Here is a 56,291-nt window from a genome sequence, read left to right on the forward strand (position 1 = left end):
CATGGCACGCATTCCGCTGCCCGACGCCAGCTGCCAGTTTCTGGCCAGCGTCTTCAGCCCGCTGGACTGGCAGGAAGCCAAGCGCCTGCTGGTGCCCGGTGGCGGCCTGATGCGCGTGGGGCCCACCCGCGAGCACCTGATGGAGTTGCGCGAACAGCTTTATGATGAAGTGCGCGAATACGTGGACGACAAGCATCTGCTGCAAGTGCCCGAGGGCATGGCGCTGGCCCACAGCGAGACCCTGAAATTCAAGATCAAGCTGATCGACGGCCCGTCGCGTGCCAACCTGCTGGCCATGACACCCCACGGCTGGCGTGCCAGTGCCGAACGTCGCGCCCAGGTCATCGAGCAGCCACGCCCCTTCGTGGTGACCGTGTCCATGCGTTACGATTATTTCGTGCTGCAACCCTGATTCCAAGTGAGTACGTCCATGCGCCAACCCGATATCGAGATTTACCTCAAAGACGCCGACGTCGACCACAAGGCCATCGCCGCCTGGCTGGGCGAGGCCCTGGGCCCGTGCAGCGACTGGGTGCAGAAAGGCCAGACGTGGAAATGCACCGCTGGCGGCGTGCCCGTGACCTGGCTGCCCAAGGCCGTGGGCAAGTGGAACAGCCTGTACCTGGAAAGCGACCAGACCCCTTGGGATGACGACATCGCCTGTGCCCGCGCCGCGTTCGCCGCGTTGCAGGTGGAAGTGCGCTGCGCCCCGGGCAGTTGGGTGGAAGAGGAAGGCGAGGAAAGCGCTGACACCTGGATTCGCGTCAGCGAAGAGGGCGAAGAGCAGATCACCTGGCGTACCAGCTGAACTCCCAGGCAACCCTCCAAGAGTACCGGGCGAAGCTCGGGAGGCGGGTAACCCGATCGATCGGGCCTTGCTTTTCCCGAGCTTGCCCGCTGCTGCAAACGTGCAGCGCAGTCCTCAGAGGCCCTGCACGTCCTCGGCCTGCGGGCCCTTGGGGCCGTCGACCAGGGCGTATTCCACCTGCTGCCCCTCTACCAGCGAGCGATGCCCCTCGCCGCGGATGGCGCGAAAGTGCACGAACACGTCCGCCCCGCCCTCACGCTGGATAAAGCCATAGCCCTTGGCATCGTTGAACCACTTGACGCTTCCTGTCTCACGAGACGACATCGGCACTACTCCGTTTATTTCTATTTATGGACCCGCTGTTGCCCGCCCCCTGAGAGGCCGGCGCTCCTTTGGCAGGCGCGGTCGAGTATAGGCCGCGCCTGTCACAATTATTATGACGGCGGCGCTTTTTGCCAGACGATCGACCCTGTACAGTGCCGAGCATCCGTTTCAAGCAAGCACAGGCCTTATGACCCGTTTCCCGTTCCGCCGTTTTGCCTTTGGCACCCTGCGCCGACTGCTGTACCTGTGGGTCCGTTCCGAGACCATCAACCAGTCGTCATTCACCCTGAACCTGGACCGCAGCCGGCCGGTGTTCTACGTGTTGCAGTCGCCGTCGGCCAGTGACCTGGCGGTGCTGGACACCGAATGCACCAAGGCCGGCCTGCCGCGCCCGGTGTTGCCGGTGGCGGTCGGCGATCGGGTAGAACCCGCTGCGTTCTTCTACCTTACCCCCGCCCCGGACTGGCTAGGGCGCCAGGACAAGCGCGGCGCACCGCCGACCCTGGAGCGGTTGATCGCGGCCATCAGCCAGAATGCCGAAGAAGATGCACAAATCATTCCCGTCAGCGTGTTCTGGGGCCAATCGCCCGCCAGCGAGTCCAGCCCCTGGAAGCTGTTGTTCGCCGACAGCTGGGCCGTCACAGGCCGTCTGCGCCGGCTGGTCAGCATCCTGATCCTGGGCCGCAAGACCCGCGTGCAATTCTCCGCACCTATCCATTTGCGCGAACTGGTTGCCCAGAACAAGGACCACGAACGCACCCTGCGCATGGCCCAACGCCTCTTGAGGGTGCATTTTCGTAACCTCAAGGCCGCGGTCATTGGTCCGGATATTTCCCACCGGCGTAACCTGGTGAAGGGCCTGATCCACGACAGCCAAGTGCGCCAGGCCATCAGCGAAGAAGCCGAGCGGCAGAACATTCCCCTGGCCAAGGCCGAGGCGCAGGCCTTGCGCTATGGCAATGAGATTGCCTCGGACTACACCTACACCGCCATCCGCTTCCTGGAGGTGGTGCTCAGCTGGTTCTGGAACAAGATCTACGACGGCATCAAGGTCAACCACCTCGAAGGCGTGCAGCAGATCGCCCCCGGGCACGAGGTCATCTATGTGCCCTGCCATCGCAGCCACATCGACTACCTGCTGCTGTCCTACCTGCTGTTTCGCAACGGCCTGACGCCCCCGCACATTGCCGCGGGCATCAACCTGAACATGCCGGTCATCGGTGGCCTGCTGCGCCGCGGCGGCGCCTTCTTCATGCGCCGCACCTTCAAGGGCAACCCGCTGTACACGGCGGTGTTCAACGAATACCTGCACACCCTGTTCACCAAGGGCTTCCCGGTGGAGTATTTCGTCGAGGGTGGCCGCTCGCGCACCGGGCGCATGCTGCAACCCAAGACCGGCATGCTGGCGATCACCCTGCGCAGCTTCCTGCGCTCCTCGCGCATGCCCATCGTCTTCGTGCCGGTGTACATCGGCTACGAGCGGGTGCTGGAAGGCCGCACCTATCTGGGCGAGCTGCGCGGGGCCAGCAAGAAGAAAGAATCGATCTTCGACATTTTCAAGGTCATTGGCGCTCTCAAGCAGCGTTTCGGCCAGGTGGCGGTGAACTTCGGCGAACCCATCCGCCTGGCCGAATTCCTCGACACCGAGCAACCCGGCTGGCGCGAACAGGACCACGGCCCGCAGTTCAAGCCCCACTGGCTGCACGAAACCACCCACCGCCTGGGCGCCCAGGTGGCTCGCCACCTCAACGAGGCCGCAGCCATCAACCCGGTGAACCTGGTGGCGCTGGCGCTGTTGTCCACTACACGCCTGGCCCTGGACGATGCCGCCATGGCCCGGGTGCTGGACCTGTACCTGGCGCTGTTGCGCAAGGTGCCCTACTCGCCGCACACCACCCTGCCCGAAGGCGATGGCCGCGCGCTCATCGACCACGTCAAGGCCATGGACCTGCTGTCCGAACAAAGTGACGCCCTGGGCAAGATTCTCTACCTGGGTGAGCAGAACGCGGTACTGATGACCTACTACCGCAACAACGTGTTGCACATCTTCGCCCTGCCCGCCCTCCTGGCCAGCTTCTTCCAGAGCAGCGCACGCATGAGCCGCGAGCAGCTGCTGCGCTATACCCGGGCACTGTACCCGTACCTGCAGGCCGAACTGTTCATTCGCTGGTCGGTAGAGGAACTCGAAGGCGTCATCGATCAATGGCTGGCGGCATTCGTCGAGCAGGGCCTGCTGCGGGTCGAAAACGAGGTCTACCAACGCCCCGCGCCCAGCTCACGCAAGTTCGTGCTGCTGACCCTGCTGTCGCGCAGCATCAACCAGACCCTACAACGCTTCTACATGGCCATCGCCCTGCTGCTCAACAGCGGCCAGAACACCCTCACGGCCGAAGCCCTGGAAGACCTCTGCACCATCATGGCCCAGCGCCTGTCCATCCTGCATGGCCTGAATGCGCCGGAATTCTTCGACAAAAGCCTGTTCCGCCACTTCATCCAGACCCTGCTCGACCAAGGCGTGCTGAGGCGCGACACCGACGGCAAACTGGGTTACCTGGAGGGGCTGGGGGAACTGGCCGAAGGCGCCGCCAAGCGGGTACTGCCGGCCGACCTGCGGCTGTCGATTCGGCAGGTGGCCTTGCACCGTAGCGATGAAGCCTTCCAGGGAAGCTGAAGTCAGGGGCGAATCACCGTATCCTGTGCACTCTTTTGCCGCACCCGATACGGAGATCTGCCCATGAAGCAACTCACCCTGGTACTGCTCGGCGCCTTGCTGGGTGCGTGCAGCTCGTTCAACGGCGCGCCCCAGGCCCATCTGGACGGTGAAGTGTTCTACCTGCAGCGCATGGCGCTGCCACCGTCGGCCACCCTGAGCGTGACCCTGCAGGACGTATCCCTGGCGGACGCACCCGCTCAGGTGCTCGCCCGCCAGAGCGGCCCGGTGACGGGGCAGGTGCCGTTGCCCTTCCAGCTCAACTATGACCCACGGCAAATCCAGCCTGGGCACCGCTACGCCGTCAGCGCCCGCATCGAATCGCAGGGCCAACTTCTGTTCATCAGCACCGAGCAGCACAGCGTGCAACTGGATGGCAAAGACCCGCAGCCGCTGCGTATTCGCGTGAACCCCGCTCGCCAACCCAACCCCGCCCCATAAGGACGCCGCCATGCTTCGTCGCTCCACTACCGCCACCGGCCTGTTGGCCGGCTTGCTGCTTTGTGCCAACGCTTTCGCCGTGGACCTTTCCAGCCTTTCCCAGGGCGACGCCAGTGGCGGCCTCAAGGACGCCCTCACCCAGGGCGCCCAGGTGGCCGTCAAGCAACTGGGCACCCCCGGCGGCTTCAGCAACAACCCTGACGTGCGTATCGAACTGCCGGGCAAACTGGGCAAGGCCGCCAAGGCCATGAAGAAATTCGGCATGGGCGGCCAGGTCGATGCGCTGGAAACCAGCATGAACCAGGCGGCCGAAGCCGCCATGCCGCAAGCCCAGGCACTGCTGGTAGACGCCGTGAAGAAGATGACCGTGACCGATGCCAAGGGCATCCTCACCGGTGGAAACGACTCTGCGACCCAGTACCTGAGCAAGACCAGCCGTGAGCAGATCCGCGCCAAGTTTTTGCCCATCGTCAAACAGGCCACTGACAAGGTCGGCCTGGCGCAGAAGTTCAATGGCTTCGCCGGCCAGGCTGCCAGCCTGGGTGTGATCGACGCCAAGGACTCGAACCTGGAAGGCTACGTGACCGAACAGGCGCTGAACGGCCTGTTCAAGGAAATCGCCAACCAGGAAGCCAGCATCCGCAAAAACCCGGCGCAGGCGGCGACCAGCTTGGCCAAGAAGGTGTTCAGCGCACTCTGATGCGCGCACCTGATGCTACGCAGCGGCCATTACGGGCCCGATGGCCGCTGCCGCATCCGAGGAGGCGGCTGAGTTACCGCCAGGCTTGTCGGATCTGGCTTTTATCCGCCATGCTGAATACCCATTCGCGGCCGCGCTTGACCTTTACGAACAGGCCCAGATCCACCAGCCCATTCAGCGCCGCCGAAGCCGTGTTGTAGGAGCAACCCAGGTTCTCCTTCGCCGTAACGGCAGTGAACGCTATGGCTGAGCCGGTTCGCGCGACTTGCAACAGTGCCCGCTGGTGCTCATTGAGGTGGACGTACACCCCGGAGTTCACCCACCAATGCTCGAACGCCTGGGCATCAGCGAGGCTGCGCGTATAGGTTTCGGTAAACTGGGTGACGGCACGAATGATCAACCCGCATTGGTACTCGATGAAATAGGTCAGGTCCAGGTCATCGGTTTCCGTGTGCAGGTAGGAGCGCCCATATTTGACGGGCGCATTCTTGAGCAGCACGCTGATCGCAATGTAGCGAAAGACGCAGTAGTCACTCTTGAACATCAACCAATAGAACAGTGCCCGGGCGACCCGGCCATTCCCGTCACGGAAGGGGTGTTCATACCCGATGGCGAAATGCAGGGATATTGCTCGGATCAGCGGGTGCAGGTAGCCCTGTTCCTCGACGTTCTCAGGTGCGGCGTTCACCCATTCCACCAACCGCTGCAAGCGCTCCTCCAAGCCAGCGGCCGGAGGCGGCACATGCACGGTGTTGCCCTCACCATCCTGCACGACCACCTGGTCGTGATTGCGAAACTGGCCCGGTGTGTACTTGTCGTCGTCGATGCCCGTGACGCCTGTCTCATGCATCTCTTCGATCAGTTTTACGCTCAGCGGGGCATGGCGCTGCTCCCAGGCAAACTTCATCATGCGGTAGTTGCCCAGAATCATGCGCTCGTCCGGGGTGCGTGGCTGACGTTGACGCTTGAGCAGGTCCTTGGCGACCAGTGTGGTGGTAGCAGCCCCCTCCAACTGGCTGCTGCTGATGGCCTCGTCCTCAATCAAGTCATTGAGCAGGTAATTGAAGTGGGCGGCCTCCCCCAACTGGCGGGTGATGTACTCCATAGCCGCGCGGGTGGCATGGCGGTCCACCAAGGCCATTGCCTTATGCGATTGGGGCGTCGCGCACCAGGTACCCCACTGCAACGGCTGGCCCAGGGGTATCAGCGCCCGCTGCGCACTGAGGCGGGCCGCCTTGACCATTGACCAGCACAGGATCGGAACCAGTGTCGAGGGCCAACGGTGGCGTAGCTCATCGAAATGCAAATAGCGCCCCTTGTCATCGACGACCGCGTGCAGGGCCATGTAATGCGCAGGTGCCGCCAGGAAAGCCGGGTGGCTGGCAGCCTCGTCGAGGCTGAGGCAAAGGGGCGGCTTCATAGAGGCTGTCTCAATATTCCTGTTTATTGAGACAGCATTACAGCAGAAAAACAGTCATCTCTCAATTTTTCGGATTATTGAGATAACGACGGTTCGCCGTTTATCAGAACCGATAAACCGCCGCCAGCACCGCTGAACGCCCATCCCCGTACTCCACCGCCGCAGACCGCGTCTGGCTGCCTGTCACCGCCCTCACCCGCTCGATGTACCGGGTATCCAGCAGGTTGTCGAGGTTCAGCTGAAGGTCCAGTTCCGGGCTGACGCGGTAGCCGAGCATCGCCTGGTGTACCCAGTAGCCATCCAGCTTGTAGCGTTCGTCATTGCGCAGGTTGCGCTCGCTCACGTGACGAGCCCCATACCCTACGCGCCAATCCTCAGACAGCTGGTAGGCGGTCCACAGGCTGAATGACCGAGGCGGTGTGTTGGCCAGCGCCTGGCCTTCAGCACGCGGGTTGGCACGTGATTTCAGGGTTTCGCTCTGCAGGAAGCTGTAGTTGGCGAAGACCTGCCATTGCTGGCTCAAGCGACCGGTCACGCCCAGTTCCACCCCCTGTACACGTTGCAGCCCTGCCAGCAGCGACTCGCCGGTTTCGAGCTTCTCGCGCACATTGTCTTTCTGCATGCGGAACAGCGCCGCATCCAGCTGCAAGCCACCGTCGAGCACTTCCCACTTGGTGCCCAGCTCCCAGGTGCGGCTGGTTTCCGGGGCTACCTTTCGCGTCTGCTGGGTCACCCCATAGCCGCCGGTGACCAGGTTCTCGGCCGAGGGATTGAATGAGTTGCCATAGGCCAGGTACACGCGGCCGTTGGGCGCCGGCTTGTAAACCAGCCCGGCGCGATGGCTGAGGAAGGTGTCGCGGGTTTCATGTTCCCCCACCGCACCACTGGGTTTGCGCTCCAGGCTGCTGCCGTCGATCCAGTCGTGGCGCAGGCCCAGCACCAGGTCCCAATGAGGGGTGAAGCTCAGGGTGTCGAACACATACAGCCCAGTGGTCTGCAAGCGGTTGCGCACCGAAGCGCCGCGGGTGCGGTCCAGCGGCCCGTGCCAGTAGCCCGGCGGGTTGGCCAGGTCATAGACAGGGCCATCTTTCAGGCCTACCTGGGCGTAACTGTTGGTGTCACGCCGGTAGCGCTCATAGGACACATCCAGGCCCGTCACCAGCGCATGGCCAACACCGAATGTGTCGAACCGGCGGGTGAGGCTGGTGCTGTTGAGCCACTGGTCGGTCACGATGTCGCGACCGTACCCCTGGGGGCCAGCCGGCCGATACTTGCCGGGTGGCAGCCCAGCCTGGCTGACATGGGAAGCCGAAACCACGCCACTCCGGTCTACCCGGGCGTAGCGCAGGGTGTTCTGCAGGGCCAGGCCCTCATCGAAGTCATGCTCGAACACAGCACTGAGCCGGTCCGTGGTGATGTGGTCCTTGTCCAGGTTGCGCCAGCCGAAGTAGCTGTCGTGGGCGACCCCGTCGAGCACCTTGCCGCGCAGCGTCGGCAAACCATAGTCCGGCAGGTTGTCGTCCTTCTGGTGGTAGTAGCTGAGGGTCAGCCGCGTAGCCTCCCCCAGCCCCAACAGCAAGGACGGCGCCAGGCCCCAGCGCTCGCGGTCGATCTGGTTGCGCCCGGGTACATCGTTCTGGTGCGCCATGAGGTTCAGGCGCACTGCGCTGCCGCTGCCCACGCCGGGAAGCGGCTGGTTGGTGTCCAGGGTCAGGCGCCGGTAATGGTCGGTGCCCAGGGCCGCGCCCAGTTCGGTGAAGGCCTCGGCCTGGGGGGTCTTGCTCACGAGGTTGACGCTGCCGCCCGTGGTGCCGGCGCCCCCGAACACCGAGTTGGGGCCCTTGATCACCTCGACGGCCTGGAGGTTGAAGCCGTCGCTGCGGGTGGTCTGCGCGGTGTCGCGCAGGCCATCGAGCAGCAGATTGCTCGATGCATCGAAACCGCGAATGTTGATCAGGTCGCCGGAGCCGCCACCGCCTTCGCCGGCCGCGAAGGTGATCCCCGACACGTTGGACAGCACCTGGCGCAGGCTCAAGGCATTTTGCTCGCGCATGATCTGCTCGCCGACCACCGTGATCGTCTGCGGCACTTCCAGCAGCGGCTCGCTGAGCTTGGCCGAGGCCGAGCGCTCGGCCTTGTAGGCACGCTGGCGCTCGCGCTCGGCTTCTATCCGCAGCGATTCGAGCTCCAGCGGCGCACCCTCGGCCAGTGCCAGCCAGGAGCACGACATCAGCGCCAACCCGGTAACGGGCCGTGCGCCCCCTTGTCTTTGATGTGCCATGAAACGGTTCCTCCCCAAAATCGAGGGGGAAGTTTATGGGCCAGAAGCGCGAAAAAACCGGCGCTGAAAAAATCAGGAAGGGTCCTACTTCAGGGCTGTAGGACCGCAGGGCTGCAGGCGACGACTCACGGTTTCAGCGCTTTCTTGGGATAGATGTCATAGCGGCTCGACTTGCCTTCCAGGCTGTGGCTCGGCTTCGGCCCCTCGATGGACGGTGCCTTGCGCGGGCGCTTGACCACCACCCGGTGGCTGGCCAGCGCCAGCGCGGCGGCCAGCAGCGCCGGGGCATCCATGTCATCGCCCACCAGCGGGCGGAACAGGCGCATTTCCTTTTTCACCAAGGCACTCTTCTCTCGATGGGGGAACATCGGGTCCAGGTAGATGACCTGGGGCGGCTCACCTTCCCACGCGCGAATCAGGTCGATGGCATTGCCCTTGAGCAACTGCATGCGGGAGACGATCGCCCCTACGTCCAGGTCCCCTGCCGCGCGGGCGAGGCCGTCTTCCAGCAGCGCGCCGATGATGGGCTGGCGTTCGATCAGGCTCATGTCGCAGCCCAGGCTGGCCAGCACGAAAGCGTCCTTGCCCAAGCCCGCGGTGGCGTCCAGCACGCGCGGGCGCACGCCCTGCTGCACGCCCACGGCCTTGGCGATCATTTGCCCGCTGCCACCCCCGAACAGCCGCCGATGGGCCACCGCGCCCTCGACGAAGTCGACCCGCACCGGCCCTGGCGCATCCTCGCCCAACTGTTGCAGTTGCAACCCGGCTTCGGTGGCCTGCAGCGCAAACTCGGCGTCGTCGATGTCCAGCGGCAATGCCAGGCGCTGCGCCCACTGCTGTGCCACCGGTTGAAGGGCGTCGTTCTGGGCCTCGACGCGGATACGAACCGCCGCTTGCTGCTGTGCCATGGAATCCACTACTCAAAAAAGTTAAAGATCGGCCCACGCGGCCGATAACGAATATGTCCGGTATTTTGCCAGAGCCAGCGCCCTTACGTGCCATGAGCAACCTTCAGACCACATCGATCGGCTACATTTCGCCCCATGGCGACTTCAGCCGCCAGAATACCCAGGCATTGGGTGGCATCAGCCACCTGTGGTCGGACTTCTTCGCCCAGGCCATGGCCGAACAGGTGGGCGACGCGGCCGAGGGTAACCTGGTACTGCCCGGCGCGGCGCAAGACCCCGAAGTCGAACCGGCCGGTGGGGGCGATGTGTTGGCGCAGATCCTCTCCCAGCGCCTGTGCGACGTACAGGACACCGAAGTGCAACCGCCCGAGCCGCTGTTCCTGCCCAAGGCCGAGTTCGACACCGAACTGCTGGACAAGCCCGCCCCACCGTACCCGCCCGAAGCCCTTCTCGACCAGCAAAAACAGCTGGACTTCGATAACGGCTGGGTACGCCCCATCGTGATGAACGCCAACCAGCCACAGCCCGAACCTGGCCCCGCGCCCGAGCCGACGCCACTGTTCCTGCCGATCGCCGAGTTCGAGTGGGACCTGGCTGACAAGCACGTCCCGTACGACGAGCAGACCCTGGCCGAGCAGGATAAGGCGTTCGCCTACGACACCGGGTGGGCGCGGCCGCTGATCGTCAACAACCTGCGCTTGGCCGCCTGACGCGTTTTCACCCGCCCTCCCCCCCTATCAACACCCCAGCGCCAATGAGATAATCGCCCGATCTATTTCGGAGACACCCAGATGACCCAGCAACCCCATGTCCATGGCCCTGATTGCAACCACGACCACGACCACGGTCACCATGACCACGACCATGGCCATGTACACGGCCCGCACTGCAACCACGCCCCGCAGGAACCCGCGCGCAATGCCCTGAAGGACGTCGGCCGCAACGACCCGTGCCCCTGCGGTAACGGCAAGAAATTCAAGAAGTGCCACGGCGCCTGATCTGACTCACCGCAGCCACCGCGCGTCAGCGGTGGTAACCATCGAAGCGCTGTTTTCCAGCCATCGAGGCACATCCGGCCAGCCAATGGGCCTGCGCCCCGGGGGCATGCGTGCCGGCCCTGGGGCACCGGCCGTCCCATGCTGTAAATAAAGACGGCCACCCGCTTGCGTGGCGTGCGGGCGCTCACTAACGTAGCGCCTTTTACACGCCAGCCCCGCAGGAGCCTCGCCATGGCCTCGCCAGCCTTCACACATTTCATTCCCCGGTTCGGCGCCGCCGCAACCCTGGCCGGGCTGATCAGCCTGACCGGTTGCCAGTCGTGGCTCGAAAGCCGTTACGCCGACAGCGTGCCACCGGACAGTGGCGTACAGCCGCTCAAGGGGCTGGCCCAGAACGTCTCGGTGCGCCGCAACGCCTATGGCATGCCGCTGATCGAAAGCAGCAGCTTCCATGATGCGCTGTTTGCCCAGGGCTACATCAATGCCAGCGACCGCATTAGTCAGATGGTCACCCTGCGCTTGCTGGCCCAAGGCCGCCTGGCCGAGCTGCAAGGTCCCCAGGCGCTGGATGTCGACCGCTTCATGCGGACCGTGAACCTGAAGAAAAGCGCCGATGCGCTGTACGCCGCTGCGTCGCCACGCCTCAAGCGGTTCTTCGAGGTGTACGCCCGCGGCGTCAACGCCTACCTGTTCCGCTACCGCGGCAAGCTGCCCCAGGACCTGGCCGAAGCGGGTTACGTGCCTGAATACTGGAAGCCGGAAGACTCGGCGCTGATCTTCGCACTGTTCAACTTCGGCCAGTCGGTGAACCTGCAGGAAGAGATCGCTTCGCTGGTGCTGGCGCAGAAAGTTGGCGCCGACAAGCTGGCCTGGTTGCTGCCCACCTACCCCGACGAACCGCTGCCGTTCGATGAGGCCGACAAGCTCAAAGGCCTGAACCTGAGCGGCCAGGTGCCGGGCCTCGCTGAGCTGAACAAGGTCACTGGCACGCTGGCGACCCTCAGCGGGCTGGGCCTGGCGGCCTCGAACAACTGGGCCATCAGCCCGGACCACGCCCGCAACGGCCGAAGCCTGTTCGCCAACGACAGCCACCTGCCCATCGCCATTCCGTCGCTGTGGAACTACGTGCAGATTCGCGCACCGAAGTACCAGGCCGCAGGCGTGTCACTGGCCGGCATTCCCGGCGTGCTGACCGGCTTCAACGGCAAGGTCGCCTGGGGCATGACCCTGACCATGGGTGACAACCAGGACGTGTTCCTGGAAAAGATCCAACGCCAGGGCAACCAGTTGCAATACCTGGCCGACGGCAAATGGCGCCCGGCCGCGGTACGCCAGGAAACCTTCATCATCAAGGGCCAACGCCCGGTGCGCGAGGCCGTCTACGAGACGCGCCACGGACCGCTGCTCAACAGCGTGGCCAACACAGGCCTGGGCCTGGCCCTGCAAACCCCGGACTTGAAGGACGACAAGAGCCTGGACGCGCTGTTCGACCTGTCCCGGGCACAGTCAGTGGAAGCCGCCTCCGATGCCAGCCGCGAGATCCGCGCCCTGGCTGTCAACATGATTTTCGCCGACGCCCAGCACATCGGCTGGCAGGTCACCGGCCGCTTCCCCAACCGCCGCGAAGGCCGTGGCCTGCTGCCGTCGCCCGGCTGGGACGGGCGCTACGACTGGGACGGTTTCGCCGACGCCATGCTGCACCCCTACGACCAAGACCCGCCGCAAGGCTGGCTGGGCACGGCCAACCAACGCACCGTGCCCCACGGCTACGGCATGCAACTGTCCAATTCCTGGTACTACCCGGAGCGTAGCGAGCGCCTGGCGCAACTGGCCGGTGCCGGCAAGCAGGACACGCGCAGCATGATCGCCATGCAATACGACCAGACCACCACCTTCGCGCCCAAGCTCAAGGCCATGTTCCAGGCCCCAGGCATGGCCCAACCGCTGAAGCAGGCCATCGACGCCCTGCCGGCCGCCGACCGTGCCAAGGCTCAGGAAGCCTTGGCGCGACTGCTGGCGTTCAATGGCAGCCTGGCACCACAGTCGGCGGATGCGGCCCTGTACGAATTGTTCCTGCAGGAAAGCAGCAAGCAGATATTCCTCGACGAGCTGGGCCCGGAGGACAGCCCATCGTGGAAAGCCTTCGTCGCGGCCGGCAACCTGTCGTACTCGGCGCAAGCCGACCACTTGCTGGCGCGGGAGGACAGCCCGTTCTGGGATGATGTCCGCACCCCGCAAAAAGAGGACAAGCCCACCATTCTGGCCCGTAGCCTGGCCGCCGCCGTCACCGAAGGTGACAAGCAACTGGGCAGCGACCACAAGGCCTGGCAATGGGGCAACCTGCACCGCTACACCTGGGCCGCCAAGGGCACTCCACTGGCATCGCGACAAGCCGGCGGCGACCACACCACCCTCAACACCTCGGCCTACAGCTGGGGCGAGAACTTCGATGCCCGGTTGATCCCGGCCATGCGCGTGATCGTCGACTTCTCGCTGGCCGAACCGATGATCGGCCTCAACAGCACCGGCCAGTCGGGCAACCCGGCCAGCCCGCACTATGCCGACAGCATCGATGCCTGGCTGAAGGGGCAGTACGTGTCGTTCCCGATGCAGCCGCAAAACTTCGACAAGACCTATGGCAGCAAGCGGCTGTCGCTGGTGCCGGGCAAGTAGCAAATGGTGGCGGGCTTTCGGCCGGCGGACTTGACCGCGTCGGTGGCCCGCTATCCCTGGCACATGCGCCACCAGGGACGCGGCCCGCTACAGTCTATTGGAAGCCTGCACTGTTGCGATCCTTCGGCGCTCGATAAAAGCGCTCATGTTTTCTTTGGTCCGCGCCACCAACTCTGGTGGCGCGACTCGCGGTGAGCCCGCTTGAAAGGGCGGTTCAGGATCGTATTCCATTTGCAACTGGATACTTTGGGCAACCTCCTCCCCTGCCAGTAACGCAACCACGCTCAACGCAAAGTCGATACCCGACGTGACACCAGCACCGGTCAACCGATCTCGGTCACGCACCACTCGCGCATGGACAGGCTCAGCCCCCAGCAACCCCAATTGGTCGATGGAAGACCAATGGCTCGTAGCCCTATACCCCGTTAACAACCCCGCCGCGCCAAGGATGAGCGACCCCGTGCAAACCGAGGTTATCAACTGGCAACCAGCTGCTACCTTACGCAGGAAGTTCAGTGTCTGCTGGTCACTCATGAGTTCGATCTGGCCGGAACCGCCTGGAACGCAGATGACGGTCAGCGGCGGACACTCGTCGTAGCGCGTGGTCGGCAAGATACGCATGCCGCGATCAGTCACCACTGGATCGAGATCCTTCCAGAGCAGGTGCACATGGGCCCCCGGGAGCCTGCTGAAAACCTCGGCAGGACCCGTCAAGTCAAGCTGGGTGACATTTGGGAAAAGAACAAGACCGATATGGATAGAACTCGAGGACATGGATGCCTCCCTGGCCGTTTGGAATGCTAGGCACTTTAGGGCAGACAGGTTTGGAGCGTTATACCGATTGCACCTCTGAACGCGCCATTTTGGTATTAGCTTTAGACGCATACGCGCCCCTACCCAGGGTATTTGCGGTGGAGAGGAAAATCCGCAGACGAAAAAAAGCCTGCACTAGGCAGGCTTCTTTTTGGTACCAGGCGTTCAGTGTTCCTGGTTCCTGATATGGCGCAGCGGACGGGACTCGAACCCGCGACCCCCGGCGTGACAGGCCGGTATTCTAACCGACTGAACTACCGCTGCGCGATACACGTGGAGCGAGTGGTGGGTGATGACGGGATCGAACCGCCGACCCTCTGCTTGTAAGGCAGATGCTCTCCCAGCTGAGCTAATCACCCTTCGTCTCTCGGTGTGGCGCGCATTGTACGGATGGATCGCTGACATGGCAACACAAAATTGCACGACCCGGCCACGATATGAGTGGTTTCCTGCAGACGAAAAAAAACCTGCACAAGGCAGGTTTCTTTTTGGGTACCAGGCGTTCAGTGTTCGTGGTTCCTAATATGGCGCAGCGGACGGGACTCGAACCCGCGACCCCCGGCGTGACAGGCCGGTATTCTAACCGACTGAACTACCGCTGCGCGACACACATAGAGAGAATGGTGGGTGATGACGGGATCGAACCGCCGACCCTCTGCTTGTAAGGCAGATGCTCTCCCAGCTGAGCTAATCACCCTTTGTCTCTCGGTGTGGCGCGCATTCTACGGACGCACCTATGGCCTGGCAAGCATTTTTTAAATTAATTTTTCGAAGCCTTCCAAACACTTAGCGCAGGGTTGGCCTGCGCCCTCACACGGGACAATAATGCGCCCCTTATGTGTTGAGGAGTGATTCACCCCATGTGGTTCAAAAACCTGCTTGTCTACCGCCTGACCCAAGATATCCCCTTCGACGCCGAGGCCCTGGAAACCGCACTGGCCACCAAGCCCGCGCGCCCCTGTGCAAGCCAGGAGCTGACCACTTATGGTTTCGTCGCGCCCTTCGGCAAGGGTGAAGACGCCCCCCTCGTCCACGTCAGCGGCGATTTCCTGCTGATTTCGGCCCGCAAGGAAGAGCGCATCCTGCCGGGCAGCGTCGTGCGCGATGCCGTCAAGGAAAAGGTCGAAGAGATCGAAGCCGAACAGATGCGCAAGGTCTACAAGAAAGAGCGTGACCAGATCAAGGACGAGATCATCCAGGCCTTCCTGCCGCGCGCCTTTATCCGTCGCTCGGCCACCTTCGCCGCCATCGCGCCCAAGCAAGGCCTGATCCTGGTCAACTCGGCCAGCCCCAAGCGTGCCGAAGACCTGCTGTCGACCCTGCGTGAAGTACTGGGCTCGCTACCCGTGCGCCCACTGACCGTGAAAACCTCGCCAACCGCGGTGATGACCGAGTGGGTCAAGACCCAGACCGCCGCCCCTGACTTCTATGTGCTGGACGAATGCGAACTGCGCGACGCCGAGGAAGATGGCGGCATCGTGCGCTGCAAGCGCCAGGACCTGACCGCTGACGAGATCCAGTTGCACCTGAGCACTGGCAAACTGGTGACCCAACTGTCGCTGGCCTGGCAGGACAAGTTGTCGTTCGTGCTGGACGACAAGATGGTGGTCAAGCGCCTGAAGTTCGAAGAACTGCTGCAAGACCAGGCCGAAGAAGACGGCGGCGACGAGGCACTGGGCCAACTGGATGCCAGCTTCACCCTGATGATGCTGACGTTTGGCGAATTCCTGCCGGCGCTGTTCGAAGCCCTGGGCGGCGAAGAACTGCCTCAGGGGATTTGACGCTGCGCGCTATAAGCTGAAAGCCATGCTGCACCCTGTGGGACCGGGCGCAGCTCGGGAAAAGCACGACGCGGTGTATCAGGCACCCCGCGCCGTGCTTTTCCCGAGCTACGCCCGGTCCCACATCTCTACATCCATAAGAAGGAAACACCATGCGCGCCCTGGCCGCCCTCAGCCGCTTTGTCGGCAACACCTTCGCTTACTGGGTCTTGCTGTTCGCCATCCTGGCGTTCCTGTTCCCGCAATGGTTTATCGCCTTGAAAGTGCTGATCGTGCCGCTGCTGGGCCTGGTGATGTTCGGCATGGGCCTTACCCTCAAGCTCGATGACTTTGCCGAACTCAGCCGGCACCCGTGGCGGGTGTGCCTGGGGGTGGTGGCGCACTTCGTGATCATGCCGGGCATGGCATGGCTGTTGTGCCAGCTGTTTCACCTTCCGGCCGAGATCGCCGTGGGCGTGATTCTGGTGGGTTGCTGCCCCAGTGGCACCGCTTCCAACGTGATGACCTGGCTGGCCAAGGGCGACCTGGCGCTGTCGGTGGCCATCGCCGCCGTGACCACCCTGCTCGCGCCACTGCTGACCCCTGCGCTCATCTGGCTGCTGGCATCGGCCTGGCTGCCGGTTTCGTTCATGGAGATGTTCTGGTCGATCCTGCAATTGGTGATGCTGCCCATCGTGCTGGGGGTGATCGCCCAGCGCCTGCTCGGTGACCGGGTGCGCTACGCCGTCGAAGTGCTGCCGTTGGTGTCGGTGGTCAGTATCGTCATGATCGTCTGCGCCGTGGTCGCTGCCAGCCAGGCGAAGATCGCCGAGTCAGGCCTGTTGATCATGGCGGTGGTGTTGCTGCACAACAGTTTCGGCTTCGTGCTGGGTTATGTCACCGGGCGCGTGTTCAAGTTGCCGCTGGCCCAGCGCAAGTCGCTGGCGCTGGAAGTGGGTATGCAGAACTCGGGGCTGGGCGCGGCGCTGGCCAGCGCGCACTTCTCGCCGCTGGCGGCGGTGCCTAGCGCGCTGTTCAGCGTATGGCACAACATCTCCGGCGCGTTGCTGGCAACGTTCTTCCGCAAGATGGACGACCGCCCCTAGGGGCGCCTTGCCGGGACCGGCGAAGTTGGGCACTATGGTGCGCATCCACGGGACGACCCGTCGATGCGCACTTTTTCGTTCGGGGACGGCCCCATCACTTGAATCAATTGATGGAGGTTGCCATGTCCTGGCTGATCCTTTTCCTTGCGGGCCTGTTCGAAGTCGGTTGGGCCATTGGCCTGAAGTACACCGATGGCTTCACGCGCCCCTTGCCTACCCTGCTTACCGTTGCCGCCATGGCGGCCAGCCTCGGCCTGCTAGGCCTGGCCGTGCGTGAACTGCCGCTGGGCACCGCCTACGCCATCTGGACAGGCGTGGGGGCGGTGGGCACGGTAATCGCTGGCATCATTCTGTTTGGCGAATCCATGGCGCCGATGCGCATCGTCAGCGTGCTGCTGATCGTGCTGGGCCTTGCCGGCCTCAAGGCCAGCACCTGACGGCGCCGGCCCCTGCAAGGCAGCCAGGTTCAGCGCCCCTCGCCGCGCAGCTCGCTGACACGCGCGCGCAGCCGCGAGGGCTTGGCGTCCTCGGCCGGCACCGGCTGCCCCGCAGCCAGCGTCACGCGCGACCATAACCGACGGAAGAATCCCTTGGCCGGGTCACGACTGAAGAAACTGCCCCACAGCCCCTGCAGGGCCAGCGGAATCACCGGTACCGGGGTCTGCGCCAATATCGTGGTCACCCCACTCTTGAACTCGCTGATCTCACCATCACCGGTCAATTTGCCCTCAGGGAAAATACACACCAGCTCACCGTCCGCGAGGCAGGCCGCGATGCGCTTGAACGCCTGGTCGTAGATCAGCAGGTCTTCCCCGCGTCCGGCAATGGGAATGGCCCCGGCGGTGCGGAAGATGAAATTGAGCACCGGCAGCTGGAAGATCTTGTAATACATCACGAAGCGAATCGGCCGCCGTACCGCGCCGGTAATCAGCAGCGCGTCCACAAAGGACACGTGGTTGCACACCAGCAACGCAGCGCCCTCGTCAGGAATGCGTTCCAGGTCGCGGTGCTCCACCCGATACATGGAATGGCTGAGCAGCCAGATCATGAAGCGCATGGTGAACTCGGGCACGATCTTGAAGATGTAGGCGTTCACCGCGATGTTCATCACCGACACCACCAGGAACAACTGCGGGATCGACAGCTTGGCGAAGCTCAGCAGCAGGATCGAGACAATGGCCGAGACCACCATGAACAACGCATTGAGAATGTTGTTGGCCGCAATGACCCGGGCTCGCTCATTTTCAGCGGTGCGCGATTGAATCAGCGCATACAGCGGCACGATATAGAAGCCGCCGAACACGCCCAGGCCCAGGATATCCAGCAATACCCACCAGGCCTGGCCGATGCCCAGCACGGTCAACCAGTCATTGTTCGCCGGGCCTTGGGCGAAGTCGCCTGAGTGCCACCACAGCAACAAACCAAACAACGTCAGACCAAATGAGCCGAAGGGCACCAGGCCAATCTCGACCTTGCGCCCCGAGAGCTTCTCGCACAGCACCGAGCCCAGGGCGATGCCCACGGAAAATACCGTGAGAATCAGGGTGACCACGGTTTCATCGCCGTTGAGCCAGTCCTTGGCGTAGGCCGGAATCTGGGTCAGGTAGATTGCCCCGACGAACCAGAACCACGAGTTGCCCACCACCGAGCGCGACACTGCCGGGGCTTGCCTGAGGCCCATTTTCAGGGTGGCCCACGACTGGCTGAAAATGTTCCAGTCCAGTTTCAGCTGCGGCGTATCGGCCGCGGCGGGCGGAATGGCGCGGCTGGCCAGGTACCCCAACACTGCCACCCCGACAATCGCCGTACTGACGACAGGTGCGTAGTGAGCCTGGGACATCATCACCCCGGCGCTGATGGTGCCGGCCAGAATTGCCAGGAACGTGCCCATCTCCACCAGGCCATTGCCACCTACCAACTCTTCCTCGCGCAACGCCTGGGGCATGATCGAATACTTTACCGGCCCGAACAGCGCCGAGTGGGTGCCCATGGCGAACAGCGCCGCCAGCATCATCCACAGGTGATCAAAGACAAAGCCCGTGGCGCCCACGGCCATGATCACGATCTCGCCGATCTTGATCACCCGGATAAGCGCGTCCTTGTCGAATTTCTCGCCAAACTGCCCGGCCAGCGCCGAGAAGAGAAAGAACGGCAGGATGAACAGCAGCGCACATAGGTTGACCCAGAGGGTGCGGTCACCGCTGATGCTCAACTTGTAGAGAATCGCCAGGATCAGCGACTGCTTGAACACGTTGTCGTTGAAAGCACCCAGGGACTGGGTAAGGAAAAACGGCAGGAAACGCCGCTTGCCCAACAGACTGAATTGCGAGGGGTGACTCATCGTCCTTGCACCTTGGTGGCGCCGCTAACGGCATAGGCTTTTGCCATTGGATGCAGCCGACTACCCTCCAGGCCACATCTGCCGTCCTAGATTAGCGAATCTGTGTAACTGTTCATTGCCCGCGTGCCGCTGCAATGCACGGCGACACAAACAATTCACCTCGCCACGCCCCGCGCAGAGTCCGGGTCATCACCACCGCCCACAGCATCCCCAGGCACACCACCAACCCCTGACCGCACAGGCTGAAGAAAGCCAGATGCAACACATGCCCCAAGCGCAGGGTGGCCAGGGTGTATACCCCCAGCGGGAAGATGAACGCCCACCACCCGAGGTTGAACGGCATGCCCGCGCGCAAGTAGCGCAGCGTGATCAACACCGCCAGCAGCATCCACCACAGCCCCATGCCCCACAGGATCAACGCGCTGATGACCCCCAGGCCATCGAGCATGTCGCCCACGCCCGGCAACACCCCAGCGGCGGCGAGGATGCCCGGGGCATCGCCGCCCAGCAGCAACATGCCCAGGGCACCGGTGCCGATAGGGCCGAGCGCCAGCCAGCTGGACGCGGCCATGCTTTCATGGGGCAGTTTGTGCAGCGCCATGCGCAGCATCAGGATGGTCAGAATGGCAAAGGCTACGGGCACCGAGAAGGCCCACAGTACGTAGCTGGTGACCAGCATGCTGAACTGCGCCGCCGGGTCCAGCAGGTGCGGCGCTAGCAGGCCACCGCTGGCAGCGGCGACCTCGGCCGCCACCACGGGCAACAGCCAGACCGCCGTCATCTGATCGATGCTGTGCTGTTGTCGGGTAAACATCAGGAACGGAATACCCACGCCACATGCCAGCGACAGGCCCACATCCAGCCACCACAGCGCTTGAAGCCAGGGCAGTGCGGCATCGCCCACCCCTGGGAGGGCGAAGAGAATGAAGCCGTTGAGCAACGTCGCCAGGGCCATGGGAATGGTGCCAATGAACATCGACACGGTCGAGTGGCCGAAAATGCGCCGTGCCTCATGGAAGAACAGCACCCAGCGCGCGCCATAGAGCACCGCGAACAGCGCAAACAACACCAGTGCCACTCCCCACAAAGCGTGCGCCAGTGCCGGCAGCCATGGCCCGTTGGCCGGCAACTGCGCCATGGCCAAAGCAAGCACACCGGTGCCCATGACCACGGCAAACCAGTTGGGGGTAAATTGACGAATCACTTCGCGGGGGTGCTGCAAAGCGCTGAAGGGCCGGCGGGCCAACGGAACGGGGCGGTGCATGGGTTTCTCCTGTCCTCGTGTGAGGTGAAACCATGCTAGCCGTCTTTGACTTATCTGCTAAACGGGTAGTTTAGCTATAGGTCATCGATTATGCCGATATGGCGCGGACGCCGCGTCGCAGCCACATGCCGACCAGCGCCACGACACAGAGGGCGATCTGCAGCATGCCGTAACCGTCGCTGGTGGCCACCAACCCAATGCTGCGCACCAGGAAACCCGCCAGGATCGCCGGCGCGCAGAACGCCAGGTAGCTGAGCACATAGAACGTCGACATCAACCCAGCCCGCTCGTGGGCATGGGCCAGTGGCAGCACGCTGCGCGCGGAGCCCAGAAAGCCACTGCCGAAACCGGCGCCGGCGATGACCGCGCCGACGAAGAACAGCGTCAGCGCCTGCTGATTGGCCGCCAGCAGAACCAGGCCAATGCCGATGGCCAACAGCACCGTGCCCAGGCGCAGCACCTTCTCGGCTGCGACCGTGCGCAGCGCATAGATGGCGCCCGCGCCACTGAGCGTCAGCGTTGCCACCAGCGCCCCGCCGATCAGGTTGGAGGTAGAGCCCGTCGCCGCCCGCACCAGCGAAGGCGCCAGCGACAGAAAGAAGCCACCGGTCATCCACACTGCCGTGTTCACCGGCAGCATGCGCCACACGGCCGCCCTGGCCTGCGGCGGCACGCTCAGGCGCGGGCGAAGCGAGGCGAGGGCGCCCGGCTGCGCGCTGACACTTTCCGGCAACCACACCAGCAGCACTGCCTGAACCACCAGCACACCGAGCACCACCGCGTACACCAGGCCAGTGGGCCACGGCGCATATTGCACCAGCAGCCCACTGCCCAAACCGCCCAGCGCCATGCCCAGCAACGGCGCCAGGCTGTTCAGCAGCGGCCCCTTGTTGCGGTCGTTATCCAGCAGGGCTGCGCCCAGGGAACTGGTGGCCATGCCCGTGGCGAACCCCTGCACAACCCGGGCGGCGAGCAGCCAGCTGACGTCGCGGGCATAGATGAACGCCAGCATCGACAGCATGTTCAGCAACAGGGCTACCCGCAACACCGGGCGCCGGCCGATATAATCCGAGAGCGAACCCACGGTCAGCAACGCCGCCAGCAGGCTTAGCGCGTACACCCCGAACACCATGGTCAGCATGCCCGGCGAGAACTGCCAGGCCTCTTGGTACACGTGATACAAGGGGGTGGGCGCGCTGGACGCCGCCAGGAATGTCAGCAGCACCACCGACAGGTAGGCCAGGCTGCTTCTGGCTGACAACACGTAGGACATGGTAGCCTCCGCAAAAGCTAATTCATTGCATTAGCAGAGTCTGCACCCGCTCCGCGCTTAAAGCAAACGCTTTGTGTTAAGGTCGTTCAATGGCTATCAAAGAAGGTATTCGCACGGGCGGCCGCAGTGCCCGTGTACAAGAGTCAGTCCACGCGGCCGTGCGCGCCCTGCTCCAGGAACAAGAGCGCGACAGCTTGACCGTGCCGCTTATCGCCAGCCGCGCGGGCGTTACGCCCTCCACCATATACCGCCGCTGGGGTGAGCTGGCCGCCCTGCTGGCCGACGTCAGCCTGGCGCGCCTGCGCCCGGACAGCGCGCCTGCGGACACCGGCACCTTGCGCAACGACCTGCTGGCCTGGGCCGAGCAGTACCTGGACGAGATGAACTCGGAACCGGGGCGCAACATGATGCGCGACTTCATCGCCAGCGGCTGTTCCAGCCAATGCGCCACGGTGCTGCGCGGGCAATTGCAGACGATACTCGCGCGCGCGGTGAAGCGCGGTGAACCGGCGCCGGATGCCGACCACTTGCTGAACCTGATCGTTGCACCGGTGGTGTACCGCATCCTGTTCGCCGAATCGGCGCCCTCGCTTGAGCACATGCATGAACTGGTGAACCTCAGCCTGAGGCGTTAGGCCGCAGTGCGACCTTGGTCGGCGCTGACGCGCCGGGCTTGGCCGTGCGAGACTGGTAGCCATCCGCACCCCCTTTGCATCGGAGCTCTTGATGTCGCTGTCCAGCGGGCTGATCGCCGCGGTCGCCCTGGCCTACATGGCCGTGATGTTCGCCATCGCTTTCTATGGCGACCGCCGCAGCACGCCGCTGTCGCCGCGCCTGCGCGCCTGGGTGTACAGCCTTTCCCTGGCGGTGTATTGCACCAGCTGGACTTTCTTCGGCGCCGTCGGCCAGGCGGCCGAGCAATTGTGGGCGTTCCTGCCCATTTACCTGGGCCCGGTGCTGCTGATGGTGTTCGCGCCCTGGGTGCAGCAAAAGATGATCCTGATCAGCAAGCAGGAAAACATCACCTCCATCGCCGACTTCATCGCTGCCCGCTACGGCAAGTCGCAGTCCCTGGCAGTCGTGGTGGCACTCATCTGCCTGGTGGGCGTGCTACCCTACATCGCGCTGCAGCTCAAAGGTATCGTGCTGGGCGTGAACCTGCTGATAGGCGCCGGTGCCGACGCCACTGGCACGCGTGTGCAGGACACCGCCCTGGTGGTGTCGCTGGTGCTGGCGCTGTTCACCATCGTCTTCGGCACCCGTAGCCTGGACGTCACCGAACACCACCGCGGCATGGTCCTGGCCATTGCCTTCGAGGCGCTGGTGAAGCTGTTCGCCTTCCTCGGCGTCGGGGCGTTCGTCACCTATGGCCTGTACGACGGCTTCGGTGACCTGCTCAACCAGGCGTCCCTGGCGCCGCGCCTGGAGAGCTATTGGCAGGAGACCATCAACTGGCCGTCCATGGTAGTGCAGACCGGCGTGGCGATGATGGCGATCATCTGCCTGCCCCGCCAGTTCCATGTCACGGTGGTGGAGAACATCGAGCCCCAGGACCTGCGGCTCGCTCGCTGGGTATTCCCCGCCTACCTGATCCTGGCCGCGTTGTTCGTGGTGCCCATCGCCCTGGCCGGGCAGATGCGCCTGCCGAGCTGGGTCATCCCTGATTCGTTCGTCATCAGCCTGCCGCTGGCCGAGGCGCACCCGGCGCTTGCCCTGCTGGCCTTCATCGGCGGCGCCAGCGCGGCCACCGGCATGGTCATCGTCGCCAGCGTGGCCCTGTCGACCATGGTGTCCAATGACATGCTGCTGCCCTGGCTGCTGCGTCGCCAGAGCGCCGAGCGGCCGTTCGAAGTATTTCGCCACTGGATGCTGTCGGTGCGGCGCATCAGTATCGTGGTCATCCTGTTGCTGGCGTACGTCAGCTACCGGTTGCTGGGCAGCACCGCCAGCCTGGCCACCATCGGCCAGATCGCCTTCGCCGCCGTGACCCAGCTGACCCCGGCCATGCTGGGGGCGCTGTACTGGAAGAAGGCCAACCGCCGCGGCGTGTTCGCCGGCCTGGCCGCCGGTACCTTCCTGTGGTTCTACACCCTGATCCTGCCCATGTCGGCCCACAGCCTGGGCCTGCCCCTGCACCTGTTCCCGGGGCTGACCTGGTTGCACAGCAACCCGCTGGGGCTGCCCATCACGCCGTTGACCCAGGGCGTGGTGCTGTCACTGGCAGGTAACTTCATCCTGTTCGCCTGGGTGTCCGCGCTGTCGCGCACGCGGGTGTCGGAGCACTGGCAGGCCGGCCGCTTCATCGGCCAGGAAACCAGCGCCCGGCCCGGCGGGCGGCTGGCCCTGTCGGTACAGATAGAGGACTTGCTGACCCTGGCCTCCCGCTTTGTCGGTGAAGACCGGGCACGGCAAAGCTTCATTCGCTTCGCCTACCGCCAGGGCATAGGGTTCAACCCCAACCAGCGCGCCGACAACGAATGGATCGCCCACACCGAACGCTTGCTGGCGGGTGTGCTAGGTAGCTCATCCACCCGCGCCGTGGTGCGCGCAGCCATCGAAGGCCGTGACATGCAGCTGGAAGATGTGGTGAAAATTGCCGACGAAGCCAGCGAAGTACTCCAGTTCAACCGTGCGTTGCTACAGGGCGCCATCGAGAACATCAGCCAGGGCGTGAGTGTCGTTGACCAGTCGCTGCACCTGGTGGCCTGGAACCGCCGTTACCTGGAGCTGTTCAATTACCCCGACGGCCTGATCACTGTCGGCCGGCCCATCGCCGATATCATCCGCTACAACGCCGAACGCGGCCTGTGCGGCCCAGGGGAAGCCGAAGTGCATGTCGCCCGACGCCTGCATTGGATGCGCCAAGGCCGCGCGCACACCTCCGAGCGGCTGTTTCCCAACGGCCGGGTGATCGAACTGATCGGCAACCCCATGCCCGGTGGCGGGTTCGTCATGAGTTTCACCGACATCACCGCGTTCCGCGAGGCCGAGCAGGCACTGACCGCGGCCAACGAAAGCCTGGAGCAACGGGTCGCCGAACGCACCCATGAACTGTCCCAATTGAACCAGGCCCTGACCCAGGCCAAGAGCACCGCCGAGGCCGCCAACCAATCGAAAACCCGCTTCCTCGCCGCCGTCAGCCACGACCTGATGCAGCCACTGAACGCCGCGCGACTGTTCTCCGCCGCGCTGTCCCACCAGGGCGACGGCCTGTCCGCCGACGCTCAGCAACTGGTGCAGCACATGGACAGCTCGCTGCGCTCGGCCGAAGATCTGATCAGTGACCTGCTCGACATCTCCCGCCTGGAAAACGGCAAGATCACCCCGGACAGCAAACCTTTCGCGTTGAGCGACCTGTACGACACCCTGGGCGCCGAGTTCAAGGCTCTGGCCCAGGAACAGGGCCTGGCGTTCCATGTGCGATCATCGGACCTGCGGATCAACAGCGATATCAAGTTGCTGCGGCGGATCCTGCAGAACTTCCTCACCAATGCCTTCCGCTACGGCAAAGGCCCGATCCTGCTGGGCGTGCGCCGCAAAGCCGGGGCCTTGAGCCTGGAAGTATGGGACCGCGGCCCAGGGATTCCGGATGACAAGCTGCAGGTGATCTTCGAGGAATTCAAGCGCCTGGACAGCCACCAGACCCGCGCCGAAAAAGGCCTGGGCCTGGGCCTGGCGATTGCCGACGGCCTGTGCCGGGTGCTGGGCCACCGCCTGCAAGTGCGGTCTTGGTCCGGCAAGGGTAGCGTGTTCAGCGTGACCGTGCCGGTGGCCAGTGTGGCCGCGCCCGCGCCCGTGGCGATCGCCAGCAAGGGCCATGACCTCAGCGGGCTGCACGTGCTGTGCGTGGACAACGAAGACAGCATCCTGGTGGGCATGAACAGCCTGCTCAGCCGTTGGGGCTGCCACGTGTTCACCGCCCGTGACCGCCTGCAGTGCCGCCACCTGCTGGACAACGGCATGCGCCCACACCTGGCGCTGGTGGACTTCCACCTGGATGAAGGCGACACCGGACCGCAACTGATGGCCTGGCTACGTACCCAGCTCAACGCCCCGATACCGGGCATGGTCATCAGCGCCGACGGCCGCCCCGAGGTATTGGACCAGGTGCATGCCGCCGGCCTGGACTACCTCGCCAAGCCCGTGAAGCCTGCGGCGCTGCGGGCATTACTGAACCGGCACCTCAGCCGGCAGTGACGCGCCTTCGGCATCGGTCATGGCGCGTTCCAGCAGGTCGGCGGGCAGGCTTTTGCTGGCGCGCGCGCCCAGCAGCTTGAGCTGCTCGGTTCGGCTCACCAGGTTGCCACGGCCATCGGTGAGCTTGTTGCGCGCCGCGCTGTAGGCCTTGTCCAATTGCTGCAGGCGGTTGCCCACCTCGTCCAGGTCCTGAATGAACAAAACGAACTTGTCGTAGAGCCACCCTGCCCGCTCGGCGATTTCCCGGGCGTTCTGGCTTTGCCTTTCCTGTTTCCACAGGCTGTCGATGACCCGCAAGGTGGCCAGCAAGGTGGTGGGGCTGACGATCACGATCTGCCGGTCGAAGGCCTCCTGGAACAGGTTCGGTTCCGCCTGCAGGGCCGCCGAGAAGGCCGCCTCGATGGGCACGAACAGCAGGACGAAGTCCAGGCTGTGCAGGCCTTCCAGGCGCTTGTAGTCTTTGCCCGACAGCCCCTTGACGTGGTTGCGCAGCGACAGCACGTGCTGCTTCAGGGCTACTTGGGACACCGCCGGGTCGTCGGCACTGATGTACTGTTGGTACGCGGTGAGGCTGACCTTGGAGTCGACCACCACTTGTTTGTCACCGGGCAGCATGATCAGCACGTCGGGCTGGAAGCGCTCACCGTCCGGGCCTTTCAGGCTGACCTGGGTCTGGTACTCGCGGCCCTTCTCCAGGCCCGCGTGTTCCAGTACCCGCTCCAGAATCAGCTCGCCCCAGTTGCCCTGGGTTTTCTGGCCCTTCAGTGCCTGGGTGAGGTTGGTGGCTTCGTCGCTCAGTCGCTGGTTCAGTTGCTGCAGGCGCTCCAGTTCCTTGCCCAGCGAAAACCGCTCACGGGCCTCCTGCTGGTAGCTTTCTTCCACGCGCTTTTCGAACGACTGGATGCGTTCCTTGAGCGGGTCGAGCAATTGCCCAAGACGTTGCTGGCTGGTCTCGGCAAAGCGCTGCTCGCGCTCATCGAAGATCTTCCCAGCCAACTCGGCAAACTGCGCGCGCAGCTCGTCCCGCGAACCCTGCAAGTCGGTCAGCCGCTGCTGATGGCTGTCCTGCTGCTCGCGCAACTCGGCCTGCAGGCCCGCGCACTCGGCCGCCAGCCGGCGCAACTCGCCTTCCTTGCCGTTGCGCTCGAGGCTCCAGGCATGGGCGGCATCCCGGGCGTTGTCACGCTCGATCTGCAGCAGCTCCAGTTCGCGGCCCTGGGCGGCCAGCTCGGCCTGCTTCACACCATTGGCCTGGGCCAGGTCGCTGATTTCGTCACGGCAGGCATCCAGTTGTGCGTTTAGGCCATCCTGGGCCAACTGCGCGGTTGCCAGGCGCTCGTTCAGCAGCGCGGTGTCGGCGTTCACGCGGCTCAGGCGCCGCTGCAACTGAAACGCCAGCGCCAGGCTGGGTACCCCCGCTAGCAACAAGCCAAGCAACAGGCTGGTGATGTCCAAAGCCATTTCAAATCCCACCGCGTTCAAACAAAGGCACAGTCTGAGCGAAGCGACGACCGGCGGCAAACCGATGATGCGTTCTGCCTCTGGTCGGGCGATAGCCGCACATTTTTGAACAACACCTGAAAAAAAATATCGGTGCCTGCACAATGCAAAATATTCTCATCGAAGCATTGACATAATCAGATGAAGACTTGCCCCGACACATGAAATTACCGAGCACGCCCGTGCTAGAGCAAGCGCTCGGGACAATCCACAGAAGCTGTGGATAACTCAGTGGACAACCCCCTCCCGATGCCCGCAAACCCCGGTAGAATGGGGCTTTCAGTCAAACTGACGATTTTTTCACCAGCTCAAAAAAGCGTTTTTTTTCATTGACTTAAATTTTCAGTCGAGCATAGGGGTGGGATGGGCAAGGGCTTTGCAAGGAAATTGCAGATGAGGGGAGTGATGTGCACAACCGCCCTGATTGGAGGCAATGGACCGCACCATGTTCGGTCTCGATGTCAAGCTCTACCGAGGAAAACACCTCGCCAGGGGGTTCCCAATGCACGACTAAAGGTGCAAACTGGCCTGCTGCGCTACTAGACCAAAGCGGTAACGGATTGCTAGCCGCAAGACGCTCCCTGACCAGCCGCTACCGCCGCCGCGTAACAAAACAGTTGCCAAGGCGCCAGGACTTGATGTAGCCTTGAAAATGTTAGTACCAAGCTGAAAGTCAATTTACGGTCGACAAAGTCCTCCAGCACGTCGTTCGCAGCAAAGCGAACCCCCTGCTGAAACAGCGGACCGACCTACTCGATGGTTTCCAGGTAAACACTTCACGATCCTCGCACATTGACGAGCATCGCTGCCAAGCCTCTTTACTCTGACCTAACCAACCTGCTGATTGATCAGGATCTTCACCCACGGGCTGTGAACCTTTGCCCCGGTGTGTTGCCTGTCCTCCTAAGTACCTACCGGTCAGCCCAAGCGCCACATTTGAAATGCGCTTCACACTGGCTGCTTTTGTTCCAGTCAGGTTCTTCGTTCGGCCAATGGTGGCCCACGTTACTGGAACGTTTTTAGTGCGCACGGATCTTATCCGTGTCTTTTGCAGGAACATCCAATAACTATGAACACTATCCACACTCAAGATGCCATTCGCACCCTGACCCACGCCTTTGCACCGTTGAACTGCCTGATCATGGCCGCTCGCAAAGGCTGCTTCAGCTTCACGATCGTCAACGAGCACGGTATTGCCCGTCACAGCGAACGCCTGTACCCGGAACAATACTCCAGCGCCGAGCCGCTGCAGGCCGTTATCGACCGTACGCGCCAGGCACTGGTTGCCTGAGGCAACCGCAACACCCCAAGGCCCCGCTCTGATGCGGGGCTTTTTTATGGCCGCTTGGCGGCCAGCTGCAGGTCGCCAAGCAGCGCCTTGCCTGGGTAACTTGCAGGGCCTCCCTTATTTCCCTGTGGCATATTCATGACGGCTGGGCCCAGGCAAATAATTTAAAAACAGCCCTTTACAGCACACATATGACACTACACTTCAATTCAAGCGGTGCACGCCGCTTCCGGCGGGGCCGTCCAATTCACTGCTGCCAAGCACCCTAGCCCCGCCGGCCAGACAGGAGAGGTCGCAGGGCTTTATGGGCATCGCCGCACGGGAATTGAGCCAGTATGTGATTCGCCCAACCTTGTTGTACCTGGGGCGTCATTGCGCGAATGCCGAAGCATTGCTGCTGGGCGTCGCGGCCAGCCAGTCGGCCCTGGGCAGTGAATTGCACGGCCGGCGAGGCCATGGCCTGTATCGGATTGGCGCCCTTCGCCATCAGGCGTTGTGGGACCGCTACCTGGCGCTGGACCCCGAACTGGCCAGCCTGGTGCGCGGCCTGGCCAGCCAGCATGCTTTTTTAAGTGGCCCGCATCAGGAATTGACCGTCAATCTGCGATACGCCACGGCCATCGCCTGGCTATTGATAGAACAGCAGAAAACGCCCTTGCCACAGGCCGATGATCTCATCGGCATGGCCAGAATATGGCGTCAAACCTTCCAACCCCAGGGGCGCATCAGGGATTTTACTGCCGCCTGGGCACGCTGCATCACGACACCTGACAGATTAGCCAGCTGATGGTTGTGGCATAACGCCAGCTTATAAGCCATCAATCTGGTCGGATTGTCCTACAAAACCGCTCTATCTCAAGCGATACGGGCTATAGCGCCGCCGCGAAAATGTTGGTAGTTTTCGCTTCGGTGATCACATGGAGTTCTAATAATGAAAAAAGTAATGCTCAAGACCACACTCAGCATCGCCGTAACGCTCGCTTCCACCCAACTGTTCGCCAGTGGCTTTGCCATCAACGAAACCAGTATCAGCGGGATGGGTACCGGGTTCGCCGGCCGCTCTTCGTCTGCCGATGACGCCAGCACCATTTATGGCAACCCTGCCGGCATGTCGCGCCTCAAGCACGAACAAGTGACCGTGGGGGCCGCGGTCATCGATGCCAAGACCGATATCAGCAACACGCGCGCAACCTTGGGCGGCAAGGAAGATGGCGACATGGTGCCGCTGACTGCCGTGCCCATGGGCTACTACGTCAAGCCCATCGACGACCACTGGGCGTTCGGTGTCGGCTTCTACGTACCGTTCGGTCTGATCACCGACTACGGCAGCGACTTCGCCGGCCGTTACTACGCCAACAAGAGCAAGGTGTCGGTGTACACCTTCCAGCCGACCGTCAGCTACGCCTTCAATGACATGGTATCGATCGGTTTCGGCCCGACCATCAACCGCATCGATGGCGAACTGAGCTCCCAGGTACCGACTGCCTCCAGCCCCGGCGTCAACGACGGCAAGGTCAAGATCAACGGCGATGACACCGCCATCGGCTTCAACGCCGGTATCCTGGTACAGGCTACCCCCACTACCAGCCTGGGCCTGACCTACCACTCCAAGGTTGATTACCACCTGGACGGTGACACCAAGGTCACCGGCGGCACGTTCGCCCTGCTGGGCCTGGGCGGCCGCAGCTTTGACGCTTCCCTCGACCTGACCACCCCCGAGTCCGTCGACTTCTCCGTTACCCAGAAAGTGGGCGACGACTGGACCCTGTACGCCGGCAGCACCTGGACCCGCTGGAGCCGCCTCAAAGACATCACCGTGGAGAACTCGGGCGTACCGACGCTGCTGTCCAGCTCGCTGGGCACCATTACCGAAGAGCAGAACTGGCACGACACCTGGGCCCACGCCATTGGTGCCGCCTACCAGCTGAACAAGGAAGTGGTACTGCGCGCCGGCTACTCGGTCGACCAATCGCCTACCAACAACGTCAACCGCTCGCCACGCATCCCGACGGGCGACCGTCAAGCCGTCAGCTTCGGCGTGGGCTGGACCCCAGTGGACAACATCACCCTGGACTTCGCCTATTCCTACCTGTGGGAAGAAAGCGTGAAGGTCAACGAAGTCTCCGCTTCGAAACTGGCCTACAGCTCCAAGTACAAGAACAGCGCCAGCGGTTTCGGTACCTCGATCACCTACCGCTTCTGATTCCATGCTTGCAGCAAAAAACCCGCCTCGGCGGGTTTTTTTCGTTTACCCCACCCATACGCCGCATCAGGGCTTGGAGGCGATCGCCTTTTCCACGGCGGCGATCAGATCGGGGTCGTCAGGTTTGGTGATGCTGGAAAAGCTCGCCACCACATTGCCCTGGCGGTCCACCACGTACTTGTAGAAATTCCACTTCGGCGTACTGCTCTGCTTGGCCAGCACCTTGAACAGGTGGGTGGCGTCAGCACCCCGCACGGCAGTGGGGCGGGTCATGGTGAAGGTGACGCCGTAGTTGGCGTAACAGACCTTGGCGGTTTCAGCGGTGTCCTGGGCTTCCTGCTTGAAGTCATTGGAGGGTACACCGATCATCTCCAGGCCCTGGCCCTTGTACCGGCTATAGAGGCCCTCCAGGCCGCTGAACTGCGGGGCAAAGCCGCAATAGCTGGCGGTGTTGACCACCACCAGTGGCTTGCCGGCAAAGCGCTGGCACAGGTCGATGGGCGTCCCACCCCGCAGCGCCAGCATCTGGCCTTGCAGCAGTTCGGGGCAACCGGCGGCGAAAGCCGAACCGGTCATGAGCACAAGCGGTAATGCCAACCAGCGCAGGGCCATCGGTGTTGCTCCTTATCGACCGTTACCTTCAGTGTAGGAGCTCGCCCGAAGGCTCGGAACCCCACCCCTACCCCATTGAAACTTATATCACGCCGTCCGCCTCTGAGCCTTTAAGCCCCCAGCGAAAGGCTCGCCCATGGACCTCGTCATCGCCCGCCCCGAAGGCCTGTATTGCCCGCCCGGCGATTTCTACATAGACCCCTGGCGCCCCGTGGCGCGCTCGGTGATTACTCACGGCCATGGCGACCATGCTCGCACGGGCAACAGCCACTACCTGGCCGCCAGCCCGGGTGCCGGCATCCTGCGCGCGCGGCTCGGCGCCGACATCAATCTGCAGACCCTGGCCTACGGTGAACGCCTGGTGCACCACGGGGTAACGCTCAGCTTTCATCCGGCCGGCCACGTGCTGGGGTCCGCTCAAGTGCGGCTGGAATACCAGGGCGAAGTCTGGGTGGCGTCCGGCGACTACAAGGTGGAAGCCGATGGCACCTGCGCACCGTTCGAACCGGTACGCTGCCATACGTTCATCACCGAATCCACCTTCGGCCTGCCTATTTACCGCTGGCAGCCGCAGCGGGAGATCTTCAGCGAAATCGACACCTGGTGGCGGGCCAATGCCCAGGCAGGCAAGGCCAGCGTCTTGTTCGCCTATGCCTTTGGCAAGGCCCAGCGCATCCTGCATGGCATCGATGCCAGCATCGGGCCGATCCTGGTGCATGGCGCGGTAGAGCCGCTGAACCGGGTGTACCGCGAAGGTGGCATCCACATTCCCGACACCCACTACGCCGGTGATTTCAAAAAAACCGACCCGGCCCTGCGTCAGGCGCTGATCCTGGCGCCCCCCTCGGCGGGTGGCAGCACCTGGATGCGCCGCTTTGGCGATTACAGTGACGCCTTCGCCAGTGGCTGGATGCGCCTGCGCGGCACCCGCCGCCGGCGCGGCGTGGACCGCGGCTTCGTGCTGTCGGACCACGCCGATTGGCCTGGGCTGTTGTGGGCCATCGAACAGACCGGCGCTGAACGGGTAATGGTCACCCACGGCTCGGTGGCGGTGCTGGTGCGCTACCTGCGCGGCTTGGGCCTGGACGCCCAGGGTTTCACCACCGAGTACGGCGACGAAGACGACGACAAGGTGGCCACCGCATGAAAGCCTTTGCCCAACTGTATGCCCGCCTGGACGAAACTACCTCCACCAACGCCAAGCGCCAGGCGCTGGAAGACTATTTCACCCAGGCCGACGCGGCCGATGCCGCCTGGGCCGTGTACTTCCTCTCCGGCGGGCGCCCCCGGCAACTGGTGCCCAGCCGGGTGCTGCGCGAGATAGCGGTGGCCACCAGCGGCATCCCCGACTGGCTGTTCGAAGAAAGCTACCAGGCCGTTGGTGACCTGGCCGAAACCTTTTCGCTATTGCTACCGGAAACCGACCACAGCAGCGATCAGGGCCTGGCCTGGTGGGTAGAGCAGGCCCTGCTGCCCCTGCGCGGCCTGCCAGCGGAAACCCTGGCCGAGCGCCTGCCGGCGATGTGGGCGCAGCTGGACCGGCAAAGCCTGATGCTGTGCCTGAAGCTGATCACCGGCAGCTTCCGGGTGGGCGTATCGAAATTGCTGGTCACCCGTGCCCTCGCGCAACTGGCCGGCATCGACAGCAAGCGCGTGGCCCAGCGCCTGGTGGGCTATACCGACTTGTCCCACCGCCCCACCGCCGACAGTTATCGCCGGCTGATCGCCGCCGAATCGGCTGACGAACATGCCCAGCGTGGTGGTCAGCCCTACCCCTTCTTTCTCGCCCATGCACTGCAGCAACCTGTGGAGCAGTTCGACGCCCTCATCGGCCCGGTCAGCGACTGGCAGGTGGAATGGAAGTGGGACGGCATCCGCGCGCAGCTGGTCAAGCGCGATGGCCAGCTATGGGTGTGGTCACGTGGTGAAGAGCTGGTGTCCGACCGGTTTCCCGAACTGCAGATTCTGGTCGACGGCCTGCCCGATGGCACGGTCATTGACGGCGAGATCGTGGTGTGGAATGAAGGCGTACAGCCCTTCGCCCTGTTGCAGCAGCGCATCGGCCGCAAGACCCTGAGCAAGAAGATGCTGACCGAGGTTCCCGTGGCCGTGCTGGCCTACGACCTGCTGGAATGGCAAGGCCATGACTGGCGCAATGAACCCCAACACCAGCGCCGCCGCCAGCTGGAACAGGTGGTGGCCAGTGCCGACCTGCCAGTGCTGCGCCTGTCCCCTCTGGTGCAAGGTGATAGCTGGCAGGCCCTGGCCGAGCAACGCGAGCATTCCCGGCGCCTGGGCGTTGAGGGCATGATGCTCAAGGCCCGCGAAGCACTGTATGGCGTCGGGCGCACCAAGGACATGGGGGTGTGGTGGAAATGGAAAGTGGACCCGTTCAGCGTCGACGCCGTGCTGATCTACGCGCAGGCCGGCCACGGCCGACGCGCCAGCCTCTACACCGACTACACCTTCGCGGTCTGGGACGGCCCTGCCGAAGCCAGTGAGCGCACCCTGGTGCCCTTCGCCAAAGCGTATTCGGGGCTGACCGACGAAGAAATGCGCCAGGTGGACGCCATCGTGCGCAGGACCACCGTGGAGAAGTTCGGCCCGGTGCGCAGCGTGCGCCCCACCCTGGTGTTTGAATTGGGTTTCGAGGGCATTGCCCTGTCAAAACGTCATAAAAGCGGCATTGCCGTACGTTTTCCACGCATGTTGCGCTGGCGACATGACAAGCCAGTGGAAGAAGCCGATAGTCTGGCTACGCTGCAAGACCTGCTGAGCTGATTGCACGCATTTGGTGCGCGCTTTCCGGGTCGCCCGATTTTGGGCATGGCGGCGTTCCAGAGCCTTCGCGGGTGCTCCATTTAAACGCCCGTTCGTGGACTATGGTGCGGAAATTGCTATCACAATGATGTCTGGCATTTGCCGGTAACGAATGTCGCGTACCTCTGTACGCTCTTCTCAGGTTCTAAGGACTGCACAATGAAAAAAGCATTGCTGACCCTTTCTGCACTGGCCTTATGTTTGTCTGCTGGCGCCGCGATGGCCAAGGATTACAAGGTACTGCGTTTCGGCGTGGACCCGTCCTACGCCCCGTTTGAATCCAAGGCCGCCGATGGCAGCCTGGTGGGCTTCGACATCGACCTGGGCAACGCCATCTGCAAAGAGCTGAAAGTGCAGTGCAAATGGGTCGAGAACGACTTCGACGGCATGGTGCCCGGCCTCAACGCCGGTAAATTCGACGGGGTGATCTCGTCCATGACCGTGACCGAAGCACGGGAAAAGGTCATCGACTTCTCCAGCGAGCTGTTCTCCGGCCCGACTGCGCTGGTGTTCAAAAAAGGTGCAGCCTACGGTACTCCCGAATCGCTGAAAGGCAAGACCGTGGGTTATGAGCAAGGCACCATCCAGGAAGCCTACGCCAAGGCCAAGCTGGAACCGGCCGGGGTGAAGATCCAGCCGTACGCCAACCAGGACCAGGTCTACGCTGACTTGACCAATGGCCGGCTGGACGCCTCCATCCAGGACATGCTGCAGGCCGAGCTGGGCTTCCTGAAATCGCCACAGGGCGCCGACTACGAAGTCAGCAAGCCGGTCGACGACCCGCTGCTGCCAGCCAAGACCGCCGTCGGTATCAAGAAAGGTAACAAAGAGCTCAAGGCCCTGCTGGACAAAGGTATCGAAGCGTTACACAAAGATGGCACCTACGACGCCATCCAGAAAAAACACTTCGGTGACCTGAACCTGTACAGCGGTAAGTAACATTTGGTAACGACGCCTTCCCCTCTCCAGGGGAGGGCGTTTTTTCTACCTGCACAGGCCTGATCCATGTTCGATGACCTATTACAAAACCTGGGGCTTTCGGCATTCAGCTTGAAGGGCTTCGGCCCCATCCTGCTGCAAGGCACCTGGATGACCATCAAGCTTGCCGTGCTGTCGTTGCTGGTAAGCGTTTGCCTGGGGCTGCTGGGCGCCACCGCCAAGTTGTCCAGTGTCAAACTGCTGCGCGTGCCCGCCCAGCTCTACACCACCCTGATCCGCGGCGTGCCTGACCTGGTGCTGATGCTGCTGATCTTCTACAGCCTGCAGACCTGGCTGACCAATTTCACCGACGCCATGGACTGGGACTACATCGAGATCGACCCCTTCGTCTCGGGGGTGATCACCCTGGGTTTCATCTATGGTGCCTATTTCACCGAAACGTTCCGTGGCGCCATCCTCGCCGTGCCACGCGGCCAAGTGGAAGCGGCCACCGCCTACGGGCTCAAGCGCGGCCAGCGCTTTCGCTACGTGGTGTTCCCGCAAATGATGCGCTTTGCCCTGCCGGGCATCGGCAATAACTGGATGGTGATGCTCAAGGCCACCGCCCTGGTGTCGATCATCGGCCTGGCGGACGTGGTCAAGGCCGCGCAGGACGCCGGCAAGAGTACCTACCAACTGTTCTACTTCCTGGTCCTGGCGGCCATCATCTACTTGCTGATCACCAGTGCGTCCAACATCGTGTTGCGCTGGGCCGAACGGCGTTACAGCGCGGGCAACCGGGAGGCGGTGCGATGATCGAATTGCTGCAACAGTACTGGCGCCCGTTCCTGTATTCCGACGGCCAGCACATCACCGGGCTGGCCATGACCATGTGGCTGCTCAGCGCCTCCATCGCCATCGGCTTCGTGGTGTCGATTCCACTGTCCATCGCCCGGGTATCCAACCACTTCTGGCTGCGCTGGCCGGTGCAGTTCTATACCTACCTGTTTCGCGGCACGCCGCTCTACATCCAGTTGCTGATCTGCTACACCGGTATCTACAGCATTGCGGCGGTGCGCGAGCAGCCGGTGCTGGATGCGTTCTTCCGCGATGCCATGAACTGCACCATCCTGGCCTTCGCGCTGAACACCTGCGCCTACACCACCGAGATATTCGCCGGTGCCATCCGCAGCATGAACCACGGTGAAGTGGAGGCCGCCAAGGCTTACGGCCTTACCGGCTGGAAACTCTATACCTACGTGATCATGCCGTCGGCGCTGCGCCGCTCGCTGCCGTTCTACAGCAACGAAGTGATCCTGATGCTGCACTCCACCACCGTGGCCTTTACCGCCACGGTGCCGGATATTCTCAAGGTGGCCCGGGACGCCAACTCGGCGACCTTCCTCACCTTCCAATCGTTCGGCATCGCCGCGCTGATCTACCTGGCCATCACCTTCACCCTGGTCGGCCTGTTCCGCCTGGCTGAACGCCGCTGGCTGGCCTTCCTCGGCCCCGCGCACTAGGACCCGATCATGCACCACCATACCCATGACCTGATCAGCCCGGTGCCCGGCACCACCCGGCAGATCCACAGTTTTCACTACGGCCCCACGGACGGCGCCGGCAAAATCTATATACAGGCTTCGCTGCACGCCGACGAACTACCCGGCATGCTGGTGGCCTGGCACCTCAAGCAGCGCCTGGCCGAGCTGGAGCAGGCCGGGCGCCTGACCCACGAAATCGTGCTGGTGCCGGTCGCCAACCCGGTGGGCCTGGAACAAGTGCTGATGGACGTGCCCCTGGGCCGCTACGAGCTGGAGAGCGGGCAGAACTTCAACCGCCTGTTCGTGGACCTCAGCGATGAAGTCGGTACCGAAGTGGAACCCCACCTCAGCGATGACCCTCAGCACAACGCCAGGCTGATCCGCGCCAGCCTGCGCAACGCCCTGCACGCCCAGGTGCCGGTCACCCAGTTGCAATCCCAGCGCCTGGTGTTGCAACGCCTGGCCTGCGATGCGCTGATGGTGCTGGACCTGCACTGTGACTTCGAAGCCGTGCAGCACCTGTACACCACGCCCGAGGCCTGGCCCAAGGTCGAGCCGTTGTCGCGCTACCTGGGCGCCCAGGCGAGCCTGCTGGCTACCGATTCGGGCGGCCAGTCGTTCGACGAGTGCTTCACCCTGGTGTGGTGGGAATTGCAGCAGCGCTTCAACCACCGTTTCGAGATCCCCCAGGGCAGCTTTTCGGTGACCGTGGAACTGCGCGGCCAGGGCGATGTGGACCACCCCACGGCCTTGGCCGACTGCCAGGGCATTCTCGACTACCTGACCCACTTCGGCGCCATCAGCGGCACCCCGGCGCCCTTGCCCGCGCTGCTGCAGCCGGCCACGCCACTGGCGGCCGTGGAACCGGTGGCCACGCCCGTGGGCGGCCTGCTGGTGTTTCATGTGCTGCCGGGCACCTTGATGACGGCCGGGCAGTTGATCGCCGAGGTCATCGACCCGATCACCGACACCGTCACCCCGGTGCGGTCGGCCCAGCCTGGCCTGCTCTACGCCCGTTCGCTGCGCCGCATGGCCACCGCCGGCATGGTCATCGCCCATGTCGCCGGCCGTGACGCCTACCGCAGCGGCTACCTCCTTTCGCCTTGAGACCCACTTGCCCATGTACAAACTGACCATCGAAGGCCTGCACAAACGCTACGGCGACAACGAAGTGCTCAAGGGCGTGTCGCTCAAGGCCAACACCGGCGACGTCATCAGCCTGATCGGCGCCAGCGGTTCGGGCAAGAGCACCTTCCTGCGCTGCATCAACTTCCTGGAAACCCCCAATGACGGAGCCATGAGCCTGGACGGCAAGCAGATTCGCATGGTGCAGGACAGCCACGTCATGCGCGTGGCCGACCCGGCCGAGCTGCAGCGCATCCGCACCCGCCTGGCCATGGTGTTCCAGCACTTCAACCTGTGGAGCCACATGAGCGTGCTGGAAAACGTGACCATGGCCCCGCGCCGCGTACTGGGCGTGAGCAAGCACGAAGCCGAAGACCGTGCGCGCCGCTACCTGGACAAGGTAGGCCTGCCAGCGCGGGTGGCCGACCAATACCCGGCGTTCCTTTCCGGCGGCCAGCAACAACGGGTAGCCATTGCCCGCGCCCTGGCCATGGAACCGGAGGTGATGCTGTTCGACGAGCCTACCTCGGCGCTGGACCCGGAACTGGTGGGCGAAGTGCTGAAGGTGATACAGGGCCTGGCCGAGGAAGGCCGCACCATGATCATGGTTACCCACGAAATGAGTTTCGCGCGGCAGGTTTCCAACCAGGTCATGTTCCTGCACAAGGGCCTGGTGGAAGAACAGGGGGCGCCGGCGGACGTGCTGGGCAACCCTACCAGCGAGCGGTTGCGCCAGTTCCTCAGCGGCAACCTGAAGTAACACCCGCCCCGTTTTCAACAAAACTATCTGCCGGACGCTGCTGTCTTTGGTTTAACCCCCACGGACAGCGCCCATGCCCGATCACGCCCGCCATTGGTTCGCCCACCAACACTGGAAGCCCTTCGCGTTCCAGAAGCAGGTCTGGGCAGCGGTGAAAGCGGGACAATCCGGGTTGCTGCATGCCAGTACCGGCGCCGGCAAGACCTATGCGCTATGGTTCGCGGCCCTGCAGCAGTTCGCCAGGGCCGGCAGCCGCACCGCGCCGCTGACGGTGTTGTGGATCACGCCCATGCGCGCCCTCGCCGCCGACACCCAACGCGCGCTGCAAGCGCCCCTGGACGACCTGCAACTGCCTTGGAGCCTGGGCCTGCGCACAGGCGACACCAGCAGTGCAGAGCGTGCCCGCCAGGGCCGGCGCCTGCCGACCACCCTCATCACCACTCCGGAAAGCCTGACCCTGCTGCTGGCTCGCGAGCAGGCCCGCACCGAGTTCGCCAGCCTGCGCATGGTGGTCGTGGACGAGTGGCACGAATTGATCGGCAACAAACGCGGCGTGCAGCTGCAATTGGCTCTGGCGCGCCTGCGCCGCTGGCAGCCTGAGCTGATCGTGTGGGGTATTTCCGCCACATTGGGTAACCAGGCCCATGCCCAGGATGTGCTGCTGGGCCCGGGCGAAGGGGTCAGCGTGCAGGGCGCCGACGCCAAGCGGATAGAAGTCGATACCCTGCTGCCCGGCGCCATCGAGCGTTTTCCCTGGGGTGGCCACATGGGCTTGCGCATGCTCGACCAGGTGGTGGCCGAAATCGACTCCAGCAGCAGTTGCCTGGTGTTCACCAACACCCGCGCCCAGGCGGAAATCTGGTTTCAGTCGATCCTTGACGCTCGTCCCGACTGGGCCGGCATCATTGCCCTGCACCATAGTTCCCTGGCCCGGGAAACCCGTGACTGGGTGGAGCGGGCACTCAAGCAGGGTGAACTCAAGGCCGTGGTCTGTACGTCGAGCCTGGACCTGGGGGTGGATTTCCTGCCAGTGGAACGTGTGCTGCAGATCGGCTCAGCCAAGGGCGTGGCGCGGCTCATGCAGCGCGCCGGCCGTTCCGGCCACGCCCCCGGCCGCGCTTCGCGGGTCACCCTGGTGCCCACCCACAGCCTGGAACTGGTGGAAGCGGCCGCCGCCGAGCAGGCCGTGGCCGACCGCCAGATAGAACCGCGCCAATCGCCCCACAAACCCTTGGACGTGCTGGTGCAACACCTGGTGACCATGGCCCTGGGGGGCGGTTTCCGGCCTGACGAGCTGCTGCCGGAGGTGCGCAGCGCCTGGGCCTACCGGGACCTCACCGATGACGAGTGGCAATGGGCCCTGGCATTTGTGCGCCATGGCGGTCATTCGCTGACCGCCTACCCCGACTACCGGCGTGTGGAGCCTGACGAACAGGGCGTGTGGCGGGTGCCTGACGCAAGGCTGGCGCGCCGCCACCGCATGAGCATCGGTACCATCGTCAGCGATGCGAGCCTGCAACTCAAATTCTGGAGCAAGGGCGGTGGCGGCCGCTCGCTGGGCAGCGTGGAGGAAGGCTTCATCGCCCGCCTGCGCCCCGGCGACGGCTTCCTGTTCGCCGGCCGGCAACTGGAGCTGGTGCGGGTGGAAAACATGACCGCCTACGTCAAGCGCAGCACCGCGAAAAAAGCCGCCGTGCCGCGCTGGAATGGCGGGCGCATGCCGCTGTCCAGCGAGCTGGCCGATGCCCTGGTGGTGCAACTGGGCCTGGCTGCCCAGGGGGAGTACCACAGCGCGCCCATGCGGGCCGTGCGCCCGCTGCTGGAAGTGCAGCAACACTGGTCTGCGTTGCCGACCCCCGCCACCTTGCTGGCTGAAACCCTGAAGTCCCGGGAAGGCTGGCACCTGTTCCTCTACCCCTTCGCCGGGCGCCAGGTGCACCTTGGCCTGGCCAGCCTGCTGGCCTCACGCATGAGCCGCCAGCAGCCGCTGACCTTCTCCATGGCGGTCAATGACTACGGCTTCGAACTCCTCAGCGCGACGGCCGTGGATTGGGCGCAGTGGCTCAATGGCGCCCTGCTCAGCCCGGACGATTTGCTGGCAGACGTGGTGGCCAGCCTCAACGCCGGTGAACTGGCGCAACGACGTTTTCGGGAGATTGCCCGTATTTCCGGCCTGGTCTTCGGGGGTTACCCTGGTTCGCAGAAAAGCACCCGTCAGGTGCAGGCGTCCAGCAGCCTGTTCTTCGAGGTCTTCAAGCAATACGACGCCGGCAACCTGCTGTTGACTCAGGCTCAGGAAGAGGTACTGCGCCAGGAGCTGGATGTGCAGCGCCTGGCCCAGACACTCACGCGCATCCAGGGCCTGCGCCTGGACCTGCACGCACTCAAGCGGGCGACCCCGCTGGCGTTTCCGCTGCTGGTAGAACGCTTCCGGGAAAGCCTGAGCTCCGAAAAACTCGCCGACCGAATCGCGCGCATGGTCGGTGAACTCGAACGGGCGGCCGACCAGTGAATGGGCATTACCCCGTGGACCTGAACGGCGCGCGCCTCTGGTTGCTGCCCGAAAAAGCCATTTACTGGCCAGCCCAGCGCGCGTTGTTGATCGCCGACGCCCATTTCGGCAAGGCCGCTGCCTACCGGCGCCTGGGCCAGCCAGTACCCCATGGCACCACCGCCAGCAATCTGGCCGTGCTGGATAGCCTGTTGGCGCAGCATGAGTGCGAGCAATTGATCTTCCTGGGGGACTTCCTGCACGCACCCGGCTCCCAGAACCCGGCAACGCTCGCCGCGTTGACGGCCTGGCGCGAGCGTCATGCCAGACTGGCGGTCACCCTGATCCGCGGCAACCACGACAGGCGCGCCGGTGATCCACCTGCGGCACTGGACTTCCAGGTGGTCAGCGAGCCGTGGGTGGTCGGGCCTCTGGCGCTGCAGCATGAACCCATGCCGCACCCACAGCTGCCCGTGCTGGCGGGGCATGTGCACCCGGTGTACCGGCTACAAGGACGAGGCCGCCAGAGCCTGCGCCTGCCCTGCTTCGTGCTGGGGGAGCAAATGAGCCTGCTACCGGCCTTCGGGGCGTTCACAGGTGGCTATGCCGTGCGCCCAGGGGCGGAGGAGAACGTCTACGTGGTCGGCGACGGGCACGTATGGCCAGTGGGAAGGTAGGCGTTTGTCACCGCACAGGGGCCGTGTGCCGGCCCCTGTACCGTTGCTCAACTCACCGTCACGCTACAGGCGCGGGGGGCGGCTGGTCGGGAATGGTGGGTTCGCCGGGTTCTTCGGGCTGAGGGTAGTCGGGGTTGGGGTCAGGGTCCGGTTGGCCCGGTACGCCGCCCGCTTGTTGGGCCATGGGGTTGGCCAGCAAGGTCCAGGCTAGCATGCCAATCTGGTTGGGTTGCAGCCTGGCCAGTTCGGCGCTGATGGTCGGGTCGATTTTCATAGGCACTCCCTGGGCAAAGGTCCGCTGCGCGTAACGCGAAACGGAACAGTTCACCTCGATAGAGTGCCTTTTTCCCGACTAATTCCTTGCGCCGGTCGGATTAAGTGCGCGGCAGGGTCACGCCACGCTGGCCCTGGTACTTGCCACCGCGGTCCTTGTAGGACACTTCACACTCTTCGTCGGACTCCAGGAACAGCATCTGCGCCACGCCTTCGTTGGCGTAGATCTTGGCCGGCAGCGTGGTGGTGTTGGAGAACTCCAGGGTCACGTGGCCTTCCCACTCGGGTTCCAGCGGCGTCACGTTGACGATGATGCCGCAGCGCGCGTAGGTGCTCTTGCCCAGGCAAATGGTCAGCACGTTGCGCGGGATACGGAAGTACTCCACGGTACGGGCCAGGGCGAAGGAGTTCGGCGGAATGATGCACACGTCGCTCTTGACGTCGACGAAGCTCTTCTCATCGAAGTTCTTCGGGTCCACGGTGGCCGAGTTGATGTTGGTGAACACCTTGAATTCATCGGCGCAGCGCACGTCATAGCCGTAGCTGGACACGCCGAAGGAGATCAGCCGGTCGGCGCCTTCGCCACGCATCTGGCGCTCGACGAAAGGCTCGATCATGCCGTGCTCTTGCGCCATGCGGCGAATCCACTTGTCCGATTTGATGCTCATGGCGGGTGTCCTGAATAGCGAGGTGTGAAAATGATGCCGGCATCTTACCGGACCGCAGGCCAGGGCTCAAAGCGCAGTGGTCAATTAGCCGCCCGGGAGCCGGGGAAAAGTGCGACTTTTCGTCACTTGCCCACGCCGTCAGTCATGATTTGGGATATTCGTTGCGAAGGGCATTGGCAGGCCCCGGAAAAAGGGTTATGGTGGCGTCACTGTGTTGCTTGTGTCACTGAGAATCTCTACCCGATGTTTTACATCTTCATGAATTTTCCTGCTCTTTGCACTCAGTCTCGGCCAGGGCGTTCCTAGCCGCAGTTAACTTTGTCCAAGGAGACTCACCATGTCCAATCGCCAAACCGGTACCGTTAAGTGGTTCAACGATGAAAAAGGCTTCGGCTTCATCACTCCACAATCCGGTGACGACCTGTTCGTACACTTCAAAGCCATCCAGGCTGACGGCTTCAAAAGCCTGAAAGAAGGCCAGCAAGTTTCTTTCGTCGCTACCCGCGGCCAGAAAGGCATGCAAGCTGAAGAAGTTCAAGTTATCTAACTTGTACTGAACAGTTAAAAAGAACCCCGCTCTCGAGCGGGGTTTTTTTATACCTGGAATTTGCGATGCCTGTTCCCCGAGCTCGCCCGGTCCGGGCGAAGCTCGGGGACCAAATGACGCCGCTCTCAATCGTCGCTGACAGTGATGTTCGGCATCGCGGGCGCCGCGGCTTCCTGCAGCACGATCCGCGCACCGACGTGGCGAGCCAGTTCCTGGTAAACCATGGCGATCTGGCTCTCCGGCTCGGCGATGGCCGTGGGCTTGCCGCTGTCGGCCTGCTCGCGGATCAGCATCGACAACGGCAACGACGCCAGCAGCTCCACGCCATACTGGGCCGCCAGCTTCTCGCCACCGCCTTCACCGAACAGGTGTTCGGCGTGGCCGCAATTGGAGCAGATGTGCACGGCCATGTTCTCCACCACGCCCAGCACCGGAATGTTGACCTTGCGGAACATCTCCACGCCTTTGCGGGCGTCCAGCAAGGCCAGGTCCTGGGGGGTAGTGACGATCACGGCACCGGCCACCGGCACCTTCTGCGCCAGGGTCAGCTGGATGTCGCCGGTGCCTGGCGGCATGTCAATGACCAGATAGTCCAGGTCGTCCCAGGCGGTCTGCGTGATCAACTGCAGCAACGCGCCGGACACCATGGGCCCACGCCACACCATGGGGGTGTTGTCGTCGGTCAGGAAGGCCATCGACATCACCTCGACGCCGTGGGCCTTGAGCGGCACGAACCACTTCTGGTCCTTGACAAGCGGCCGGGTGCCTTCGGCAATACCGAACATCACGCCTTGGCTGGGGCCATAGATGTCGGCATCGAGAATCCCTACCCGCGCGCCTTCACGCGCCAGGGCCAAGGCCAGGTTGGCCGCGGTGGTGGATTTGCCCACCCCGCCCTTGCCCGAGGCCACGGCCACGATATTCTTGACGTTGGCCATGCCTGGCACCTGGGCCTGAGCCTTGTGCGCAGCGATCACGCTGTTGATCTGCACCGTGGCGCGGGCGACGCCCTCCAGGCCCTCGATGCCCAACTGCAGCATCTGTGCAAAACCGTTCTTGAACAGGCCGGCGGCGTAGCCCAGCTCCAGCGTGACGCTGACCTGCTCGCCATTGATGTCGATGGCCCGCACGCACCCGGCGCTGACCGGGTCCTGGTTCAGGTAGGGGTCTGTGTACTGGCGAAGCACGGCCTCGACGGCTGCGCGGTTGACGGCGCCCATGGGTTCTCCCGTTATATAAAGACTGAGCAAGACAGGCGGCTATCCTAGCGCGTCCGCGGCAAGGTAGGGAAAATCTCGAAGCCACCCGCACCACCCTGCGGGCAGAGGAAGCCTCGGGAGGGTGAAAAAAATCCGCCGGGCCTTTATAGTGGCCGATCTTCGTTTGACTTCTAAGTAGCCGAGCCCCATGTCCGAGCCCCGCAAGATTCTCGTCACCAGCGCCCTGCCCTACGCCAATGGTTCGATCCACCTTGGCCACATGGTCGAGTACATTCAGACCGACATGTGGGTGCGTTTCCAGAAGCACCGCGGCAACCAGTGCACCTACGTCTGCGCCGACGACGCCCACGGTTCGGCCATCATGCTGCGCGCGGAAAAGGAAGGCATCACCCCCGAACAACTGATCGCCAACGTCCAGGTCGAGCACAGCACCGACTTCGCCGACTTCCTGGTGGAGTTCGACAACTTCCACTCCACCCACTCGCAGGAAAACCGCGAGCTGTCGTCGCAGATCTACCTGAAGCTGCGCGACGCCGGGCACATCTCCCAGCGTTCGGTGACCCAGTATTTCGACCCCGACAAGCAGATGTTCCTGGCCGACCGTTTCATCAAGGGCACCTGCCCCAAGTGCGCGGCCGAAGACCAGTACGGCGACAACTGCGAGAAATGCGGCGCCACCTATGCACCCACCGAGCTGAAGAACCCCAAGTCGGCGATCTCCGGTGCCACCCCGGTGCTGCGTGACTCCCAGCACTTCTTCTTCAAGCTGCCCGACTTCCAGGACATGCTCAAGGCCTGGACACGCAGTGGCACCCTGCAGGACGCGGTGGCCAACAAGCTGGCCGAATGGCTGGACAGCGGCCTTCAGGAGTGGGACATCTCCCGCGACGCGCCGTATTTCGGCTTCGAGATTCCAGGCGAGCCGGGCAAATACTTCTACGTATGGCTGGACGCCCCCATCGGCTACATGGCCAGCTTCAAGAACCTGTGCGCACGCCGTCCGGAGCTGGACTTCGACGCGTACTGGGGCAAGGACTCCACCGCCGAGCTGTACCACTTCATCGGCAAGGACATCATCAACTTCCACGCCCTGTTCTGGCCCGCCATGCTCGAAGGCGCCGGCTCCCGCAAGCCGACCGCGGTGAACGTGCACGGCTACCTGACCGTCAACGGCCAGAAAATGTCCAAGTCGCGCGGCACCTTCGTCAAGGCCCGTACCTACCTGGACCACCTGTCGCCGGAGTACCTGCGCTACTACTACGCCTCCAAACTGGGCCGTGGCGTGGACGACATGGACCTGAACCTCGACGACTTCGTGCAGAAGGTCAACTCCGACCTGGTGGGCAAGGTGGTCAACATCGCCAGCCGCTGCGCCGGCTTTATCCATAAAGGCAACGCTGGCGTGATGGTGGCCGAGAACGCCGCCCCCGAGCTGACCGATGCCTTCCTGGCCGCGGCACCGAGCATCGCCGAAGCATACGAGGCCCGTGACTTCGCCCGTGCCATGCGCGAAATCATGGCGCTGGCCGACCGCGCCAACGCCTTTATCGCCGAAAAGGCGCCCTGGGCCCTGGCCAAGCAGGAAGGCAAGCAGGCCGAAGTGCAGGCGGTGTGCGCCCTGGGCGTGAACCTGTTCCGCCAGCTGGTGATCTTCCTCAAGCCGGTGCTGCCGAAGCTGGCGGCCGACGCCGAGGCGTTCCTCAACGTGGCGCCGCTGACCTGGGACGACCACAAGACCCTGCTCGCCAACCATGGCCTGAACCCGTTCCAGGCGTTGATGAGCCGTATCGACCCGGTAAAGGTACAAGCCATGGTCGACGCCTCCCGGGAAGACCTGGAAGCCAGCCAGGCCGCCGCCGCACCTGCCGGCAATGGCGAGCTGACCAAGGACCCGCTGTCACCGGAGATCGAGTTCGACGCGTTCGCGGCTGTCGACCTGCGCGTGGCCCTGATCGTCAAGGCCGAACAGGTGGAGGGTGCCGACAAGCTGCTGCGCCTGACGCTGGACATTGGCGACGAGCAACGCAACGTGTTCTCGGGCATCAAGAGCGCCTACCCGAACCCGGCCGAGCTGGAAGGTCGCCTGACCATGATGATCGCCAACCTCAAGCCGCGCAAAATGCGCTTCGGCATTTCCGAGGGCATGGTCATGGCCGCCGGCCCGGGCGGTGAAGAGATCTACCTGCTGAGCCCGGACAGCGGCGCCAAGCCAGGCCAGCGCATCAAGTAACACCCCGCCCTGGCGGTCATGCAGGAGCTGGCTTGCCAGCGAGCTGTTCTGGGTAACCAGACGCTCGCTGGCAAGCCAGCTCCTCATTTATTCCGGACACCTGACATGAGCCTCATTCAACGCATCGATGCCCTTCTGCCCCAGACCCAGTGCGGCAAATGCGGCCATGGCGGCTGCATGCCCTATGCCCAGGGCCTTGCCGCTGGCGAGGCGATCAACAAATGCCCGCCCGGCGGCACCGAAACCATCATCGCCCTGGCCCAGCTGCTCGAGGTGCCCGTCATCCCCCTGGACACCTGCCGCGGCAGTGCCCCGGCCCAGGTCGCTTATATCCGCGAGGCCGAGTGCATTGGCTGCACCAAATGCATCCAGGCCTGCCCAGTGGATGCCATCGTCGGCGCCGCCAAGCTGATGCACACGGTGATCGTCGACGAATGCACCGGCTGCGACCTGTGTGTCGCGCCGTGCCCGGTAGACTGCATCGAACTGCGGCCACTGGCGCCCGACCAGGGCGTGGCCATCGTCGGCGGCCTGGCCCACGACGATAGCGAGCGCGCGGCTCGGGCCCACAAGCGTGAGCGCGCACGACGCCGCTTCGAGCACCATAAGGCGCGTCTGGCCCGTGACCTGGCACGCCGTGAAAGCCAGCGCCAGGCCCGGCTGGCGGTACCGGCCGACCCCGTGCAGGCCGCGCTGGCCCGCGTGCAACCGCACAAGGCGGGTGATGATGCCGTGCTCAAACAGGCCAAAGTCGCCGCAGCCATGACCCGCGCGCAGTGGACCAAGACGCTGCGCGTCTACCCGACACCGCCCACCCTGGAACACTTTCAGCGCCTGGAGGCACTGGACGAAGAAGCCCGCAAGGCCGAGGCCCACTTGGCTGGCCTGCAACCCCAGGTGCCGGCCGCCCAAGCGCCAGCCCCCGGCGCTGACGTAAAGCGCCTGAAGATACAACTGGCCATGCGCCGCGCAGAGCTGGGCAAGCTGGAGCGTGCCGACAACGCCGATGCCACAGCGCTGGAGGCTGCCCGCCAAGCCGTCAGCCTGGCCCAACAAGCGCTGGACGCCAGTAGCCAGCCATGACCTCAGGACACCGTGACCGATGAACGCCGCCAAACGCCGGGAGATTTTTCGCCGGCTCCATGAAGACAACCCCGAACCCAAGACCGAGCTGGCTTATACCTCTGCCTTCGAGCTGTTGATCGCGGTCATACTGTCTGCCCAGTCCACCGACGTGGGCGTGAACAAGGCCACCGCCAAGCTGTTCCCCGTCGCCAACACCCCCGCTGCCATTCATGCCCTGGGCGTTGACGGCCTGTCGGCGTACATCAAGACCATCGGCCTGTACAACAGCAAGGCGCGCAACGTGATCGAAGCATGCCGCATGCTGGTGGAACTGCACGGTGGCGAGGTACCGCAAACCCGCGAGGCCTTGGAGGCCCTGCCGGGCGTGGGCCGCAAGACCGCCAACGTGGTGCTCAACACCGCGTTCCGCCAGCCCACGATGGCGGTGGACACGCACATTTTCCGGGTGAGCAACCGCACGGGCATCGCCCCCGGCAAGAACGTGCTGGAAGTGGAAAGAAACCTGCTCAAGTTCGTCCCCAAGGACTACCTGCTCGATTCACACCACTGGTTGATCCTGCATGGCCGTTACGTGTGCCAGGCGCGCAAACCACGGTGTGGCAGTTGCCGCATCGAGGACTTGTGCGATTACAAGTACAAGACCTCCGACGATTGAGCGCTTATTGAAAAAGCTGATCAGGCGATTGAAAAAATCTTTTTTACCTGTTGCGTTTTTACCGATATAAGGTGCGCCAATGGCATTCCAAGCCTGGAGTTGACTCTATGAGCACTGGTAAAGAAGAACTGGATGTGGAAGACGAATTCACCCCCGTCGACAGTGAAGATGACGCTCCCGTGGAGACGGCGAAAACCAACCTCAGCAAACGACGCACCATCGACAATCTTCTGGAAGAACGCCGGCTGCAAAAGCAGTTGGCCGACTACGATTTCGACCTCTGACCGCCCCCCCGGCCTTGGGGTATCGGTCAGCGAGGGGTTTACCCTGGCACGGTAGCTCGCTGACCCTCCCATTGCCCCTCCCATTGCCCGCCGGTCATCATGCCAGGCCGTTGCGCTGGGCCAGTTCGATCAGGTCCACCAGGGACCGGGCATTGAGCTTGAGCAACAGCCGGGTCTTGTAGGTGCTGACAGTCTTGTTGCTCAAGAACATGCCGTCAGCGATTTCCTTGTTGCTCTTGCCCCGCGCCAACTGTTGCAACACCATCATTTCCCGACCCGACAAGCGCTCGATCATCTGCGCCTCGGAAGCATTGCCCAGGCTGGAGCGCACCGAGTGCAATGCCTGGTTGGGGAAGTAGCTGTACCCCGACAACACCGCCTTGATGGCGCTGAGCAATTCCGTCAGGTCTTGTTGCTTGCACACGTAACCCGCCGCGCCGGTCTGCATGCAGCGCATGGAAAAATGCCCGGGCGCCTGGGACGTGAGCACCAGCACCTTCACGGGCCGCTTCTCCGCCGCCAACCGGGCGATGACCTCCAGGCCATCGAGCTTGGGAATGGCGATGTCGAGAATCACGATGTCCGGTTCGTGCTCCCGTGCCAGTTGCAAGGCTTCCACGCCATTGTCCGTCTCCCCCACCACCTCGTAGCAGTGGCGCTCCATCAGCATGCGCACCGCGAGGCGAATGACAGGGTGATCATCCACGATCAGCACTTTATTCATGGGAAAATCCAATTATCGCTGTTCGAATTTTTAGAGCCCGCACAATAGCCTAGTCGTCTGGCCATTTGCATTGCATCGCCACCATCCACCTAGCGGCAAAGACAAAACCCACAGCCAACAAAGACTTTTCCTACAGAAAACCTCCTCCACTGAAGTTCTCTCCAGATTTTTCCGACAATTGGTAGCCCTACATTGATAAATACCTGACGACAATGAGCATTGCACATTGAATTATCGGCAGCAATTGAGTATTTACTTACAAGCCAATCAACCTGTGTCCAATTCCGGGCCTCTCGTTTTTCGGCAGCCAAGGCGTGCCACGGGCAGCCCTGCATAGGTGGTTTGCCCTTCTCTTTATATCCAGTTGTAAACGATTTTACACCTCGCAGATCCTGCAAGAGCTTTGTCAGCCGGGGCCTTCAGGCCATGAGGCCGGGAAGGCCAGCCCCGCGCAGCCGGTGTGGGGCGTCATAAGCCAAAACAAAAATAACTATGCATTAACCGGTGCTTGCCATTGAAACTCTACGATGTCGCTGACAGATGTCGGCTGAATAAAGCCTTGGCAAGGAGCTACCATGCCCAGTCCTCCCGCGAACACCAAGAACCCCCTGACGATCATTGCGATCTTTGCCGCGATTGTGGAAGCCTCGGCATTGGCTTCGCTGCCTTTCCTCAAAGAAGACAGCCAAGACCTTTACACGTGGTTTCTGGTTGGTTTTCCGCCTTTCTTGACACTGTTATTCTTTGTAACCCTCAATTTCAATTACAAAGTGTTGTACTCGCCTTCAGACTTCAATAACCCAGGCGATTTCATGCAAATCGCCAATGGTCCGCCGTTAGCCGTAACGCCGGTTGCACTACCGCCGGCCGCCGCAGTGGCGACGCCCCCCACAGCGGCCACGAACCGACCGCCGCGCACACCCGATCCACCCACCTGCGGCCCTCAGCCCACGGCCGTGTATGTGCTGGATTGCAGGCGGTTCGACACGGCCCAGTCGTTGAACACCGCGATTGATGATGTGATGAGCACCCCGCAGGAAAACGGCCGGCACCTCATTCTGCTGTACCAGGCCGGGCACGGAAGCGGCGGTGCGGGGGAACGGATGGCCCAGGCGCTGGCCAGAACCTTCGCACAAGGCAGCGACTGCATCGTCAGCGCCTACGACGTGGACACCGCCGCCCTCGTTACCCTCAACCGACAAGCCACGGCGGCGCATGACAACGTGGGTCCTGCGTGAGCCAGAAAGCACAAAGCCCCGGACAGGCCGGGGCTTTGTGGTGCAACCAGGGGGCAATCAGAACAGCTTGCGGCCCTTGTTGGCAGCGATACGCATGCGCAGCGCGTTGAGCTTGATGAAGCCCGCGGCGTCGGCCTGGTTGTACGCACCGCCGTCTTCTTCGAAGGTAGCGATGTTGGCGTCGAACAGCGAGTCGTCGGACTTGCGGCCGGTAACGATGACGTTGCCCTTGTACAGCTTCAGGCGCACGACGCCATTCACGTTGACCTGGGAAGCGTCGATCATCTGTTGCAGCATCAGGCGCTCAGGGCTCCACCAGTAGCCGGTGTAGATCAGGCTGGCGTACTTGGCCATCAGCTCGTCTTTCAAGTGAGCGACTTCGCGGTCCAGGGTGATGGACTCGATGGCACGGTGGGCGCGCAGCATGATGGTGCCGCCAGGGGTTTCGTAGCAACCACGGGACTTCATGCCCACGTAACGGTTCTCGACGATGTCCAGACGGCCGATGCCGTGAGCGCCGCCGATCTTGTTCAGGGTCGCCAGCACGGTGGCCGGGGACATTTCCACGCCGTCCAGCGCGACGATGTCACCGTTGCGGTAGGTCAGTTCCAGGTACTGCGGGGTGTCGGGAGCCTTCTCCGGGGAGACGGTCCAGCGCCACATGTCTTCTTCGTGCTCGGTCCAGGTGTCTTCCAGCACGCCGCCTTCATAGGAGATGTGCAGCAGGTTGGCGTCCATGGAGTACGGGGATTTCTTCTTGCCGTGGCGCTCGATCGGAATGCCATGCTTCTCGGCGTAGTCCATCAGCTTCTCGCGCGACAGCAGGTCCCACTCACGCCATGGGGCAATGACTTTCACGCCTGGCTTGAGGGCGTAGGCGCCCAGTTCGAAACGCACCTGGTCGTTGCCCTTGCCGGTGGCGCCGTGGGAAATGGCGTCGGCGCCGGTTTCGTTGGCGATTTCGATCAGGCGCTTGGCGATCAGTGGGCGGGCGATGGAGGTACCCAGCAGGTACTCGCCTTCGTAGACGGTGTTGGCGCGGAACATCGGGAACACGAAGTCGCGCACGAATTCTTCGCGCAGGTCGTCGATGTAGATTTCTTTGACGCCCATGGCCTGAGCCTTGGCGCGAGCCGGTTCTACTTCTTCGCCCTGGCCCAGGTCAGCGGTGAAGGTCACCACTTCGCAGTTATAAGTGTCCTGCAGCCACTTGAGGATCACCGAAGTGTCCAGGCCGCCGGAATACGCCAGAACGACCTTGTTTACGTCCGCCATGCCATCACTCCACGGGGTTGTACGGAAAGCCGATTAGTCTACCGTTCAAACCCGCAGATTTACAGAGGCGCGACAGCAAATGACGATGAAGCGACAATAACTTTCGCCCGGGCGACCCCGTCAGGCAGTGTTCATAGCTGTGCGGGCGGCTTGGCCTGCGCAGGGCCGGGCTGCGCAGGTGCCTGCTGGGAGGCCGGCACGGGCGCTTGTTGCACCGCTTCGGGCGCTACCGCCGGCTTCTCGGCCACGGGCACCCGTGACAGTTGAATGTTCACGCGGCGGTTGAGGGCACGGTTGGTCGCGTTGGTGTTCGGCGCGATCGGGTATTGCTCGCCATGGAAGCGCATGACGATATCGGCTTCCGGCACGCCCGCGGCCTTGAGGTAGTCCATCACCGCCAACGCACGACGGCGCGACATGTCGCGGTTGGTCAAGCGGTTGCCGCTGTTGTCGGAGTGCCCGTCGAGTTCGACATGGTTCACGCTGGGGTCGGCCTTCATGTACGCCAGAATGGTGTCGAGCCGGCGCTTGGCCGCAGCATCCAGGTCGTTGCCGCCGCCGGGGAAGCCCACCTGCGTGCGGCTGACCTGGTCGAAGTTCATGGCCAGCAGCTTGCTGGTGCAGGCCTGGAAGTCGGTGTAGCCCTGGCTGAATTTCACCGGTAGCACCCGCACTTCGGTGGGCCGCCCGGTTTCCCCGGAGAACGTGCGGATGACCGTGCTGCGCCCCTCGATCAGACCGCCGATCAAACGGCTGGCCTGGCCTTGGGAGCTATTGAACAGGGTGTCGCCGCTGCCCATGCGCACCGAGCCCAGGCTGATGTCGCCGCGCCCAGGCTGCCACGGTGCGGCCGCCGCCAGCAGGGTGGCCGAACCGCGGCCCAGCAATCGGCTGCTGGAGCGCAGGCTGAACACGGCGCCCTCGCCCGCGCGCTGAACGAATTCACCGGAGCCGAAATCGGCGATCGGCTGCACCAGCCGACACTCGAACTGATCGCCTTCGACCTTCCACTCGACATTCTCCAGACGGGTCTGGAACGTGATTGCCATCGCAGGCAAGCTGGCAAACATACTGAGCAGGGCAAGATAACGCTGGCGCACGGGAGGCTCCACAAATGTGTACGGCATACCTCCGGGCTATCGGTCGGGTCGTGGAAAACTTGATACCGAGTGCCTGCATCGCCCATTTGCGGTAGCATTCCCCCGAGTTCGAACCGCCTGGAAACCCCCATGTCCGACCGCCTGACCCTCCTGCGTCCCGATGACTGGCACATCCATCTTCGCGATGGCGCCGTGCTGCCCCACACCGTCGGCGACGTTGCGCGCACTTTTGGCCGCGCAATCATCATGCCCAACCTGGTACCGCCTGTTCGCAACGCCGAGGAAGCCGACGCCTACCGTCAGCGCATCCTGGCCGCCCGCCCGGCCGGCAGCCGCTTCGAGCCGTTGATGGTGCTTTACCTCACCGACCTGACCACGCCCGACGACATCCGCGCGGCCAAGGCCAGCGGCTTCGTCCATGCGGCCAAGCTGTACCCGGCCGGCGCCACCACCAACTCCGACTCGGGCGTGACCAGCGTCGACAAGATCTTCCCGGTGCTCGAGGCCATGGCCGAGGTCGGCATGCTGCTGCTGGTGCACGGTGAAGTGACCCGCGGCGAAGTGGACGTGTTCGACCGCGAGAAACAATTCATCGACGAGCACATGCGCCGCGTGGTGGAACGCTTCCCGACGTTGAAAGTGGTGTTCGAGCACATCACCACCGGTGACGCCGTGCAGTTCGTCAACGAGGCTTCGGCCAACGTGGCGGCGACCATTACCGCGCATCACCTGCTGTACAACCGCAACCACATGCTGGTGGGCGGCATTCGTCCGCACTTCTACTGCCTGCCGATCCTCAAGCGCAACACCCATCAGGTGTCTCTGCTCGACGCGGCCACCAGCGGCAGCCCCAAGTTCTTCCTGGGCACCGACTCGGCCCCTCATGCCCAGCACGCCAAGGAAGCGGCCTGCGGTTGCGCCGGCTGCTACACCGCCTACGCGGCCATCGAGCTGTACGCCGAGGCCTTCGAGCAGCGCAATGCGCTGGACAAGCTCGAAGGCTTCGCCAGCCTGCACGGCCCGGCCTTCTATGGCCTGCCGGTGAACACCGACACCATTACCCTGGTCCGCGAAGAGTGGACGGCCCCGGCCAGCCTGCCGTTCGGCGAGCTGTCCGTCATCCCGCTGCGCGCCGGTGAAAAACTGCGCTGGCGCCTGCTGGAGAAAACCGCGTGAGTGAAGACCACTTCGACGAAGACCAGGACACCGGCGGTGGCGGTTCACGCCACCCCATGGCAGCGCGCTTTCGCGGTTACCTGCCGGTAGTGGTCGATGTCGAGACCGGCGGCTTCAACAGCGCCACCGACGCGCTGCTGGAAATCGCCGCGACCATCATCGGCATGGACGAGATGGGCTTCCTGTACCCCGAGCACACGCTGTTCTTCCGGGTAGAGCCATTCGAGGGCGCCAACATCGAGCCGGCGGCGCTGGAGTTCACTGGCATCAAGCTGGACCACCCGCTGCGCATGGCGGTGAGTGAGGAGTCGGCCTTGACCGACATCTTCCGCAGCATCCGCAAGTCGCTGAAAGCCAATGGCTGCAAGCGCGCGGTACTGGTGGGCCACAACGCCAGCTTCGACCTGGGCTTCCTCAACGCCGCCGTGGCGCGCAACGACCTCAAGCGCAACCCGTTCCACCCTTTCTCCAGCTTCGACACCGCGACGCTGGCGGGCCTGGCCTACGGCCAGACCGTGCTGGCCAAGGCGTGCCAGGCAGCCGACATCGACTTCGACGGCCGTGAGGCCCACTCGGCTCGCTACGACACCGAGAAGACCGCCGAGCTGTTCTGCGGCATCGTCAACCGCTGGAAGGAAATGGGCGGCTGGGAAGACTTCGACCGTTGATGCACCCCGCCTGATCACCCGCTGATCGGCGCAGAATCTGGCATGCCAGCGAGCTTCCGAGCCGCCACCCACTCGCTGGCACGCCATTTCCTGCACCCTCCTGTCCCCTGCACATGACCACCCATCGCTCTTGCTTAATGCGTTGCGAAGTTGTTTTGACAAGCATTCTCATTACGATTAGTCTCACCGCATCAAGACGACACAGCGACGGTGTGCCCCCTATGTATGTTTGCCTCTGCCAAGGTGTGACCGACGGTCAGATCCGTGACGCGATCTATGAAGGATGCTGCAGCTACAAGGACGTCCGCCAGACCTTGGGTGTGGCCTCTCAATGCGGTAAATGCGCCTGCCTCGCCAAGCAGGTGGTGCGTGAAACCCTCACTGAACTACAAGCCAGCCAGGCCGCCCTGCCCTACCCGGTAGAATTTACCGCCGCCTGAAACCCCGAATATCGAAGAACCGGACCCCGTGTCCGGTTTTTTTATGCCTGCAATTCAAGTAGTTACGTTCTGGATGCGGAACTCAAACATTCTTATTCCGATTAATTTTCATATAGTATTCAATAACTTAGGTTTGACAGCGGAAGTTGCGGGGCTCAAACTTCCGTCATTGGCACTCTTTACTCAGGACAGGACCCCACCATGAAAGGCGATATCAGCGTCATCCAGCATCTCAACAAGATCCTCGGTAACGAGCTCATCGCCATCAACCAATACTTCCTGCACGCGCGCATGTATGAAGACTGGGGCCTGAACAAGCTGGGCAAGTTCGAGTACAAGGAATCCATCCAGGCGATGAAGGACGCTGACAAACTGATCAAGCGCATCCTGTTCCTGGAAGGCATTCCCAACCTGCAAGAGCTGGGCAAGATCCTCATCGGCGAACACACGCGTGAAATGCTGGAGTGTGACCTGAAGATCGAGCGCAAGGCCCACGTCGACATCAAGGCCGCCATTGCCCACTGCGAGACCACCGGCGACTTCGGTAGCCGCGACATGCTGGAAGACATCCTGGAAGACCAGGAAGAGCACATCGACTGGCTGGAAACCCAGCTGGGCCTGATCGACAAGGTCAGCCTGGAGAACTACCTGCAGTCGGGTATGGGCGAGGACGAGTAAGCTCGCCCCAGGCTCCGAGCTGCACACCCTGAAAGCCCTGCCCACAGGGCTTTTTTGTGCCCGGACGGTTCCCC

General features: G+C 63.1%; 51 protein-coding genes and 4 tRNA genes (1 of these 55 running past the window's edge). 35 read left to right on the top strand and 20 right to left on the bottom strand.

The features are described from left to right. Together HWQ56_RS22225 and HWQ56_RS22230 are read left to right on the top strand one after the other, a co-directional pair. On the top strand, positions 1 to 412 hold the 3' portion of the coding sequence (locus tag HWQ56_RS22225; protein ID WP_158156914.1) for a putative RNA methyltransferase. 401 nt of this gene lie to the left of the window's left edge; the window shows 412 of its 813 coding nt (coding positions 402–813); its start codon lies beyond the left edge, outside the window; it ends in the stop codon at positions 410 to 412. Between the two features lie 18 nt (positions 413 to 430). Next, entirely contained in the window at positions 431 to 808 is a 378-nt protein-coding gene (locus tag HWQ56_RS22230; protein ID WP_158156898.1) for a hypothetical protein, read from the top strand. A gap of 114 nt (positions 809 to 922) precedes the next feature. Here HWQ56_RS22230 and HWQ56_RS22235 read toward each other — a convergent pair whose 3' ends face one another. Then, positions 923 to 1,132: a cold-shock protein gene (locus tag HWQ56_RS22235; RefSeq protein ID WP_008366335.1), complete on the bottom strand. Its 210-nt coding sequence runs from the start codon at positions 1,130 to 1,132 to the stop codon at positions 923 to 925. Between the two features lie 187 nt (positions 1,133 to 1,319). Between HWQ56_RS22235 and plsB the strand changes: the two genes are divergently transcribed. From plsB to HWQ56_RS22250, 3 genes are all read left to right on the top strand, one after another. After that, positions 1,320 to 3,803: a glycerol-3-phosphate 1-O-acyltransferase PlsB gene (gene plsB / locus HWQ56_RS22240; RefSeq protein ID WP_176571788.1), complete on the top strand. Its 2,484-nt coding sequence runs from the start codon at positions 1,320 to 1,322 to the stop codon at positions 3,801 to 3,803. 63 nt (positions 3,804 to 3,866) lie between these two features. Further along, entirely contained in the window at positions 3,867 to 4,283 is a 417-nt protein-coding gene (locus tag HWQ56_RS22245) for a YbaY family lipoprotein (RefSeq protein WP_176571789.1), read from the top strand. A 10-nt stretch (positions 4,284 to 4,293) separates the two neighbouring features. Further along, entirely contained in the window at positions 4,294 to 4,983 is a 690-nt protein-coding gene (locus HWQ56_RS22250; protein ID WP_158156904.1) for a DUF4197 domain-containing protein, read from the top strand. 73 nt (positions 4,984 to 5,056) lie between these two features. On the opposite strand, the gene HWQ56_RS22255 is transcribed toward HWQ56_RS22250, so the two are convergent. From HWQ56_RS22255 to HWQ56_RS22265, 3 genes are all read right to left on the bottom strand, one after another. Next, on the bottom strand, positions 5,057 to 6,403 hold the full coding sequence (locus HWQ56_RS22255) for a Fic family protein (protein ID WP_176571790.1): 1,347 nt from the start codon (positions 6,401 to 6,403) through the stop codon (positions 5,057 to 5,059). A gap of 103 nt (positions 6,404 to 6,506) precedes the next feature. Next, positions 6,507 to 8,684, bottom strand: coding sequence for a TonB-dependent receptor (locus tag HWQ56_RS22260; protein WP_176571791.1), 2,178 nt, complete (start codon positions 8,682 to 8,684; stop codon positions 6,507 to 6,509). A gap of 125 nt (positions 8,685 to 8,809) precedes the next feature. Beyond that, entirely contained in the window at positions 8,810 to 9,592 is a 783-nt protein-coding gene (locus tag HWQ56_RS22265; RefSeq protein ID WP_158156910.1) for a class I SAM-dependent methyltransferase, read from the bottom strand. Positions 9,593 to 9,684: 92 nt separating this feature from the next. Here HWQ56_RS22265 and HWQ56_RS22270 point away from each other — a divergent pair, with 92 nt between their 5' ends. The 3 genes from HWQ56_RS22270 to HWQ56_RS22280 all read left to right on the top strand — a co-directional run bounded on the left by HWQ56_RS22270 (position 9,685) and on the right by HWQ56_RS22280 (position 13,263). After that, positions 9,685 to 10,302: an energy transducer TonB gene (locus tag HWQ56_RS22270; protein WP_176571792.1), complete on the top strand. Its 618-nt coding sequence runs from the start codon at positions 9,685 to 9,687 to the stop codon at positions 10,300 to 10,302. Between the two features lie 81 nt (positions 10,303 to 10,383). Beyond that, a complete protein-coding gene (locus HWQ56_RS22275) occupies positions 10,384 to 10,590 on the top strand; it encodes an SEC-C metal-binding domain-containing protein (RefSeq protein WP_158158879.1) in 207 nt (68 codons plus the stop codon). 231 nt (positions 10,591 to 10,821) lie between these two features. Next, positions 10,822 to 13,263: a penicillin acylase family protein gene (locus tag HWQ56_RS22280; protein ID WP_158158877.1), complete on the top strand. Its 2,442-nt coding sequence runs from the start codon at positions 10,822 to 10,824 to the stop codon at positions 13,261 to 13,263. A gap of 87 nt (positions 13,264 to 13,350) precedes the next feature. On the opposite strand, the gene HWQ56_RS22285 is transcribed toward HWQ56_RS22280, so the two are convergent. The 5 genes from HWQ56_RS22285 to HWQ56_RS22305 form a co-directional block, all read right to left on the bottom strand. Further along, complete coding sequence (locus HWQ56_RS22285; protein ID WP_176571793.1) at positions 13,351 to 14,037, bottom strand: DJ-1/PfpI family protein; 687 nt, start codon at positions 14,035 to 14,037, stop codon at positions 13,351 to 13,353. A 226-nt stretch (positions 14,038 to 14,263) separates the two neighbouring features. Next, a tRNA-Asp gene (locus tag HWQ56_RS22290) sits at positions 14,264 to 14,340 on the bottom strand. 19 nt (positions 14,341 to 14,359) lie between these two features. Beyond that, positions 14,360 to 14,435: transfer RNA gene (locus HWQ56_RS22295), tRNA-Val, on the bottom strand. 166 nt (positions 14,436 to 14,601) lie between these two features. Continuing rightward, positions 14,602 to 14,678 (bottom strand) — tRNA-Asp (locus HWQ56_RS22300). 19 nt (positions 14,679 to 14,697) lie between these two features. Next, positions 14,698 to 14,773 (bottom strand) — tRNA-Val (locus HWQ56_RS22305). Positions 14,774 to 14,936: 163 nt separating this feature from the next. Between HWQ56_RS22305 and rdgC the strand changes: the two genes are divergently transcribed. From rdgC to sugE, 3 genes are all read left to right on the top strand, one after another. Further along, positions 14,937 to 15,857, top strand: a complete 921-nt coding sequence (rdgC, locus tag HWQ56_RS22310; RefSeq protein WP_158154243.1) for a recombination-associated protein RdgC — start codon at positions 14,937 to 14,939, stop codon at positions 15,855 to 15,857. Between the two features lie 152 nt (positions 15,858 to 16,009). After that, entirely contained in the window at positions 16,010 to 16,942 is a 933-nt protein-coding gene (locus tag HWQ56_RS22315; RefSeq protein WP_176571794.1) for a bile acid:sodium symporter family protein, read from the top strand. A 122-nt stretch (positions 16,943 to 17,064) separates the two neighbouring features. After that, positions 17,065 to 17,379, top strand: a complete 315-nt coding sequence (sugE, locus tag HWQ56_RS22320) for a quaternary ammonium compound efflux SMR transporter SugE (protein WP_158154241.1) — start codon at positions 17,065 to 17,067, stop codon at positions 17,377 to 17,379. 29 nt (positions 17,380 to 17,408) lie between these two features. Here the strand turns inward: sugE and HWQ56_RS22325 are convergent, their stop codons facing one another. From HWQ56_RS22325 to HWQ56_RS22335, 3 genes are all read right to left on the bottom strand, one after another. Then, entirely contained in the window at positions 17,409 to 19,283 is a 1,875-nt protein-coding gene (locus HWQ56_RS22325) for an MFS transporter (RefSeq protein WP_176571795.1), read from the bottom strand. A gap of 112 nt (positions 19,284 to 19,395) precedes the next feature. Then, the gene (locus HWQ56_RS22330) at positions 19,396 to 20,547 is read right to left on the bottom strand and encodes a TDT family transporter (protein ID WP_176571796.1); all 1,152 of its coding nucleotides are present in this window, start codon (positions 20,545 to 20,547) and stop codon (positions 19,396 to 19,398) included. Between the two features lie 88 nt (positions 20,548 to 20,635). Continuing rightward, the gene (locus HWQ56_RS22335) at positions 20,636 to 21,820 is read right to left on the bottom strand and encodes an MFS transporter (RefSeq protein ID WP_176571797.1); all 1,185 of its coding nucleotides are present in this window, start codon (positions 21,818 to 21,820) and stop codon (positions 20,636 to 20,638) included. Positions 21,821 to 21,909: 89 nt separating this feature from the next. On the opposite strand from HWQ56_RS22335, the gene HWQ56_RS22340 reads away from it, so the two are divergent. Further along, positions 21,910 to 22,455 (top strand): TetR/AcrR family transcriptional regulator, encoded by a 546-nt coding sequence (locus tag HWQ56_RS22340; RefSeq protein ID WP_176571798.1) that lies wholly within the window; start codon positions 21,910 to 21,912, stop codon positions 22,453 to 22,455. A 91-nt stretch (positions 22,456 to 22,546) separates the two neighbouring features. Continuing rightward, the gene (locus HWQ56_RS22345) at positions 22,547 to 26,017 is read left to right on the top strand and encodes a hybrid sensor histidine kinase/response regulator (protein WP_158154236.1); all 3,471 of its coding nucleotides are present in this window, start codon (positions 22,547 to 22,549) and stop codon (positions 26,015 to 26,017) included. Here the strand turns inward: HWQ56_RS22345 and HWQ56_RS22350 are convergent. Further along, positions 25,988 to 27,364: a DNA recombination protein RmuC gene (locus HWQ56_RS22350; RefSeq protein ID WP_176572467.1), complete on the bottom strand. Its 1,377-nt coding sequence runs from the start codon at positions 27,362 to 27,364 to the stop codon at positions 25,988 to 25,990. The two genes, HWQ56_RS22345 and HWQ56_RS22350, sit on opposite strands and share 30 nt — an antisense overlap. A 1,222-nt stretch (positions 27,365 to 28,586) precedes the next feature. Between HWQ56_RS22350 and HWQ56_RS22355 the strand changes: the two genes are divergently transcribed. The 3 genes from HWQ56_RS22355 to HWQ56_RS22365 all read left to right on the top strand — a co-directional run bounded on the left by HWQ56_RS22355 (position 28,587) and on the right by HWQ56_RS22365 (position 31,008). Further along, a complete protein-coding gene (locus tag HWQ56_RS22355) occupies positions 28,587 to 28,808 on the top strand; it encodes a hypothetical protein (protein WP_158155104.1) in 222 nt (73 codons plus the stop codon). A 301-nt stretch (positions 28,809 to 29,109) separates the two neighbouring features. Next, complete coding sequence (locus HWQ56_RS22360) at positions 29,110 to 29,592, top strand: hypothetical protein (RefSeq protein ID WP_158155103.1); 483 nt, start codon at positions 29,110 to 29,112, stop codon at positions 29,590 to 29,592. Positions 29,593 to 29,736: 144 nt separating this feature from the next. After that, entirely contained in the window at positions 29,737 to 31,008 is a 1,272-nt protein-coding gene (locus HWQ56_RS22365) for an OmpP1/FadL family transporter (protein WP_158155101.1), read from the top strand. 66 nt (positions 31,009 to 31,074) lie between these two features. Here HWQ56_RS22365 and HWQ56_RS22370 read toward each other — a convergent pair whose 3' ends face one another. Further along, entirely contained in the window at positions 31,075 to 31,620 is a 546-nt protein-coding gene (locus HWQ56_RS22370; protein ID WP_176571799.1) for a glutathione peroxidase, read from the bottom strand. Positions 31,621 to 31,756: 136 nt separating this feature from the next. On the opposite strand from HWQ56_RS22370, the gene HWQ56_RS22375 reads away from it, so the two are divergent. The 9 genes from HWQ56_RS22375 (at position 31,757) to pdeM (ending at position 41,955) form a co-directional block, all read left to right on the top strand. Then, positions 31,757 to 32,767: a ligase-associated DNA damage response exonuclease gene (locus HWQ56_RS22375; RefSeq protein ID WP_158155098.1), complete on the top strand. Its 1,011-nt coding sequence runs from the start codon at positions 31,757 to 31,759 to the stop codon at positions 32,765 to 32,767. Beyond that, on the top strand, positions 32,764 to 34,401 hold the full coding sequence (locus tag HWQ56_RS22380) for an ATP-dependent DNA ligase (RefSeq protein WP_176571800.1): 1,638 nt from the start codon (positions 32,764 to 32,766) through the stop codon (positions 34,399 to 34,401). The genes HWQ56_RS22375 and HWQ56_RS22380 overlap by 4 nt, the downstream gene beginning before the upstream one ends. A gap of 198 nt (positions 34,402 to 34,599) precedes the next feature. Next, the gene (locus HWQ56_RS22385; protein WP_158155095.1) at positions 34,600 to 35,379 is read left to right on the top strand and encodes a transporter substrate-binding domain-containing protein; all 780 of its coding nucleotides are present in this window, start codon (positions 34,600 to 34,602) and stop codon (positions 35,377 to 35,379) included. Positions 35,380 to 35,445: 66 nt separating this feature from the next. Then, complete coding sequence (locus HWQ56_RS22390; protein ID WP_176571801.1) at positions 35,446 to 36,174, top strand: ABC transporter permease; 729 nt, start codon at positions 35,446 to 35,448, stop codon at positions 36,172 to 36,174. Further along, positions 36,171 to 36,881: an ABC transporter permease gene (locus HWQ56_RS22395; RefSeq protein ID WP_158155093.1), complete on the top strand. Its 711-nt coding sequence runs from the start codon at positions 36,171 to 36,173 to the stop codon at positions 36,879 to 36,881. The genes HWQ56_RS22390 and HWQ56_RS22395 overlap by 4 nt, the downstream gene beginning before the upstream one ends. 9 nt (positions 36,882 to 36,890) lie before the next feature. Beyond that, entirely contained in the window at positions 36,891 to 38,009 is a 1,119-nt protein-coding gene (locus HWQ56_RS22400) for a succinylglutamate desuccinylase/aspartoacylase family protein (RefSeq protein ID WP_158155092.1), read from the top strand. A gap of 13 nt (positions 38,010 to 38,022) precedes the next feature. After that, a complete protein-coding gene (locus HWQ56_RS22405) occupies positions 38,023 to 38,787 on the top strand; it encodes an ABC transporter ATP-binding protein (RefSeq protein ID WP_176572468.1) in 765 nt (254 codons plus the stop codon). A 73-nt stretch (positions 38,788 to 38,860) separates the two neighbouring features. Continuing rightward, positions 38,861 to 41,299, top strand: a complete 2,439-nt coding sequence (locus HWQ56_RS22410) for a ligase-associated DNA damage response DEXH box helicase (protein ID WP_176571802.1) — start codon at positions 38,861 to 38,863, stop codon at positions 41,297 to 41,299. Beyond that, on the top strand, positions 41,296 to 41,955 hold the full coding sequence (pdeM, locus tag HWQ56_RS22415) for a ligase-associated DNA damage response endonuclease PdeM (protein WP_176571803.1): 660 nt from the start codon (positions 41,296 to 41,298) through the stop codon (positions 41,953 to 41,955). The genes HWQ56_RS22410 and pdeM overlap by 4 nt, the downstream gene beginning before the upstream one ends. A gap of 58 nt (positions 41,956 to 42,013) precedes the next feature. Here pdeM and HWQ56_RS22420 read toward each other — a convergent pair whose 3' ends face one another. Both HWQ56_RS22420 and dcd read right to left on the bottom strand, forming a co-directional pair. Continuing rightward, on the bottom strand, positions 42,014 to 42,229 hold the full coding sequence (locus tag HWQ56_RS22420) for a hypothetical protein (protein ID WP_158155088.1): 216 nt from the start codon (positions 42,227 to 42,229) through the stop codon (positions 42,014 to 42,016). 100 nt (positions 42,230 to 42,329) lie between these two features. Continuing rightward, positions 42,330 to 42,896 (bottom strand): dCTP deaminase, encoded by a 567-nt coding sequence (gene dcd, locus HWQ56_RS22425; RefSeq protein WP_003184751.1) that lies wholly within the window; start codon positions 42,894 to 42,896, stop codon positions 42,330 to 42,332. 337 nt (positions 42,897 to 43,233) lie between these two features. Here dcd and HWQ56_RS22430 point away from each other — a divergent pair, with 337 nt between their 5' ends. Beyond that, the gene (locus HWQ56_RS22430) at positions 43,234 to 43,443 is read left to right on the top strand and encodes a cold-shock protein (protein WP_008365925.1); all 210 of its coding nucleotides are present in this window, start codon (positions 43,234 to 43,236) and stop codon (positions 43,441 to 43,443) included. A gap of 125 nt (positions 43,444 to 43,568) precedes the next feature. Here HWQ56_RS22430 and apbC read toward each other — a convergent pair whose 3' ends face one another. After that, a complete protein-coding gene (gene apbC / locus HWQ56_RS22435) occupies positions 43,569 to 44,663 on the bottom strand; it encodes an iron-sulfur cluster carrier protein ApbC (protein ID WP_176571804.1) in 1,095 nt (364 codons plus the stop codon). Positions 44,664 to 44,850: 187 nt separating this feature from the next. Between apbC and metG the strand changes: the two genes are divergently transcribed. The 4 genes from metG (at position 44,851) to HWQ56_RS22455 (ending at position 48,918) form a co-directional block, all read left to right on the top strand. Continuing rightward, complete coding sequence (metG, locus tag HWQ56_RS22440) at positions 44,851 to 46,893, top strand: methionine--tRNA ligase (protein WP_176571805.1); 2,043 nt, start codon at positions 44,851 to 44,853, stop codon at positions 46,891 to 46,893. 105 nt (positions 46,894 to 46,998) lie between these two features. Continuing rightward, complete coding sequence (locus tag HWQ56_RS22445) at positions 46,999 to 47,976, top strand: RnfABCDGE type electron transport complex subunit B (protein ID WP_245217798.1); 978 nt, start codon at positions 46,999 to 47,001, stop codon at positions 47,974 to 47,976. A 19-nt stretch (positions 47,977 to 47,995) separates the two neighbouring features. Further along, the gene (gene nth / locus HWQ56_RS22450) at positions 47,996 to 48,634 is read left to right on the top strand and encodes an endonuclease III (RefSeq protein ID WP_158155084.1); all 639 of its coding nucleotides are present in this window, start codon (positions 47,996 to 47,998) and stop codon (positions 48,632 to 48,634) included. A 107-nt stretch (positions 48,635 to 48,741) separates the two neighbouring features. Next, a complete protein-coding gene (locus HWQ56_RS22455) occupies positions 48,742 to 48,918 on the top strand; it encodes a PA3496 family putative envelope integrity protein (RefSeq protein WP_176571807.1) in 177 nt (58 codons plus the stop codon). 97 nt (positions 48,919 to 49,015) lie between these two features. Here HWQ56_RS22455 and HWQ56_RS22460 read toward each other — a convergent pair whose 3' ends face one another. Next, on the bottom strand, positions 49,016 to 49,642 hold the full coding sequence (locus tag HWQ56_RS22460) for a response regulator transcription factor (protein ID WP_158155083.1): 627 nt from the start codon (positions 49,640 to 49,642) through the stop codon (positions 49,016 to 49,018). 575 nt (positions 49,643 to 50,217) lie between these two features. Between HWQ56_RS22460 and HWQ56_RS29575 the strand changes: the two genes are divergently transcribed. Then, positions 50,218 to 50,880: a glycosyltransferase family protein gene (locus HWQ56_RS29575; RefSeq protein ID WP_245217799.1), complete on the top strand. Its 663-nt coding sequence runs from the start codon at positions 50,218 to 50,220 to the stop codon at positions 50,878 to 50,880. Positions 50,881 to 50,937: 57 nt separating this feature from the next. On the opposite strand, the gene HWQ56_RS22470 is transcribed toward HWQ56_RS29575, so the two are convergent. After that, entirely contained in the window at positions 50,938 to 52,155 is a 1,218-nt protein-coding gene (locus HWQ56_RS22470; protein ID WP_158155082.1) for an argininosuccinate synthase, read from the bottom strand. Positions 52,156 to 52,286: 131 nt separating this feature from the next. Then, a complete protein-coding gene (locus HWQ56_RS22475) occupies positions 52,287 to 53,255 on the bottom strand; it encodes a flagellar protein MotY (RefSeq protein WP_176571808.1) in 969 nt (322 codons plus the stop codon). A 129-nt stretch (positions 53,256 to 53,384) separates the two neighbouring features. On the opposite strand from HWQ56_RS22475, the gene pyrC reads away from it, so the two are divergent. The 4 genes from pyrC to bfr all read left to right on the top strand — a co-directional run bounded on the left by pyrC (position 53,385) and on the right by bfr (position 56,217). Then, complete coding sequence (gene pyrC, locus HWQ56_RS22480; RefSeq protein ID WP_158155080.1) at positions 53,385 to 54,431, top strand: dihydroorotase; 1,047 nt, start codon at positions 53,385 to 53,387, stop codon at positions 54,429 to 54,431. Then, complete coding sequence (gene rnt, locus HWQ56_RS22485) at positions 54,428 to 55,099, top strand: ribonuclease T (protein WP_158155079.1); 672 nt, start codon at positions 54,428 to 54,430, stop codon at positions 55,097 to 55,099. Before pyrC ends, rnt begins: the two co-directional genes overlap by 4 nt. 221 nt (positions 55,100 to 55,320) lie before the next feature. Next, a complete protein-coding gene (locus HWQ56_RS22490) occupies positions 55,321 to 55,539 on the top strand; it encodes a bacterioferritin-associated ferredoxin (protein ID WP_158155078.1) in 219 nt (72 codons plus the stop codon). Positions 55,540 to 55,740: 201 nt separating this feature from the next. Beyond that, complete coding sequence (bfr, locus tag HWQ56_RS22495; RefSeq protein ID WP_158155077.1) at positions 55,741 to 56,217, top strand: bacterioferritin; 477 nt, start codon at positions 55,741 to 55,743, stop codon at positions 56,215 to 56,217. Positions 56,218 to 56,291: the final 74 nt, after the last annotated feature.

It is taken from the genome of Pseudomonas eucalypticola (assembly GCF_013374995.1).
In the GTDB taxonomy this organism is placed as follows: domain Bacteria; phylum Pseudomonadota; class Gammaproteobacteria; order Pseudomonadales; family Pseudomonadaceae; genus Aquipseudomonas; species Aquipseudomonas eucalypticola.

What these genes read in the sequence shown, in the direction of transcription:
- HWQ56_RS22230 (WP_158156898.1), top strand. Translation starts at nt 431, where the DNA reads ATGCGCCAACCCGATATCGAGATTTACCTCAAAGACGCCGACGTCGAC.
- HWQ56_RS22235 (WP_008366335.1), bottom strand. Translation starts at nt 1,132, where the DNA reads ATGTCGTCTCGTGAGACAGGAAGCGTCAAGTGGTTCAACGATGCCAAG.
- plsB (WP_176571788.1), top strand. Translation starts at nt 1,320, where the DNA reads ATGACCCGTTTCCCGTTCCGCCGTTTTGCCTTTGGCACCCTGCGCCGA.
- HWQ56_RS22245 (WP_176571789.1), top strand. Translation starts at nt 3,867, where the DNA reads ATGAAGCAACTCACCCTGGTACTGCTCGGCGCCTTGCTGGGTGCGTGC.
- HWQ56_RS22250 (WP_158156904.1), top strand. Translation starts at nt 4,294, where the DNA reads ATGCTTCGTCGCTCCACTACCGCCACCGGCCTGTTGGCCGGCTTGCTG.
- HWQ56_RS22255 (WP_176571790.1), bottom strand. Translation starts at nt 6,403, where the DNA reads ATGAAGCCGCCCCTTTGCCTCAGCCTCGACGAGGCTGCCAGCCACCCG.
- HWQ56_RS22260 (WP_176571791.1), bottom strand. Translation starts at nt 8,684, where the DNA reads ATGGCACATCAAAGACAAGGGGGCGCACGGCCCGTTACCGGGTTGGCG.
- HWQ56_RS22265 (WP_158156910.1), bottom strand. Translation starts at nt 9,592, where the DNA reads ATGGCACAGCAGCAAGCGGCGGTTCGTATCCGCGTCGAGGCCCAGAAC.
- HWQ56_RS22270 (WP_176571792.1), top strand. Translation starts at nt 9,685, where the DNA reads ATGAGCAACCTTCAGACCACATCGATCGGCTACATTTCGCCCCATGGC.
- HWQ56_RS22275 (WP_158158879.1), top strand. Translation starts at nt 10,384, where the DNA reads ATGACCCAGCAACCCCATGTCCATGGCCCTGATTGCAACCACGACCAC.
- HWQ56_RS22280 (WP_158158877.1), top strand. Translation starts at nt 10,822, where the DNA reads ATGGCCTCGCCAGCCTTCACACATTTCATTCCCCGGTTCGGCGCCGCC.
- HWQ56_RS22285 (WP_176571793.1), bottom strand. Translation starts at nt 14,037, where the DNA reads ATGTCCTCGAGTTCTATCCATATCGGTCTTGTTCTTTTCCCAAATGTC.
- rdgC (WP_158154243.1), top strand. Translation starts at nt 14,937, where the DNA reads ATGTGGTTCAAAAACCTGCTTGTCTACCGCCTGACCCAAGATATCCCC.
- HWQ56_RS22315 (WP_176571794.1), top strand. Translation starts at nt 16,010, where the DNA reads ATGCGCGCCCTGGCCGCCCTCAGCCGCTTTGTCGGCAACACCTTCGCT.
- sugE (WP_158154241.1), top strand. Translation starts at nt 17,065, where the DNA reads ATGTCCTGGCTGATCCTTTTCCTTGCGGGCCTGTTCGAAGTCGGTTGG.
- HWQ56_RS22325 (WP_176571795.1), bottom strand. Translation starts at nt 19,283, where the DNA reads ATGAGTCACCCCTCGCAATTCAGTCTGTTGGGCAAGCGGCGTTTCCTG.
- HWQ56_RS22330 (WP_176571796.1), bottom strand. Translation starts at nt 20,547, where the DNA reads ATGCACCGCCCCGTTCCGTTGGCCCGCCGGCCCTTCAGCGCTTTGCAG.
- HWQ56_RS22335 (WP_176571797.1), bottom strand. Translation starts at nt 21,820, where the DNA reads ATGTCCTACGTGTTGTCAGCCAGAAGCAGCCTGGCCTACCTGTCGGTG.
- HWQ56_RS22340 (WP_176571798.1), top strand. Translation starts at nt 21,910, where the DNA reads ATGGCTATCAAAGAAGGTATTCGCACGGGCGGCCGCAGTGCCCGTGTA.
- HWQ56_RS22345 (WP_158154236.1), top strand. Translation starts at nt 22,547, where the DNA reads ATGTCGCTGTCCAGCGGGCTGATCGCCGCGGTCGCCCTGGCCTACATG.
- HWQ56_RS22355 (WP_158155104.1), top strand. Translation starts at nt 28,587, where the DNA reads ATGAACACTATCCACACTCAAGATGCCATTCGCACCCTGACCCACGCC.
- HWQ56_RS22360 (WP_158155103.1), top strand. Translation starts at nt 29,110, where the DNA reads ATGGGCATCGCCGCACGGGAATTGAGCCAGTATGTGATTCGCCCAACC.
- HWQ56_RS22365 (WP_158155101.1), top strand. Translation starts at nt 29,737, where the DNA reads ATGAAAAAAGTAATGCTCAAGACCACACTCAGCATCGCCGTAACGCTC.
- HWQ56_RS22370 (WP_176571799.1), bottom strand. Translation starts at nt 31,620, where the DNA reads ATGGCCCTGCGCTGGTTGGCATTACCGCTTGTGCTCATGACCGGTTCG.
- HWQ56_RS22375 (WP_158155098.1), top strand. Translation starts at nt 31,757, where the DNA reads ATGGACCTCGTCATCGCCCGCCCCGAAGGCCTGTATTGCCCGCCCGGC.
- HWQ56_RS22380 (WP_176571800.1), top strand. Translation starts at nt 32,764, where the DNA reads ATGAAAGCCTTTGCCCAACTGTATGCCCGCCTGGACGAAACTACCTCC.
- HWQ56_RS22385 (WP_158155095.1), top strand. Translation starts at nt 34,600, where the DNA reads ATGAAAAAAGCATTGCTGACCCTTTCTGCACTGGCCTTATGTTTGTCT.
- HWQ56_RS22390 (WP_176571801.1), top strand. Translation starts at nt 35,446, where the DNA reads ATGTTCGATGACCTATTACAAAACCTGGGGCTTTCGGCATTCAGCTTG.
- HWQ56_RS22395 (WP_158155093.1), top strand. Translation starts at nt 36,171, where the DNA reads ATGATCGAATTGCTGCAACAGTACTGGCGCCCGTTCCTGTATTCCGAC.
- HWQ56_RS22400 (WP_158155092.1), top strand. Translation starts at nt 36,891, where the DNA reads ATGCACCACCATACCCATGACCTGATCAGCCCGGTGCCCGGCACCACC.
- HWQ56_RS22405 (WP_176572468.1), top strand. Translation starts at nt 38,023, where the DNA reads ATGTACAAACTGACCATCGAAGGCCTGCACAAACGCTACGGCGACAAC.
- HWQ56_RS22410 (WP_176571802.1), top strand. Translation starts at nt 38,861, where the DNA reads ATGCCCGATCACGCCCGCCATTGGTTCGCCCACCAACACTGGAAGCCC.
- HWQ56_RS22420 (WP_158155088.1), bottom strand. Translation starts at nt 42,229, where the DNA reads ATGAAAATCGACCCGACCATCAGCGCCGAACTGGCCAGGCTGCAACCC.
- dcd (WP_003184751.1), bottom strand. Translation starts at nt 42,896, where the DNA reads ATGAGCATCAAATCGGACAAGTGGATTCGCCGCATGGCGCAAGAGCAC.
- HWQ56_RS22430 (WP_008365925.1), top strand. Translation starts at nt 43,234, where the DNA reads ATGTCCAATCGCCAAACCGGTACCGTTAAGTGGTTCAACGATGAAAAA.
- apbC (WP_176571804.1), bottom strand. Translation starts at nt 44,663, where the DNA reads ATGGGCGCCGTCAACCGCGCAGCCGTCGAGGCCGTGCTTCGCCAGTAC.
- metG (WP_176571805.1), top strand. Translation starts at nt 44,851, where the DNA reads ATGTCCGAGCCCCGCAAGATTCTCGTCACCAGCGCCCTGCCCTACGCC.
- HWQ56_RS22445 (WP_245217798.1), top strand. Translation starts at nt 46,999, where the DNA reads ATGAGCCTCATTCAACGCATCGATGCCCTTCTGCCCCAGACCCAGTGC.
- nth (WP_158155084.1), top strand. Translation starts at nt 47,996, where the DNA reads ATGAACGCCGCCAAACGCCGGGAGATTTTTCGCCGGCTCCATGAAGAC.
- HWQ56_RS22455 (WP_176571807.1), top strand. Translation starts at nt 48,742, where the DNA reads ATGAGCACTGGTAAAGAAGAACTGGATGTGGAAGACGAATTCACCCCC.
- HWQ56_RS22460 (WP_158155083.1), bottom strand. Translation starts at nt 49,642, where the DNA reads ATGAATAAAGTGCTGATCGTGGATGATCACCCTGTCATTCGCCTCGCG.
- HWQ56_RS29575 (WP_245217799.1), top strand. Translation starts at nt 50,218, where the DNA reads ATGCCCAGTCCTCCCGCGAACACCAAGAACCCCCTGACGATCATTGCG.
- HWQ56_RS22470 (WP_158155082.1), bottom strand. Translation starts at nt 52,155, where the DNA reads ATGGCGGACGTAAACAAGGTCGTTCTGGCGTATTCCGGCGGCCTGGAC.
- pyrC (WP_158155080.1), top strand. Translation starts at nt 53,385, where the DNA reads ATGTCCGACCGCCTGACCCTCCTGCGTCCCGATGACTGGCACATCCAT.
- HWQ56_RS22490 (WP_158155078.1), top strand. Translation starts at nt 55,321, where the DNA reads ATGTATGTTTGCCTCTGCCAAGGTGTGACCGACGGTCAGATCCGTGAC.
- bfr (WP_158155077.1), top strand. Translation starts at nt 55,741, where the DNA reads ATGAAAGGCGATATCAGCGTCATCCAGCATCTCAACAAGATCCTCGGT.